This is a genomic window from Lentzea sp. NPDC051838, from assembly GCF_040681245.1.
In the GTDB taxonomy this organism is placed as follows: Bacteria; Actinomycetota; Actinomycetes; order Mycobacteriales; family Pseudonocardiaceae; genus Lentzea.
Genome location: NZ_JBFAYI010000014.1, coordinates 111,877 through 168,006, shown reverse-complemented (window position 1 = coordinate 168,006; position 56,130 = coordinate 111,877). Strand labels below are relative to the sequence as shown.

General features: G+C 68.3%; 55 protein-coding genes (1 of these 55 only partly in view). 34 read left to right on the top strand and 21 right to left on the bottom strand.

Annotation, left to right across the window (positions count from 1 at the left end):
• A protein-coding gene (locus AB0M24_RS27765; protein ID WP_363773924.1) for a GntR family transcriptional regulator crosses the window boundary here: on the top strand, positions 1–59 show its final stretch. Its footprint begins 688 nt before the window's first position; the window shows 59 of its 747 coding nt (coding positions 689–747); its start codon lies beyond the left edge, outside the window; its stop codon occupies positions 57–59.
• Positions 56–697 carry a phosphonatase-like hydrolase gene (locus AB0M24_RS27760; protein ID WP_363773921.1) on the top strand — a complete coding sequence of 214 codons (642 nt, stop codon included), beginning with the start codon at positions 56–58 and terminating at the stop codon, positions 695–697. The genes AB0M24_RS27765 and AB0M24_RS27760 overlap by 4 nt, the downstream gene beginning before the upstream one ends.
• A 9-nt stretch (positions 698–706) precedes the next feature.
• Here AB0M24_RS27760 and AB0M24_RS27755 read toward each other — a convergent pair whose 3' ends face one another.
• The gene (locus tag AB0M24_RS27755) at positions 707–1,135 is read right to left on the bottom strand and encodes a hypothetical protein (protein WP_363773918.1); all 429 of its coding nucleotides are present in this window, start codon (positions 1,133–1,135) and stop codon (positions 707–709) included.
• Positions 1,132–2,772 carry a DNA repair helicase XPB gene (locus AB0M24_RS27750; protein ID WP_363773915.1) on the bottom strand — a complete coding sequence of 547 codons (1,641 nt, stop codon included), beginning with the start codon at positions 2,770–2,772 and terminating at the stop codon, positions 1,132–1,134. Before AB0M24_RS27750 ends, AB0M24_RS27755 begins: the two co-directional genes overlap by 4 nt.
• Before the next feature lie 109 nt (positions 2,773–2,881).
• On the opposite strand from AB0M24_RS27750, the gene AB0M24_RS27745 reads away from it, so the two are divergent.
• The 4 genes from AB0M24_RS27745 (at position 2,882) to AB0M24_RS27730 (ending at position 5,636) form a co-directional block, all read left to right on the top strand.
• Positions 2,882–3,526: a hypothetical protein gene (locus tag AB0M24_RS27745; protein ID WP_363773912.1), complete on the top strand. Its 645-nt coding sequence runs from the start codon at positions 2,882–2,884 to the stop codon at positions 3,524–3,526.
• A gap of 50 nt (positions 3,527–3,576) precedes the next feature.
• Complete coding sequence (locus AB0M24_RS27740; protein ID WP_363773909.1) at positions 3,577–4,056, top strand: hypothetical protein; 480 nt, start codon at positions 3,577–3,579, stop codon at positions 4,054–4,056.
• 24 nt (positions 4,057–4,080) lie between these two features.
• Positions 4,081–4,617 (top strand): hypothetical protein, encoded by a 537-nt coding sequence (locus tag AB0M24_RS27735; RefSeq protein ID WP_363773906.1) that lies wholly within the window; start codon positions 4,081–4,083, stop codon positions 4,615–4,617.
• Positions 4,618–4,838: 221 nt separating this feature from the next.
• Entirely contained in the window at positions 4,839–5,636 is a 798-nt protein-coding gene (locus tag AB0M24_RS27730) for a hypothetical protein (RefSeq protein ID WP_363773903.1), read from the top strand.
• A 51-nt stretch (positions 5,637–5,687) separates the two neighbouring features.
• On the opposite strand, the gene AB0M24_RS27725 is transcribed toward AB0M24_RS27730, so the two are convergent.
• The gene (locus AB0M24_RS27725) at positions 5,688–6,665 is read right to left on the bottom strand and encodes an ABC transporter substrate-binding protein (protein ID WP_363773900.1); all 978 of its coding nucleotides are present in this window, start codon (positions 6,663–6,665) and stop codon (positions 5,688–5,690) included.
• 484 nt (positions 6,666–7,149) lie between these two features.
• On the opposite strand from AB0M24_RS27725, the gene AB0M24_RS27720 reads away from it, so the two are divergent.
• From AB0M24_RS27720 to AB0M24_RS27705, 4 genes are read left to right on the top strand one after another with little or no spacing between them, the layout of a single operon-like run.
• Positions 7,150–10,494 carry a nitrate- and nitrite sensing domain-containing protein gene (locus AB0M24_RS27720; protein ID WP_363773897.1) on the top strand — a complete coding sequence of 1,115 codons (3,345 nt, stop codon included), beginning with the start codon at positions 7,150–7,152 and terminating at the stop codon, positions 10,492–10,494.
• A complete protein-coding gene (locus AB0M24_RS27715; RefSeq protein ID WP_030470879.1) occupies positions 10,491–10,910 on the top strand; it encodes a roadblock/LC7 domain-containing protein in 420 nt (139 codons plus the stop codon). The genes AB0M24_RS27720 and AB0M24_RS27715 overlap by 4 nt, the downstream gene beginning before the upstream one ends.
• Positions 10,911–10,940: 30 nt before the next feature.
• Positions 10,941–11,687 carry a DUF742 domain-containing protein gene (locus tag AB0M24_RS27710; protein ID WP_363773893.1) on the top strand — a complete coding sequence of 249 codons (747 nt, stop codon included), beginning with the start codon at positions 10,941–10,943 and terminating at the stop codon, positions 11,685–11,687.
• Positions 11,668–12,273, top strand: a complete 606-nt coding sequence (locus tag AB0M24_RS27705; RefSeq protein ID WP_030470877.1) for an ATP/GTP-binding protein — start codon at positions 11,668–11,670, stop codon at positions 12,271–12,273. Before AB0M24_RS27710 ends, AB0M24_RS27705 begins: the two co-directional genes overlap by 20 nt.
• A 134-nt stretch (positions 12,274–12,407) precedes the next feature.
• Here the strand turns inward: AB0M24_RS27705 and AB0M24_RS27700 are convergent, their stop codons facing one another.
• Positions 12,408–13,169, bottom strand: coding sequence for a hypothetical protein (locus AB0M24_RS27700; protein ID WP_363773889.1), 762 nt, complete (start codon positions 13,167–13,169; stop codon positions 12,408–12,410).
• 119 nt (positions 13,170–13,288) lie between these two features.
• On the bottom strand, positions 13,289–15,541 hold the full coding sequence (locus AB0M24_RS27695; RefSeq protein WP_363773886.1) for a helicase-associated domain-containing protein: 2,253 nt from the start codon (positions 15,539–15,541) through the stop codon (positions 13,289–13,291).
• A gap of 85 nt (positions 15,542–15,626) precedes the next feature.
• Here AB0M24_RS27695 and AB0M24_RS27690 point away from each other — a divergent pair, with 85 nt between their 5' ends.
• The 5 genes from AB0M24_RS27690 to AB0M24_RS27670 all read left to right on the top strand — a co-directional run bounded on the left by AB0M24_RS27690 (position 15,627) and on the right by AB0M24_RS27670 (position 18,713).
• Entirely contained in the window at positions 15,627–15,812 is a 186-nt protein-coding gene (locus AB0M24_RS27690) for a hypothetical protein (protein ID WP_363773883.1), read from the top strand.
• 107 nt (positions 15,813–15,919) lie between these two features.
• A complete protein-coding gene (locus AB0M24_RS27685) occupies positions 15,920–17,302 on the top strand; it encodes an NAD-dependent malic enzyme (protein WP_363773880.1) in 1,383 nt (460 codons plus the stop codon).
• A 48-nt stretch (positions 17,303–17,350) separates the two neighbouring features.
• A complete protein-coding gene (gene moaC, locus AB0M24_RS27680) occupies positions 17,351–17,824 on the top strand; it encodes a cyclic pyranopterin monophosphate synthase MoaC (RefSeq protein ID WP_363773877.1) in 474 nt (157 codons plus the stop codon).
• Positions 17,821–18,291 carry a MogA/MoaB family molybdenum cofactor biosynthesis protein gene (locus AB0M24_RS27675; protein ID WP_363773874.1) on the top strand — a complete coding sequence of 157 codons (471 nt, stop codon included), beginning with the start codon at positions 17,821–17,823 and terminating at the stop codon, positions 18,289–18,291. Before moaC ends, AB0M24_RS27675 begins: the two co-directional genes overlap by 4 nt.
• The gene (locus AB0M24_RS27670; protein ID WP_363773871.1) at positions 18,288–18,713 is read left to right on the top strand and encodes a molybdenum cofactor biosynthesis protein MoaE; all 426 of its coding nucleotides are present in this window, start codon (positions 18,288–18,290) and stop codon (positions 18,711–18,713) included. The genes AB0M24_RS27675 and AB0M24_RS27670 overlap by 4 nt, the downstream gene beginning before the upstream one ends.
• Before the next feature lie 283 nt (positions 18,714–18,996).
• Here AB0M24_RS27670 and AB0M24_RS27665 read toward each other — a convergent pair whose 3' ends face one another.
• Positions 18,997–19,635: a transglycosylase family protein gene (locus AB0M24_RS27665; RefSeq protein WP_363773868.1), complete on the bottom strand. Its 639-nt coding sequence runs from the start codon at positions 19,633–19,635 to the stop codon at positions 18,997–18,999.
• 439 nt (positions 19,636–20,074) lie between these two features.
• Here AB0M24_RS27665 and AB0M24_RS27660 point away from each other — a divergent pair, with 439 nt between their 5' ends.
• On the top strand, positions 20,075–22,465 hold the full coding sequence (locus AB0M24_RS27660) for a tetratricopeptide repeat protein (protein ID WP_363773865.1): 2,391 nt from the start codon (positions 20,075–20,077) through the stop codon (positions 22,463–22,465).
• Here AB0M24_RS27660 and AB0M24_RS27655 read toward each other — a convergent pair.
• Together AB0M24_RS27655 and moaA are read right to left on the bottom strand one after the other, a co-directional pair.
• Positions 22,429–22,686, bottom strand: coding sequence for a MoaD/ThiS family protein (locus AB0M24_RS27655; protein WP_363773862.1), 258 nt, complete (start codon positions 22,684–22,686; stop codon positions 22,429–22,431). The two genes, AB0M24_RS27660 and AB0M24_RS27655, sit on opposite strands and share 37 nt — an antisense overlap.
• Before the next feature lies 1 nt (position 22,687).
• The gene (gene moaA, locus AB0M24_RS27650) at positions 22,688–23,746 is read right to left on the bottom strand and encodes a GTP 3',8-cyclase MoaA (protein ID WP_363773859.1); all 1,059 of its coding nucleotides are present in this window, start codon (positions 23,744–23,746) and stop codon (positions 22,688–22,690) included.
• Between the two features lie 115 nt (positions 23,747–23,861).
• On the opposite strand from moaA, the gene AB0M24_RS27645 reads away from it, so the two are divergent.
• Genes AB0M24_RS27645 through AB0M24_RS27630 form a run of 4 tightly spaced genes read left to right on the top strand, consistent with a single transcriptional unit; the run spans position 23,862 to position 27,553 of the window.
• Positions 23,862–24,308, top strand: a complete 447-nt coding sequence (locus AB0M24_RS27645) for a MarR family transcriptional regulator (RefSeq protein WP_363773856.1) — start codon at positions 23,862–23,864, stop codon at positions 24,306–24,308.
• A gap of 4 nt (positions 24,309–24,312) precedes the next feature.
• Complete coding sequence (locus AB0M24_RS27640) at positions 24,313–25,104, top strand: HAD-IIA family hydrolase (protein WP_363773853.1); 792 nt, start codon at positions 24,313–24,315, stop codon at positions 25,102–25,104.
• A gap of 53 nt (positions 25,105–25,157) precedes the next feature.
• On the top strand, positions 25,158–25,943 hold the full coding sequence (locus tag AB0M24_RS27635) for a metallophosphoesterase (RefSeq protein ID WP_363774007.1): 786 nt from the start codon (positions 25,158–25,160) through the stop codon (positions 25,941–25,943).
• 14 nt (positions 25,944–25,957) lie between these two features.
• Positions 25,958–27,553, top strand: a complete 1,596-nt coding sequence (locus tag AB0M24_RS27630; protein WP_363773850.1) for an AMP-binding protein — start codon at positions 25,958–25,960, stop codon at positions 27,551–27,553.
• On the opposite strand, the gene AB0M24_RS27625 is transcribed toward AB0M24_RS27630, so the two are convergent.
• Positions 27,550–28,056, bottom strand: a complete 507-nt coding sequence (locus tag AB0M24_RS27625; protein ID WP_363773847.1) for a DUF3558 family protein — start codon at positions 28,054–28,056, stop codon at positions 27,550–27,552. The genes AB0M24_RS27630 and AB0M24_RS27625 overlap by 4 nt on opposite strands.
• A gap of 117 nt (positions 28,057–28,173) precedes the next feature.
• Between AB0M24_RS27625 and AB0M24_RS27620 the strand changes: the two genes are divergently transcribed.
• A complete protein-coding gene (locus AB0M24_RS27620) occupies positions 28,174–28,566 on the top strand; it encodes a VOC family protein (protein ID WP_363773844.1) in 393 nt (130 codons plus the stop codon).
• 59 nt (positions 28,567–28,625) lie between these two features.
• On the opposite strand, the gene AB0M24_RS27615 is transcribed toward AB0M24_RS27620, so the two are convergent.
• Positions 28,626–29,000, bottom strand: coding sequence for a YccF domain-containing protein (locus tag AB0M24_RS27615; protein ID WP_363773841.1), 375 nt, complete (start codon positions 28,998–29,000; stop codon positions 28,626–28,628).
• Positions 29,001–29,022: 22 nt separating this feature from the next.
• Here AB0M24_RS27615 and AB0M24_RS27610 point away from each other — a divergent pair, with 22 nt between their 5' ends.
• Positions 29,023–29,979: a Gfo/Idh/MocA family oxidoreductase gene (locus AB0M24_RS27610; protein ID WP_363773838.1), complete on the top strand. Its 957-nt coding sequence runs from the start codon at positions 29,023–29,025 to the stop codon at positions 29,977–29,979.
• On the opposite strand, the gene AB0M24_RS27605 is transcribed toward AB0M24_RS27610, so the two are convergent.
• Together AB0M24_RS27605 and AB0M24_RS27600 are read right to left on the bottom strand one after the other, a co-directional pair.
• Complete coding sequence (locus AB0M24_RS27605; protein ID WP_363773835.1) at positions 29,961–31,163, bottom strand: Nramp family divalent metal transporter; 1,203 nt, start codon at positions 31,161–31,163, stop codon at positions 29,961–29,963. The genes AB0M24_RS27610 and AB0M24_RS27605 overlap by 19 nt on opposite strands.
• Before the next feature lie 40 nt (positions 31,164–31,203).
• Positions 31,204–31,746 carry a TetR family transcriptional regulator gene (locus AB0M24_RS27600; RefSeq protein WP_363773832.1) on the bottom strand — a complete coding sequence of 181 codons (543 nt, stop codon included), beginning with the start codon at positions 31,744–31,746 and terminating at the stop codon, positions 31,204–31,206.
• A gap of 52 nt (positions 31,747–31,798) precedes the next feature.
• On the opposite strand from AB0M24_RS27600, the gene AB0M24_RS27595 reads away from it, so the two are divergent.
• Positions 31,799–32,416: an HAD hydrolase-like protein gene (locus AB0M24_RS27595; RefSeq protein WP_363773829.1), complete on the top strand. Its 618-nt coding sequence runs from the start codon at positions 31,799–31,801 to the stop codon at positions 32,414–32,416.
• On the opposite strand, the gene AB0M24_RS27590 is transcribed toward AB0M24_RS27595, so the two are convergent.
• Positions 32,388–32,591 carry a hypothetical protein gene (locus AB0M24_RS27590; RefSeq protein WP_363773827.1) on the bottom strand — a complete coding sequence of 68 codons (204 nt, stop codon included), beginning with the start codon at positions 32,589–32,591 and terminating at the stop codon, positions 32,388–32,390. The genes AB0M24_RS27595 and AB0M24_RS27590 overlap by 29 nt on opposite strands.
• Positions 32,592–32,715: 124 nt before the next feature.
• Here AB0M24_RS27590 and AB0M24_RS27585 point away from each other — a divergent pair, with 124 nt between their 5' ends.
• Positions 32,716–33,105 (top strand): cold-shock protein, encoded by a 390-nt coding sequence (locus AB0M24_RS27585; RefSeq protein ID WP_112271356.1) that lies wholly within the window; start codon positions 32,716–32,718, stop codon positions 33,103–33,105.
• Between the two features lie 13 nt (positions 33,106–33,118).
• Entirely contained in the window at positions 33,119–33,703 is a 585-nt protein-coding gene (locus AB0M24_RS27580; protein ID WP_363773824.1) for an HD family hydrolase, read from the top strand.
• Here the strand turns inward: AB0M24_RS27580 and AB0M24_RS27575 are convergent.
• From AB0M24_RS27575 to AB0M24_RS27565, 3 genes are read right to left on the bottom strand one after another with little or no spacing between them, the layout of a single operon-like run.
• Positions 33,700–34,134: a DUF2771 family protein gene (locus AB0M24_RS27575; RefSeq protein WP_363773821.1), complete on the bottom strand. Its 435-nt coding sequence runs from the start codon at positions 34,132–34,134 to the stop codon at positions 33,700–33,702. The two genes, AB0M24_RS27580 and AB0M24_RS27575, sit on opposite strands and share 4 nt — an antisense overlap.
• Before the next feature lie 31 nt (positions 34,135–34,165).
• Positions 34,166–35,668: an MFS transporter gene (locus AB0M24_RS27570; protein ID WP_363773819.1), complete on the bottom strand. Its 1,503-nt coding sequence runs from the start codon at positions 35,666–35,668 to the stop codon at positions 34,166–34,168.
• 4 nt (positions 35,669–35,672) lie between these two features.
• Positions 35,673–36,428 (bottom strand): glutaminyl-peptide cyclotransferase, encoded by a 756-nt coding sequence (locus tag AB0M24_RS27565; protein ID WP_363773817.1) that lies wholly within the window; start codon positions 36,426–36,428, stop codon positions 35,673–35,675.
• 58 nt (positions 36,429–36,486) lie between these two features.
• Between AB0M24_RS27565 and AB0M24_RS27560 the strand changes: the two genes are divergently transcribed.
• The 4 genes from AB0M24_RS27560 (at position 36,487) to AB0M24_RS27545 (ending at position 46,951) form a co-directional block, all read left to right on the top strand.
• Positions 36,487–37,224 carry a DUF3027 domain-containing protein gene (locus AB0M24_RS27560; protein ID WP_363773814.1) on the top strand — a complete coding sequence of 246 codons (738 nt, stop codon included), beginning with the start codon at positions 36,487–36,489 and terminating at the stop codon, positions 37,222–37,224.
• On the top strand, positions 37,221–39,995 hold the full coding sequence (locus AB0M24_RS27555) for a hypothetical protein (RefSeq protein WP_363773811.1): 2,775 nt from the start codon (positions 37,221–37,223) through the stop codon (positions 39,993–39,995). The genes AB0M24_RS27560 and AB0M24_RS27555 overlap by 4 nt, the downstream gene beginning before the upstream one ends.
• 945 nt (positions 39,996–40,940) lie before the next feature.
• A complete protein-coding gene (locus tag AB0M24_RS27550; RefSeq protein ID WP_363773808.1) occupies positions 40,941–44,447 on the top strand; it encodes an ATP-binding protein in 3,507 nt (1,168 codons plus the stop codon).
• 23 nt (positions 44,448–44,470) lie between these two features.
• Positions 44,471–46,951 carry a DNA topoisomerase (ATP-hydrolyzing) gene (locus AB0M24_RS27545; RefSeq protein ID WP_363773805.1) on the top strand — a complete coding sequence of 827 codons (2,481 nt, stop codon included), beginning with the start codon at positions 44,471–44,473 and terminating at the stop codon, positions 46,949–46,951.
• 65 nt (positions 46,952–47,016) lie between these two features.
• Here the strand turns inward: AB0M24_RS27545 and AB0M24_RS27540 are convergent, their stop codons facing one another.
• On the bottom strand, positions 47,017–48,159 hold the full coding sequence (locus AB0M24_RS27540; RefSeq protein ID WP_363773802.1) for an ankyrin repeat domain-containing protein: 1,143 nt from the start codon (positions 48,157–48,159) through the stop codon (positions 47,017–47,019).
• Positions 48,160–48,219: 60 nt separating this feature from the next.
• On the opposite strand from AB0M24_RS27540, the gene AB0M24_RS27535 reads away from it, so the two are divergent.
• Both AB0M24_RS27535 and AB0M24_RS27530 read left to right on the top strand, forming a co-directional pair.
• A complete protein-coding gene (locus AB0M24_RS27535; protein WP_363773800.1) occupies positions 48,220–48,663 on the top strand; it encodes a VOC family protein in 444 nt (147 codons plus the stop codon).
• 9 nt (positions 48,664–48,672) lie between these two features.
• Positions 48,673–49,005 (top strand): hypothetical protein, encoded by a 333-nt coding sequence (locus AB0M24_RS27530; RefSeq protein ID WP_363773797.1) that lies wholly within the window; start codon positions 48,673–48,675, stop codon positions 49,003–49,005.
• Here AB0M24_RS27530 and AB0M24_RS27525 read toward each other — a convergent pair.
• Positions 49,002–49,715 carry a type 1 glutamine amidotransferase domain-containing protein gene (locus AB0M24_RS27525; protein ID WP_363773794.1) on the bottom strand — a complete coding sequence of 238 codons (714 nt, stop codon included), beginning with the start codon at positions 49,713–49,715 and terminating at the stop codon, positions 49,002–49,004. The two genes, AB0M24_RS27530 and AB0M24_RS27525, sit on opposite strands and share 4 nt — an antisense overlap.
• Before the next feature lie 93 nt (positions 49,716–49,808).
• Here AB0M24_RS27525 and AB0M24_RS27520 point away from each other — a divergent pair, with 93 nt between their 5' ends.
• The 3 genes from AB0M24_RS27520 (at position 49,809) to AB0M24_RS27510 (ending at position 54,631) form a co-directional block, all read left to right on the top strand.
• On the top strand, positions 49,809–50,624 hold the full coding sequence (locus AB0M24_RS27520; protein WP_363773791.1) for a sugar phosphate isomerase/epimerase: 816 nt from the start codon (positions 49,809–49,811) through the stop codon (positions 50,622–50,624).
• A 111-nt stretch (positions 50,625–50,735) separates the two neighbouring features.
• Entirely contained in the window at positions 50,736–53,246 is a 2,511-nt protein-coding gene (locus AB0M24_RS27515; RefSeq protein ID WP_363773788.1) for a glycosyltransferase, read from the top strand.
• A complete protein-coding gene (locus AB0M24_RS27510) occupies positions 53,246–54,631 on the top strand; it encodes a radical SAM protein (RefSeq protein ID WP_363773785.1) in 1,386 nt (461 codons plus the stop codon). Before AB0M24_RS27515 ends, AB0M24_RS27510 begins: the two co-directional genes overlap by 1 nt.
• Positions 54,632–54,648: 17 nt before the next feature.
• On the opposite strand, the gene AB0M24_RS27505 is transcribed toward AB0M24_RS27510, so the two are convergent.
• The 3 genes from AB0M24_RS27505 to AB0M24_RS27495 all read right to left on the bottom strand — a co-directional run bounded on the left by AB0M24_RS27505 (position 54,649) and on the right by AB0M24_RS27495 (position 56,068).
• A complete protein-coding gene (locus AB0M24_RS27505) occupies positions 54,649–55,410 on the bottom strand; it encodes an MHYT domain-containing protein (protein WP_363774004.1) in 762 nt (253 codons plus the stop codon).
• A gap of 128 nt (positions 55,411–55,538) precedes the next feature.
• Entirely contained in the window at positions 55,539–55,661 is a 123-nt protein-coding gene (locus tag AB0M24_RS27500; RefSeq protein ID WP_363773782.1) for a hypothetical protein, read from the bottom strand.
• A 26-nt stretch (positions 55,662–55,687) separates the two neighbouring features.
• Entirely contained in the window at positions 55,688–56,068 is a 381-nt protein-coding gene (locus AB0M24_RS27495; RefSeq protein ID WP_363773779.1) for a cysteine/serine endopeptidase inhibitor, read from the bottom strand.
• Positions 56,069–56,130: the final 62 nt, after the last annotated feature.

Below are 56,130 nucleotides of genomic sequence, written 5' to 3'. Positions count from 1 at the left end.
CGATCGAGAACTCCCAGCAGGCGCACCCGGCGCTGCTGCGGGACTGGAGGGCTTCGTGAAGGTCGACCTGGTCGTGCTGGACATCGCCGGCACCACCGTGCAGGAACACGGACTGGTCTACAAAGCGTTGGCGGACACCGTGATCGCGGCGGGCGGCTCGGCGGACGACGTCGGCAACTGGATGGGCGCCGACAAGTACGAGGCGATCTCCTCGATGCTCGGCAAGCCCGTGGTGGACGCCGAGTTCAAGGACTTCCACGAGCGGCTCACCGCCTACTACGCCGAGACCCCGCCGACGCCGATCCCCGGAGTGCCGGAAGCGTTGGCACAGCTGCGATCGCAGGGCGTGAAGGTCGCGCTGACCACCGGCTTCGACCGGCCGATCGTGGACGGGCTGCTGGAGGTCCTGGGCTGGGGCGAGGGCGTGCTGGACGCGGTCGTGTGCGTGGACGACGTGTCGGCGGGCCGCCCGGCGCCGTACATGATCTACACGGCGATGGAGCTGACCGGCGTGCGCGACGTCCGGCGCGTGCTGACCGCGGGCGACACCGTGCGCGACCTGGAAGCGGGCACGAACGCCGCCGCGGGCTTCGTGGTCGGCGTGCTGAGCGGCAGCCAGACGGAGGACGAGCTGAGCGCGGCCCCGCACACCCACCTGCTGCCGAGCGTCGCCACCCTCCCCGCCCTGTTGGCTTAGGGCAGACGCCTAGTCCAGGGCGGCTGTGTGGCGGAGTTGTTCTGGGGTCGGGTCGGTGATCAGGACGTGGAGAGCCGCGGCGAACTGGTCGAAGCGGCGGTCGAACTCGGCCAGTTCGCGTGAGGGCTCGGCGACCAGCGCGGCCCTGCCCGCCTTGGGAATCGCGGTCGCCAGGGCGTCCCTGAGGGGCTGAGACCGGCGCAGCGCCACGAGGAGCGTCCACAGCCGTTGCTCGACCAGCGCCACCTGCATCGGGTCGCCGGTGATCCGCAGGAAGTCCGAGCGCAGGGCCGTGGCACGTCGGCGCTGGTCAGGACAGGTGAAGTCGTCCGACCGGACCACCTGCAGCTCTGCTGCCGAGCGAGCCAGCGACTCCTCCGACCGGAACCGCCGCACTGGCACGGTCCCGGCCGGGTTCCACATCCACCAGAACGTCATCCGACCAGGTCGTCCGCGTCGACGATCTTGTACGCGTACCCCTGCTCGGCCAGGAACCGCTGCCGGTGCGCCGCGTAGTCGGTGTCGAGCGTGTCGCGCGCGACGACCGAGTAGAAGTGCGCCTGCCGGCCGTCACCCTTGGGCCGCAGGATCCGGCCGAGCCGCTGGGCCTCCTCCTGGCGCGAGCCGAACGTGCCCGACACCTGGATGGCGACCGAGGCCTCCGGCAGGTCGATGGAGAAGTTGGCGACCTTCGAGACCACCAAAGTCCGCAGCTCGCCGCGACGGAACTTGTCGAACAGCTCCTCGCGCTCCTTGTTCTTCGTCGATCCCTTGATCACCGGTGCGTCCAGCTCCTCCCCGAGCTCGTCGAGCTGGTCCAGATAAGCACCGATCACCAGAGCCGGCTCGTCGGGATGCTGCTCCAGCACCCTGCGGACCACCGGGATCTTCGTCCGCGCGGTCGAGCAGAGCTTGTAGCGCTCCTCGGGCTCGGCGGTCGCGTACTGCAGCCGTTCGTTGTCCGTCAGCGTCACCCGGACCTCGGTGCACTCGGCCGGAGCGATCCAGCCCTGCGCCTCGATGTCGCGCCACGGCACGTCGTACCGCTTCGGCCCGATCAACGAGAAGACGTCGCCTTCCTGCCCGTCCTCGCGCACCAGCGTCGCGGTCAGCCCCAGCCGACGACGTGACTGCAGGTCAGCCGTCATCCGGAACACCGGCGCCGGCAGCAGGTGCACCTCGTCGTAGACGATCAGGCCCCAGTCGCGCGAGTCGAACAGCTCCAGGTGCTTGTACTCGCCCTTCGACTTGCGGGTGATCACCTGGTAGGTCGCGATCGTGACCGGCCGGATCTCCTTGCGCTCACCGGAGTACTCGCCGATCTCCTCCTCGGTGAGCGACGTCCTGGCGATCAGCTCGCGCTTCCACTGCCGGCCGGCCACGGTGTTCGTGACCAGGATCAACGTGGTCGCCTGCGCCTCTGCCATCGCCGCCGCGCCGACCAGCGTCTTGCCCGCGCCACACGGCAGCACGACGACGCCGGACCCGCCCGCCCAGAACGCCTGGGCCGCGAGCCGCTGGTAGTCGCGCAGCTTCCAGTCGTTCTCCTCGAGCTCGATCGGGTGCGCCTCGCCGTCGACGTACCCGGCGTGGTCCTCGGCCGGCCACCCGACCTTGAGCAGCAGCTGCTTGAGCCGCCCGCGCTCGCTCGGGTGCACGACGACCGTGTCGTCGTCGATCCGCGCCCCGAACATCGGCGCGATCTTCTTGTTGCGCAGCACCTCTTCGAGCACCGCGCGGTCGTTGGAGTGCAGCACGAGCCCGTGCGCCGGGTTGTTCGTCAGCACCAGCCGCCCGAACCGGCTCATGGTGTCGACCACGTCCACCAGCAACGGCTGCGGCACCGGGTAGCGGCTGAACCGCACCAGGGCGTCGACCACCTGCTCGGCGTCGTGGCCCGCCGCACGGGCGTTCCACAAGGCCAGCGGCGTCACGCGATACGTGTGCACGTGCTCGGGTGCGCGCTCCAGCTCGGCGAACGGCGCGATGGACGTGCGCGCGTCGTCGGCGAGCGGGTGGTCGACCTCGAGCAGCAGCGTCTTGTCCGACTGGACGATCAGGGGGCCATCGGTCACGGGTACAAGTCTCCCTGACGACGCCAAATGCGTTCGACCAGCGTCAACTGGCGATAACAACTGTGAGGCGACACACGCAGCCAACACGTCGTGTCGTACGTTCTCGCGCATGAGCACCGAGTCGACTGATCCCGTCGAGCCGAAGGCGTCGGTGGAACCGGCTCCCGCGGAGCCGGCGACCGACACCGCGCCCGACGCCGAGCCCGACACGGGCGGCAGCAGCAGCTTCAGCGACGACTCCGACGGGTCGTCCAAGCAGAACAAGTGGCTGAAGCCCGTCATCATCGCCGTGCTGGCGATCGTCCTGGTCGGTGGTGGCGCGTGGGCGGTCACGGCGCTCAACAGCACCAGCGTCGGCTCCTGCGTCAGCGCGTCCCCCAAGGACGTCGACAAGCCGGACGGCGACTGGAACGTCTCGTCGAAGAGCTGCGGTGACGCGGCCGCGACGCACAAGGTCGCCAAGGTCCTGAAGAACGCCGAGGACCCGTGCCCCGACGAGGGCATCTACGAGCCGGTCAAGTCCGGTGGCGACTCGCTCTGCCTGATGCCGAACCTCGCCGAGGGCAAGTGCTACACCTCGGGTGACGACGGTGCCTTCAAGGCGGAAGCGTGCACGACCGAGTCGCCGGTCAAGATCGTGAAGAGGGTCGACGGCCTGCCAGAGGAGGGCACGACCTGTCCGGAGGGCTCCAGCGAGCTGCGGTTCAGCGAGCCGGCCTCCGTCTACTGCATGGGTGTCCACGAAGGCTCCTGATCGGGTGAACTCGGTTGAGTTGACCACCCGCTGACGCCGATACCCAGGCCATGAAGAAGGTCGGCCTGGGTATCGCCGTTGTAGTCGCGCTCGTCCTGATCGGCGGGTTCGTGCTGAACCAGCTCGGCGGCGCGGCGCAGGCGGCCCAGGTGGGCGACTGCGCGCGCATCTCCGGCAGCCAGGACAACCCGCGCTACCAGGCGCTCGACTGCGGCTCGGCGCAGGCGACCGTCAAGATCGCGAAGATCCTGCCGTTCAACGAGCAGAAGTGCCCGTCCGGTGGCATGGACTACTCGACGTACACGGGCGACTCCGTGCTGTGCCTCATGCCGAACTTCGTCGAGGGCGCCTGCTACGGCCAGGACGCCGACAGCGGCATCGCCAAGGTCGACTGCACCACCAAGGACTCGGTGAAGGTCGCGAAGGTGCTCACCGGCAAGGCCGACCGCGCCGCCTGCGGAGACGCGCGCGCGGCGGTCTTCCCGGAACCCGCGGTCACGTTCTGCCTGGAGCGCGGCGACAAGCAGTGACTTTTCCGTAAGGGATCACGCCGGGTGAGTCCACATGGGAACCTCTCCGGCGTGATGAAGGACGAGGCCGCGCCGCTCAAGACGAGCCTGTGGAAGCGAGTGCTGACCTACGGGGTCACGCTGGTGGTCGCCGCGGTCGCGATCTACGGCATCTCCGAGTTCCTGACCCCGGTCCAGCCGCCGAAGCAGGGCGACTGCGCGTCCCTCACCGGCGACACCGGCCGTTACGAGGCCCTGAACTGCTCCGAGAACGCGAACTTCGTGGTCGAGGGCACGGTCGCCGCGGCCCAGTCCTGCCCCAACACCGAGGACTGGAGCTGGGTGCCCGTCCGGCGGATCGACCCCAAGGTCCGGTTCTGCCTGGCCCCGCTCTACGACGTCGGCGAGTGCTACCCCGACGCCAAATCCGGCTACGACCTGGACCCCGTGGACTGCGGCGACCAGGACGCCTTCAAGGTGACGAAGGCCGCCAGGGACGCGCCGGCACCGTCGTGCGGGCCGGGTGAACAGGCCCGCTCGTACCCCGACGTGAAGCTCTTCTACTGCCTCGGTCGCGGCTAGCAACCAGCCGGTCACCAAGTGGTCGTAACGTTTCCGTAAAGCCCCGGCGGATTCCTCGCCCGCGTGGCAATCTCAGCCTCCGGCCGTGTCGGGGGCGTGGGCTGTTCGGCGTACTGACGTGCGCGAATGGTCCGGCCTATCAGATTTTCCCGAAACCGGAGCCGTCCCCAACGGCTCCGGTTTCGCCGTCTTTCGCACGCCCCATCGGAGAGGAATCCAGCGTGACCACCCCCAACTACCCGCAGCAGCCAGGGCCTTACGGCCCGCCTCCCGGTGGGCAGCCGCAGCAGCCGTACGGTCAGCAACCGCCGGCGTACGGACAGCCGGGTCAGCCCCAGGGACAGCCCGGCCAGTACGGCCCGCCTCCCGGTGACCCCTACGGCCCGCCGCCCGGTGGGATGCCTCCCGGCGGCATGCCTCCCGGCGGCATGCCCCCTGGTCAGCCCATGCCGTACGCGCAGCCGCCGAAGAAGGGTGGCGCCGGCAAGATCATCGGCTCGATCCTCGGCTTCCTGCTGATCGCGGGCGTCATCGCCGTCGTGAAGTTCGGCATCGGCAGCGGCATCAACGCCATCAGCGAGCCGGACGAGAAGCCCGGCGAGTGCGCGAGCGTCACCGGCACGACGATCAGCCCGAAGTACAAGAAGGTCGACTGCGGCGCGGCCGAGGCGAACTACTTCATCGCCAAGGTCACGAAGAACACCTCGGAAGCCTGCCCGAGCGACGACTACGCCGAGTACACCGAGACCGGTCGTCGCAGCGCGTCGCTGAAGCTCTGCCTGGTCGAGAAGCTCGAAGAGGGCAAGTGCTACCAGGAAGAGATCGCCAAGCTGAACATGGACGGCATGAAGCCTGTCAGCTGCCCGGCGGCGCCGAACGAGTTCGCCATCATGAAGATTCTCAAGATCGAGAAGGTGACCAAGGCCGCGACCGCCGAGTGCGGTGAGGCGACCGCCGTCTCCTACACCGATCCGTCACCGGGAATCACGTACTGCGTGTCCGTGGTCGAAGGGAAGTGAAAAAAGGCGGGCCGCCGAAAAACGGCCCGCCTTTTTCATGTCTTGCTGCAACTAATTAGTCGTACCTGGCGGCAGTAGTTGCTGCACGTCCAAGCGACCGGACAGCACGTCCTCGGTGTCCATCATGTCGGCGACCCGCTGGAGCCGGATCGGGTTCAGCGACAGCGGGAACGTGCCCACGGACACGAGCGCGGCGGTCGGCTGGTCGACGTCGGCGTAGCTGGTCAGCGAGTCCTGCACGGCCAGCTTGTTGGCCTGGGCGCGCTGCTGGGCCTCACGGAGCACGTCGCGGAACACCTTGAGCGTCTTCGGGTTCGCCTCGGCGAACTTCTTCGTCGCCGCGTAGCCGGACATCGGGAAGTCGAGTGTCGGGCCGCGCGCGGTGTCGGTGAGGATCTTCGCACCGATGTTGCGCTGGGCTTTCGTGATGAACGGCTCGATCATGAAGGCGGCGTCGACGGACCCGTCCTTCAGCGCCTTCTCCATGTCGCCGAACGGCATGGGACGGAACTTGATCTTCTGCTTCTCGACCGCCGCGGTGTCCAGCACGGCACGCGTGGTCAGCGCGCCGATGTCGGTCTCGCTGTTCACGGCGATGGTCGGCGCGGTGCGCTTGCCGGGGTCGTCGTAGTCCGACGCGGCCGACGTGACCAGGGCCATCGAGTTCGGGCCCGCCTGGTACGCCTCGCCCTGCAGCTGCAGTTCGGTGCCCTCGGCAACGGACCGGAAGAGGCTGACGTGCGTCGCCCACGTGATGTCGAGCGTGGTGTCCAGCTGCTTGATGGCCTCGGCCTCGCTGGGCTGGGTGACCAGGTTTACCTGCAGACCGGCCTTCTCGAAGAGCTTCTCGGTCAGTGCGATGCGCAGGGGTGCGACGTCGACGACCGGCAGCACGCCGATGCGCAGGATGTTGCGCTCCACGTCCGCGGTACCGCCGTTCGACGAACTTCCGAACAGGCTGCAGCTCGCGGTCAGAACACACGTGATGAGCACTGCGGCAAGCCGCAGAGCTTTGGCTCGGGTAGCCATGGCACCTCTCGCCGGTAGGCCTTGAGTAGCTTCAAATTGATCAGTGAGTGTCGCCACAGACCAGGTAGTCCGCAGTCCCAACTGCGCGTTCGGACGGACGTGGGGCGTGCCGACAACCGGGGATGTTAACCACCTGAACGTATGAAACGACACCCCGTCTCGATACGGTGAGTGCTTCTGGAGACTTCCCCCGAGGCGGGGGTGGCCATTACGCTCCCCGCCGGGTGGCACAGGTTGTAGTAGACCGACGTGTCTTCAGAACGGGGTAGGGCGCTTTACCGGGCGCACGGCCCCTGTGCTGCAATTCGGCCCGTTTGACGAGTCCATGCTCGGTCCTGGGGAGAGACCGGGACACTGCTGCTGGAAGAGGAAGCCCAGAGTGGCCCGACGTGAGAGAGGTCCCAGCCAGTTTGGCGTGGGTGACACCACACGCTCCGAAAGGCCCGAATCGGGTGACGGACTGGCTGCGCTGGGTAACGGAACCGTGACGGCGACACCGGACGTGGTGAAGCCCGACCTCGGTACCGGACCCGGATCAGGACCTGCCGCCCGATCCGCGCCCTGGCGCCTGCGCAACTGGCGGTTGCGCACGAAGCTGCTCGCCGTTCTGCTGATCCCGACGGTCTGTGCGCTCGCCCTGGGTGGGTTGCGTGTGCGCACCGACCTCGAGGACGCGACGGAGTTCAACAACCTCGCGAACCAGATCCGCCTCGAGACCGCGGTCGCCGACCTCGTGCAGCAGCTGCAGCGCGAGCGCGACCTGTCGGTCAGCTACGTCGCGTCGAACAAGAAGGTCGACCGCGTCGTCCTCGAGCGCCAGCTGCGCCGCGTCAACGACACCAGCGAGGCGTTCAGCAACAAGATCGCCGAGCTGAGCTCCGACCTGAACCCCGCAGCCGTCGAGCGGTTCCAGGTCGCGTTCAACCAGCTCAACCGCCTGAACAGCCTCCGCAACTCGGTGCGCGACACCCAGTACCCCGCGGAAGCCGTCCAGCGGACCTACTCGGAGTCCATCGAGACGCTCATCGGCCTCGGTGAGCAGACGATCTCCGAGATCAACGACCCCGAGCTGGTGCGACTGCACCTGACCACGAACGCCATCGCGCGCATCAAGGAGCAGGAGTCCCTCAAGCGGGCGATTCTCCTCGACGTCTTCCAGCGCAAGGCGTTCACGCCGTCCCAGCTGCGTGCCCTGCAGGCAGCGGACGCCGAGCTCGAAGCGGCACGAAACGACTTCCGCAAGTCCGCGACGCCCGAACAGGCCAAGATCTACGACGACACCGTCACCGGCCTGATCGTCGACACCGCGAACGACATGCAGGAATCGGCGATCAACCAGCAGGCGCCGGCCGGCAAGAAGGACTTCACGCAGCTGACGTCCGAGAAGTGGGACATCGCCGCCACGCTGACGGTCAACCTGACCCGTGACGTCGAGAACCTGCTGGTCGAGCAGCTGCAGAACAAGACGGACGTCGCTGCCGGCGAAGCCCGCCGCAGTGCCTACATCCAGTCCGGCATCGTGCTCGCGGTCCTCGCGCTCGCGTTGCTGATGGCGCTGTTCGTCGCCCGCTCGATCCTCAACCCGCTGCGCACGCTGCGCCGCACCGCCCTCGACGTCGCCGACCACGGTCTTCCGGACGCGGTCGAGCGGATCCTCGCGGACCCGAACCCGGAGGACGCGGCCAAGACCGCCGTCGAGCCGGTGCCGGTGCACACGCGTGAAGAGGTCGGTCAGGTGGCGCGCGCGTTCGACGCGGTGCACGGTGAAGCGGTGCGACTGGCCGCCCAGCAGGCCCTCCTGCGTGACAACGTCAACGCGATGTTCGTCAACCTGTCCCGCCGTTCGCAGGCGCTGGTCGAACGCCAGCTGAACCTGATCGACCGGCTCGAGCAGGACGAGCAGGACCCGGACCAGCTGGCCTCGCTGTTCGAGCTGGACCACCTCGCCACTCGTATGCGCCGCAACTCGGAGAACCTGCTGGTTCTCTCGGGCACGGACCTCTCGCGGCGCCTGACCCGGCCCGTCCCGGCCGCCGAGGTTCTCGGCGCCGCGGTCTCCGAGGTCGAGCAGTACGCCCGCGTGCAGGTCGGCCAGACCCCGGACCTCACCGTCCAGGGTCGCGCGGTCAACGACCTCGTGCACCTCATCGCCGAGCTGCTGGACAACGCCACGGCGTTCTCCGACCCGGTCACCAAGGTCACCGTTCGCACGGCCAAGACCCGCAAGGGCGAGCTGGCGATCGAGATCCAGGACCGCGGTGTGGGCATGGGCGACCAGGAGATCCTCGACGCCAACGAGCGTCTGGCCGACCCGCCGGACGTCGACGTCGCCGTCTCCCGCCGAATGGGCCTGTACGTGGTCGCGCGGCTCGCCAAGCGCCACGACATCAAGGTCCGCCTGCGCGGCAACGAGGACATCGAGGGCGGCACCACCGCACTCGTCATCGTGCCGGAGACGCTCATCGCGTTCCCGGGCCAGGCGCCGGCCTCCACGCCGCCGTCGGGCACCGGCATCGCGGGTGCGTTCGGCATGCCGACCCCGGCCCCCGGCCTGGCGTCCGCCGAGCTCACCACCGAGATCGGCACGACGGCGACCAGGGCGAGCGGGATCGCAGGAGCCTTCGGCGGTGCCACCGGCACCCAGCCGAGGATCGACGAGTCGAGCCCGAGCAACCCGAGCATCCCGGTCAGCTTCGTCCCGAGCGCGCTCACCGACACCGGTGCGGGCGCGACGGCGGTCCCCGTCTACAACGAGACGCCGATCGAGGACTCGACGCCGTCCGAGCGGTGGCGGCGCGACCAGCTGGCGGCCGTGGAGCCCGAGGGCTCCTTCGGCGAACCGACTCTCTTCACGGCTTACGAGGACCGTCAGGAAGACACCGGCAGCGAGATCTCCTTCGAGCCGGGCTACGAGACCACGCAGTTCGTGCCGATCCCGCCGATGGACGTGGAACCGGCCTCGAGCAACGGCGTCTCGCGTGCCCCGGTCGACACGGAGCTCGCGCACCGGAACGGCACCTCGGAAGCCTCCCGCAAGCAGGTCGAGCACGACCTGGACGCCCCGACCGAGCGCCTCCCGATCTACGAGGCCGTTCTGTCGCAGTGGTTCCAGGCCGTCGGCAGCGAGACGTCCGCGTCCGCGGCCGCACCGGTTCCCCCGGCGGCGGAGACCTCGCCCGAACCCGCTGAGTCGAACGGACGTGTTGAGTCCAGGCTCGGCAGCAGCGTCGACCGGATCGGCAACACGGACAAGGGCGGTGTCGAGTACATCGACGAGCCGCCCACGACCCCTCCGCTCTCGGACGGGCCGGAGCCGGAGCTGCCGACCCGCACCCGCAAGCCTGTACCGGCGGTGGCACCCACCACCACGTCGGCCGCTGGTCTTCCTGTGCGCCAGCCGCGCGCAAAGGTCCAGCCGGCGGTCGAGGAAGCAGTGATCGCACCCGCCGAGCAGGAGCGAGTTGTGGAACCGGAGCCCGTTGTGGAGGAGACTCCAGCGGCGGCACTCACTTCCGAGTCGGCTTGGCAATCGCCTGCCGATGAGGGATGGCAAGCGGCTCAGGCGTTGTTGAACAAGGCGCCGGAGTCGAAGACATCGGCAGGTTTGCCGAAGCGGACACCGAAGGCTCAGCTCGTGCCAGGATCTGCGGCACCCAAGCCGCAGGGCGTGACACAGACAGCGCAGCGGCCTCCGCTGCCGCCCCGCTCCGCCGACGCGGTGCGCGGACGGATGTCGAGCCTGCAAAGTGGTGTACGAAAAGGCCGGCACGCATTGATCGAGGCATACGCTGGTGACCAGTCGAGCCGGCAGAACGAGGAGCAGGAGTGACGACCGCAGCGCAGCCAGGCAGCTTTGGTTGGCTTATCACCGACTTCGTGCGGAGGGTGCCCGGCGTGGCACATTCCGTCGTGGTGTCCGCGGACGGGCTGTTGCTCGCGGGTTCCCAGGGGCTGCCCAGGGACCGTGCAGAGCAGCTCTCCGCCGTCGCGTCCGGTCTGGTCAGCCTCACACAGGGTGCTGCCCGCTGCTTCGAAGCAGGCGGGGTCAACCAGACCGTTGTCGAGATGGAGCGGGGCTACCTGTTCCTCATGTCGATCAGTGACGGCTCATGCCTTGCCGTCCTGGCGGCACCAAACTGTGACATCGGCCTTGTGGCTTACGAGATGACGCTTTTGGTGGAGAGAGTCGGTCAACAACTCACCCCTGAGCTGCGCGCGCAGCTTCAGGGTGTGGTCCGTCGCTAGACCTCACTTGAAGTTCAGGGGTGAGAACAAATGGCTGGCAGATCTGGCGCTAGAGGCCGTGGCTTCGGTAGGAACTTCAACTACCAGGAGTGGGCCGCTGGTGGGTTCCAGTTCGACGAGCCTGACGCGATACCCCAAGAACCAGAGGAAGCCGAGGACGCACCCCACGATGAGCGGGTTACAGGGCAAGGGCTAGGCGATATGTCTCAGCGTGAGGTGGATGACTCGTCGTCGTATCCGTACGACGACGTGCCGAACCGGTTCGACATCGACGGGTACGGCACCGGGTTGTTCGGTGGCCCCGGTGCGGACCTCTTCGGCCAGCACGAGATGCCGGACGCAGTGCCGGAACAACTCCCGTACACCACCGGGCCGCAGCCGGTGTACACCACCGGCACACAGGCTGCTGTGCGTCCGGAGGAAACTTCTTCTGCGGACTCGGGTTCACTGGTGCGGCCTTACACGCGTACCGGTGGACGCACACGACCCGACTACGACCTTGCGATCGAGGCGCTGATTTCGACCAGCGAGCGTGGCCTCGAACGGGATGCCGCAGTTCTTCCCGAGCACAGGTCGATCTGCGGGCTGTGTGTGGACACGCGGTCGGTGGCCGAGGTCGCGGCACTCCTACGCTTGCCGCTTGGCGTCGTGCGGGTGTTGATCGGCGACATGGCAAGCATGGGTTTGGTTTTGATTCACCAGGGCGGTCTGGTCGTGGGGGACCGGCCTTCCATGGAATTCCTGGAGAGGGTGCTCAGTGGGCTTCGCAGGCTCTAGTCCCCAGGGCGCCGAGGGCGCACGGAAGCCGACGACCTCCGCCAAGATCGTGGTGGCGGGTGGCTTCGGTGTTGGCAAGACGACGTTCGTCGGCTCGGTGTCCGAGATCGTCCCGTTGACCACCGAGGCGGTGATGACCGAGGCCAGCGCGGGGGTGGACGACCTCTCCGCCACGCCGAACAAGGTCACCACGACGGTCGCGATGGACTTCGGCCGTGTGTCGCTCGACAGCGACCTGATCCTGTACCTCTTCGGTACGCCGGGTCAGCACCGGTTCTGGTTCATGTGGGACGACCTGGTACGGGGTGCCATCGGCGCCATCGTCCTGGTCGACACCCGCCGTCTCGCCGACGCGTTCGCGTCGATCGACTTCTTCGACGACCGGCAGCTGCCGTACGTCGTGGGTGTCAACTGCTTCGACGGCCTCCTCCATCACAGACTGGAGGACGTCCGCGAGGCGTTGACGATCGACGAGTCCGTGCCGATCGTGACGTGTGACGCCAGGAACCGGCAGTCGACGAAGCAGACGCTCATCACGCTGGTGGAGCACGCGATGCGCCAGTGGATGTCCGTCCGCGCCGGCTGATCTCCGGGGCACAGACGCACAACGTGAACGAGGCGAGCGCCACCTTCGGGTGCGGCGCTCGCCTCGTCGTTGCGGTCTGATTCAGTTTCGTCGCTGATCGTCCAAGCAGTGGTCCTCTCCGCCGTGGGCCGTTGCTATCCGATGGTCAGGCCGACTCCGATGTAGGCGCTGGCCGACACGTCACCGCTGCCGAGGTCGACGCTGGCGTCCGCGGCGACTCCGGCGTGCGCGTCGATGTTCACGAGGTCGGAGCTCACGCCCACGCTGACGTCGGCGCCCAGGCTCGCGTCAACGGCGAGAGTGCCGTCGACGTGCACGTGGACGTCCTTGGTGGCGTCGGCGTGCGCCTGGAGCATCGCGGCCGCGTGCGGTCCGACGTTGATCTCGACGCCGCCGATCTCGACCGATGTGCTCGCCTTGTCAGCCGCTGGTTCGACCGCGGGTTCCGCGGGCGCTGCGGCGACGACCGGTTCGACGGCGGGTGTGGCCGCCACGACCGGTTCGGGGGCGGGAGCGCGGTCGACGGCCGGGCTCGCCTCGGCAGCGACCTCCACCACGGCGTCGACGTGTGCGTCCACGGCCGCGGAGACATGGGCTCCGACGTCCACTCCTGCGCTGAGACCCACGTCGGCGTGACCGCAGAGGCCCAGCGCGACCTGGATGCCACCGTTGGCCATGACGCTGAGGCCGTGTCCGGTGTCGAGTGAGACGTGTGCGCCGGCCGCGACGGGGATCATGTCGACGTTGCCGCTGATCCCGACCGTCGCGTTGACGTGGTTGTCCTCCAGCAGCACGAGGATCGGGTCGGCGTTCGCTGTTCCGGTCGAGAACGGCAAGGCGAACGCCAGTGCCGTGAGGGTGGCGGCGGCTCTCAAAGCCCACCGGGAGCTGGCCATCGTGCGGGACCTCCTCGCATTGACGAGGGCGTCTCGGGAACGCCCACGTCAATCGACGCTAGGTCGCGAAACGGTCACGCAAGGATGAACGTGAGTTTCTACCGGGGGATGACCGTCCGTCAGTCCTCGTCCACCAATGCGGCGGACGTGATGCGATGAAGAGGGAACCTGAGCACCTCTCCGTAGCTGTGGTCGTAGCCTTCGAGCACGCCGCCGCCGACCACGTGCGGCTCGATCACGCGCTGCGCGGCCGTGCCGTGGGAGTCGACGAACCCGACGAGCACTCTCCGTCGCGCCCGCGCGGCCTGCTGGAGCAACGACAGGGTGGCGGACGGCCCGGCGCCGAGGTGGCCGGGAACCGCGACGCGTTCACCCCGTGGTGTCGCGGCGGCACGATCTCCTGCTCGGACCAGCCGGACGAGTTCACCCAACCGTTCGTCGGCGGGCACGGCGGGTGACACGGGTTTCCGCGCCGTCCGCTGCCTCGGCGTGGTCCGGCGGCCCCCTGGTCGCAGGTCGAGCACCTGGCCGTCGGGGCCTTCCGCGGCCGGGGCGAACCCGGCCGAGCGCAGCCCGTCCAGCACGTCCGCCAGCGGCAACGGGCTGACCAGCACGGTCGGCGCGATCCGGCGCAGTTCGAGGCGAGCTGCTTCCGGGTGGGCGAGGACCTCGCTGATCAGCACCGGGTCGTCGCAGCGCAGGAACGCGCCCGCCGCACCGCCGCGCAGCCTGCCGTGCCTGCGCGCGGCGTCGTCGATCAGGTAGGTCAACGACTGCGGCACGGGCGTGCGTGAGCGGATCTTGAAGAGTTCCTGCAGCTCGTCGGCAGTGCGTCCGGCGTCGAGCGCGCGGCGGACGGTGGCCTCGCTGATCCGGTAGACGGTGGCGCTGCCCGCCGACTCGACGTTCGCGACCAGCGCCATCTCGTCCGCGAGGTCGGGTTCGAGCCGGCCGGGCGCGATGACGGTGAGGTCGGCCTGCACCAGCACGTGGTCGAGCGGGGCGGGCAGTGCGTCGCCGAGCGACTTGGCGGCGTGGCCGGGGCCCTCGTCGAGCAGCACGCGGCCCGCGCTGGTGATCGCGCCGAGAGCCAGCACGCCGACCGCGGTGCCCTCCTCGATCGTCCAGCGCACCAGCTCGTCGCGCTGCCGTCCGCCCCTGCGCGGTGCCCGCCAGCCCAGCAAGGCGGCCAGGTCCGCGGGATCCGCGATCGACGTGCCCTTGGGGAACGCGGCCAGCGCGTCCAGGACCCAGCGGCGGTCGCGGGGTGCCTGCGCGCGGCGGATCTCGTCCGCGAGCGGGGTGAAGAGCTTGTCCTTCTCGTCGCGGCGGCCGACCAGCGCGGGGAGCCTGGGCAGCTCCAGCCACGCGTTCGCGACGGTGGCCCAGCGGACCTCGGTCGTCGCCGCGAGCCACACGTCGGCCTTGGTCGTCGGCACCCACTCGGGCTCGGCGGCCTCGGTGTTCGCGGCCAGGTCGGCGCCGACCACGAGCTCGATCAGCAGCGCGGCACGGCGTTCGTCGACGTCGAGGTCCTTGGCGACCTTGCGCAGCTCACGCACGCCGAGGCCGCCCGTTCGCAGGACCGGCGCGGGCTCGGCCGACCAGCTCGAGATCAGGTTCTCGACGTGCCGGACCAGCTCCAGCGCCTCGCCACCACCCGTCGCGTCGATGCTCGCCGGCTGAAGGCTGGTGGTCTTGGGCTTCGGCTCGGAGACCTGGATCGGGCCGAGCGGGCGTTCACCGCGGAACTGGAATGCGATCTCTCGTGGCAGCTCAACGGTGCCGGGGTCGCGCCGCAGCAGCAGACCGCGCGCGAGGAGCCGTTGCACCGGAGTCTCGGCCTTCTCGAGCGGCACGACGCGGGAGGCGTCCTTGGTGTCGCCGATGGGCGGGCCCGCCGCGAGCTTCTGCAGGACCCGCTGCTCGCCTTCGGTGATGCCGGCGAGGTCGTAGGTCTGCCCGGTCGCCCGGCCCAGCCCGCCGGGGTACGTGCCGAACGCCTCCCGTGTGACCGGAGGAACTGACATCGCGTCGTCGTCGCCCCACAGCAGCGCGAGGGACTTGAGCTTGGCGACCGCCTGCTTGAGCGGCTTGGGCTTCACGTCCGGCCCGAGCACCCGCGCGAGTGTGGCCAACGCCACGGGCTCGGTGTCCGCGCCCTGCACCACCAGGCCTTCGAGCACGGCGAGCGTGAACGTGTCGAGGTCCTCGCAGGCGCGCGCGATCGACGCCCTGGTGCCAACCCGTGTCGCGAGCACGGACATATCGGCAGGTGGGGGCGTTGCCAGGTCAGGACGCGCGCGCAGCAGTGCGACGAGAGCCGTGTCGTCCTGGGCGCGCAGCCAGTCGGCGAGAGTGATGCCGGACATTCTTCTCACGGTATATGGGCCGGTGGAGAACGCGTTGGCCTCTGTCACACTTGTCGCGTCATTGGGCACCACCGAGGAGGAGATCGTGGCGAAAGGACGCCCTGGACGGGTCGACCCGCACTGGCCGGAGGGCCCGGACGGCGGTCACCCCGTCACCGAGCTCACCAGCGACATGCAGGGTGCGCTCTCCCCGTTCGGCTCGACGACGTTCCCGCTGCCGGTGGAGACCCTGGGCTACACGCACCCGGTGACCGAGATCAACAAGTCCTGAGGGATTTGTCAGACCGGTCTTAAGACTGGTCGAGTCGCGTGAGTACCGCAAAGGGCCCGGGGATAGGCTCACTTCCCGCTTGAGCAGCACTTCGTGGGAGGAAGACGATGCCGGTCCCCGGCCCTGGTTACTCGATCACCGTTCGTCTGGAGGCGCCGCCGTCAGCGAGCGCCGCGGGTGACCTCACGACGGCCGTCGGCCGCGCGGGCGGAGTGATCACGGCGTTCGACGTCGTGGAGTCGCACAACGACCGCGTCGTCATCGACCTCACCTGCAACGCCCTTTCCGCGAACCACGCGAAGGACATCACCGACACGCTGGAGACGCTGCCCGGCATCGTCGTCCGCAAGGTGTCGGACCGCACGTTCCTCGTGCACCTCGGTGGCAAGATCGAGATCGCGTCGAAGGTTCCGCTTCGCAACCGTGACGATCTCTCCCGCGCGTACACGCCCGGTGTGGCTCGTGTGTGTGAGGCCATCGCCAAGAACCCGGACGACGCGCGCCGCCTGACGATCAAGCGCAACACCGTCGCCGTCGTCACCGACGGTTCGGCCGTGCTGGGCCTCGGCAACCTCGGCCCCGCCGCCGCGCTGCCGGTGATGGAGGGCAAGGCGGCCCTGTTCAAGAAGTTCGCCGGCGTCGACGCCTGGCCGGTCTGCCTGGACACCCAGGACACCGAGGAGATCATCCGCGCGGTCGAGCTCATCGCTCCCGTGTACGGCGGCATCAACCTCGAGGACATCTCCGCGCCGCGCTGCTTCGAGATCGAGGCCCGCCTGCGCGAGAAGCTCGACATCCCGGTCTTCCACGACGACCAGCACGGCACCGCCATCGTTGTCGTGGCGGCTCTGCGCAACGCCCTGCGCGTCGTCGGCAAGGACATCAAGGACTGCCGCATCACGGTCTGCGGCGTCGGCGCGGCCGGTTCGGCGATCATCCGCCTGCTGCAGGCCCAGACGCCGGGCGACATCATCGCGGTCGACGTCGACGGCATCGTGCACCGCGACCGCCCCGGCCTGGACTCGAACCTGAAGTCCATCGCGGCCTCGACGAACAAGGACAACCAGTCCGGCCGCCTGCACGACGCGCTGGTCGGGTCCGACGTCTTCATCGGCGTCTCGGCTCCGAACCTGTTCGGCGCGGAGCAGGTCGCGACCATGGCCAAGGACGCCATCGTCTTCGCCCTGGCCAACCCGGACCCGGAGATCGACCCGATGGAGGCCCAGCAGCACGCGGCCGTCGTCGCCACGGGCCGTTCGGACTTCCCGAACCAGATCAACAACGTCCTGGCGTTCCCCGGCGTGTTCCGCGGCCTGCTGGACGGACACGCTCGCACCATCACCGACGCGATGCTGCTGGCCGCCGCTCAGGCCATCGCGGACGTGGTGGACGGCAGCCGCCTCAACGCGTCGTTCATCGTGCCGTCGGTCTTCGACAACACGGTTGCTCCGGCAGTGGCCGAAGCAGTCCGGAAGGCTGCAACCTCGTAAGGCCTTTGGACACGGGCCGCGCACTGTGAGCAGGCATACGATCGCGGTATGACCAAGCAGTTCACCCACCTGGACTCACATGGCGCGGCCCGCATGGTCGACGTCTCCGGCAAGGAGCAGACCACCCGGACGGCCGTGGCCACCGGCGTCCTGCACACGACAGCCGAAGTGGTGGACCTGCTCGGGTCCGACGGCCTCCCGAAGGGCGACGCCCTGGCGACCGCTCGAATCGCGGGCATCATGGCGGCCAAGCGCACCTGGGAGCTGGTGCCTCTGTGCCACCCGATCTCGCTCTCGTCGGTCGTGGTGGACCTGGCCCTGGCCGCGGACTCCGTCCTCATCACGGCCACCGTCCGCACCACCGACCGCACGGGCGTGGAAATGGAAGCGCTGACCGCCGTCTCCGTGGCGGGCCTGACCCTGCACGACATGGTCAAGTCCGTGGACCCGGCCGCTTCCCTGGACTCCGTTCGCGTGGAACGCAAGGAAGGCGGCAAGTCGGGCCTGTGGGTGCGTCCGTGAAGGCAGTGGTCGTCACCGCCTCCAACCGAGCCGCCGCCGGCGTCTACTCCGATCGCAGTGGCCCCATCATCGTTTCGTGGCTGACCGACCGAGGCTTCTCGGTCGGCTCACCAGTCGTGGTCCCGGACGGCGATCCGGTCCGCGAGGCCCTGGCCTCAGCCGTCGCTTCCGGTGTCGAGCTGGTGTTGACGACCGGTGGCACCGGCATCAACCCGACCGACCGCACCCCGGAAGCCACCCGCGCGGTGCTGGACTACGAGGTCCCGGGCCTGGCCGACGCCATCCGCATGTCCGGCTGGCCCCGCGTACCGGGGTCGGTGCTGTCGCGCGGTGTCGCCGGTGTCGCGGGCCGAACCCTGATCGTCAACCTGCCGGGCTCGACCGGCGGAGTCCGGGACGGTCTGGACGTCCTCGCCACCGTCGTAGAGCATGCGTTGGACCAGTTGCGCGGAGGTGACCACAAATGAGTGTCGTGCTGAGGGCTGCCGTGACCGAAGACCCTCTCTCGGTCGAGGAGCACGCGGCCCTGGTCGCCTCCGACCGCGCGGGTGCCGTCGTCACCTTCTCCGGCGTGGTCCGCGACCACGACGGCGGGCGGCCGGTGCTGGAGCTCGAGTACCACTCCCACCCGTCCGCGGGTGACGTCGTGGCCGAGGTCGTCGAGTCGCTGGCCGAGAAGTACTCCGGTGTGCACGGGATCGCCGTCTCGCACCGGGTCGGCCCGCTGAAGATCGGTGACGTGGCACTGGCGTGCGCGGTCGCGGCCGAGCACCGCAAGGAGGCGTTCTCGTTGTGCGCCGACCTGGTGGACGAGGTCAAGGCCCGGCTGCCGGTGTGGAAGCGGCAGGTCTTCGAAGGCGGCGGCGACGAGTGGGTCAACTGCCCGTAGTCCCGCGCGGCCGGGATCGCGCGAGGCCGGAGGCAAGCGGCGATGACGCAACCAACGCTCGTCATGTCTTTGACCCGTGCGCGCACCTGCGCAAGGTGAGACGACGCAAGGCACGGGACCACCCCGCTGGAACGCGACATGCGCTCGCAGGACGACCTGCACGACGTGTCAACGCCCCGAAGCCGAAAACGCAGGCAGGGACCTCACCGTCGGGGGGTAACGGTGAGATCCCTGGTCCTACGTCAGCCCACTACCGGGGCCGACCGTCAAGCGGAGCCGATCCTCAGAGCTGGATCTTGTGGCCCGGGAAGATCAGGTCCGGGTTCGTGAGGAAGTCCTTGTTCTTCTCCACGATGGCCTGCCAGCCGCCGGCGACCTTGTTCTCGTCGGCGATCTTGGACAGCGTGTCGCCGGCCTTGATCTCGTAGTTGCCGTTCGGGTTCGTCTTCGAACCGGCGAGCGCGACAACCGGCGCCTGCTGCACCGGAGCGGTGCGCTGCTGCGGCGCGGCCTTCCGCTGCGGCTGCGCCTGCTTCGGGGCGGGGGCGGTCTTGCCCACGTAGGCACCCAGGCGGGCGCTGCACGCCGGCCACGCCTGCGAGCCCTGCGTGCGGAGCACGTTCTCCGCGACGCGGATCTGCTCCTCGCGGGAGGCGTTGGCCGGGTTGCCGGTGCCACCGTTGGCGTTCCAGGTGCCCTGCGTGAACTGCAGGCCGCCGTAGTAGCCGTTACCGGTGTTGGCACCCCAGTTGCCACTGGCCTCGCACTGCGCGAGTGCGTCCCAGTCCATTCCAGGGGCGGCGTTGGCGGTGCCAACGGCCAGGCCCAGAGGGGCGCCGGCGATGATGCCGACAGCCGCGACCTTGGCGATAGTGCGAGCGGCGGAACCCTGCTTGCCCTGCTTGCCTCGGTTGAAAGCCATGTGCCTCTCGGTCCACCGCACCCACGGCTGGGGACTCGGGTTCGGGGGCCCGGTGCGTCCCTGCGTCCCAGTCCGGCGGTTTCTCTCGCTCGGGGTTGTTCCGGAGAACCCTCGGACTGGGTTCGGTGCTCGGTCCTCCGGTCTAGCTCGTGGCCGGTTCGGGGCCAGCCGAGGAGCGACGGTACGTAACCGGGGAAGCCCCCACCAAACGTATCTGACTGTGATGCGCATCACAGTAACGTTTTGGCGCGTTGTGCGGACCCTACAAAACTGCAGCTCAGAACCGTCGTTATCGGTCCGTATCCGTTCTGAGATCGGCCGAGATCTATTACGCAAAGTGAGGCGTGGCTCACGGACTTTCGGCCATCGGAGACGCTCTCCTCACGCCTGGGGGACGGTCTTCAACCCCGCGACACGCCGGTCGGAAGAAGATGGCGGTATGAGCGGAGAGTCGCGACAGGCCGCGTTGCACAGGGCGCTGGCCGCCCAGGCCGGTCAACCGGTGTTGTTCGGAGATCTCGTCAGTGCGGTCTGGGGCGACGACCCGCCGTCGAACCCGCTGCCCGCGTTGCGCAACCTGGTCAAGCGGCTGCGGCAGTCGGTCGACGACGAGATCGTCACCGACGCGTCCGGCTACCGGCTCGTCGTGCGTCCGCCGGCGCCACAGCAGCTGCCGGCGGACCTGCTGGACTTCGTCGGCCGTGAGGACGAGCTCGCCGCGCTGGAGGCCTCCGAGGCGCGGGTGCACGCCATCACCGGACCGCCCGGCATCGGCAAGACCGCGCTCGCGGTCAGGCTCGCGCACCGGATCCGCGACCGGTTCCCCGACGGTCAGCTGCACGTCGACCTCCGCGGGTTCGCGACAGGACCGGCGGTCACCCTCGAACAGGCGCTCGGCCGGTTCCTGCGCGCGCTCGGCGTGCCACCGGCGAAGGTTCCGCTCGACCTCGACGAACAGGTCGAGCTCTACCGGGCGAAGCTGAAGGGCCGGCGCGTGCTCGTGCTGCTCGACAACGCCGCGGAGCTGAGCCCGCTCGTCCCGGGCGTCGAGGGCTGCACGGCCATCGTGACCAGTCGCAACGAGCTTCAGGGTCAGATCAGACTGGACGTGCTGGCCGGTCACGAGGCCACCCAGCTGCTCGACCGGTGGCAGATCGAAGGGTCGCGCGAGGACCACGCCGAGCTGATCAAGCTGTGCGCGCGCCTGCCGCTCGCGTTGCGGATCGCGGGCGCGCAGCTGGCCGATCGCCACCTGCCCGACTACCTCGCCGACCTGCGCGGCGGCGGCAGGCTGGACGCGCTCGAGATCGAGGGCGACGCGGCGGTGCGGGCGGCGTTCGCGTTGTCCTACAAGGCTTTGCCGGACGACGCGCGCAAGCTGTTCGGTCTGCTCAGCGTGCACCCCGGTACCGACTTCGACCTGCCGGACACGGCCGTGCTCAGCGAACGGTCCACCGAGGACACCGCAGGGCTGGTGGACGTGCTGGTGCGCGCCGGGCTCGTCCAGCGGGCGGACGAACGGTTCCAGTTGCACGACCTGATCCGGCTCTTCGCCTCCGAGCAGATGGGTGCGGAGGGGCCTGCGGCCGTTCGCCGGTTGATGTCCTATTACTTGGACACCGCGCTGCACGCGAGCGACCTCGCCGCCACCCCGATCAAGCGGCTCGACCGGTTGCCGCTGGAGCTGACCGGGCGCAGGTTCGAGAGCTCCGCCCAGGCGCAGGAATGGCTCGACGAGAAGCGTTCCACGCTCGTGGCGGCGGTGGCTGCCGCGCCGCACCCGTTCTCGGTTCACCTGGCCGACTCGTTGCGCGGCTACCTCATCTACGGCGGCTACCAGCTGGAGGCCGACGCGTCGCTGGCGGCCGGTCTCGCGTCGGCGCGGGGCGAGGGTGACGTCGACGGTGAGACGGCCATGCTCAACGGGCGCGGCCAGCTCTACTCGATGCGAGGGTCGTTCAGCGAGTCGCTGGAGGCGTACCGCGAGGCCGCCGGCCTGGCCACGTCCGACTCCATGAGAGCAACCCTGCTCACCAACATGGGCGCGCTGAAGAGGGAGACCGGTGATCTCACCGGAGCGCTGGCGGACCTGGAAGAGGCGTTGCGCATGGCACGGGGAGAGCCGCCGTTGCACGTCACCGTGCTGTTCATCCTGGGCTCAGTGCTCGGTGCCCGCGCGGAGTTGCGCAAGGCGATTCGGTACTTCGAGGAGGCCATGCGGCTGGGAGAGGAACACGGGTTCAAGATCAAGATCGCCGTGGCCAGGGAGAGCATGGGCCTCGCCTTCCTCGAGCTCGGGCAGTACGACGAAGCGTTGCGGCACCTGGAGGCCGCGCTGGCCGACTACGAGGAGCTCAAGGTCGCGAGAGCTGTGCCGAACGTGCTGGTCAACCTGGCCGACACCGCCGCGGCGACCGGTGATGCCGAGCAAGCTCAGTCGCTGGCGTCACGGGCCCTGGAGGGAGCGCGGGAGAACGACGACGCTCGCACCCGGGTCGACGCGCTGATCGTGCTGGGAGACGTGGAGGCGGCGGTCGAGCTGGCGAACCGGATCAACTACCCGATCGGACGGCACAAGGCTCAGCTGCTGCTCGCCGGGCAGGATGCGGAGCTGGCGAGTGAACTGCTGCGGGACGTGCGGGACAACGGTGACCTGCTGACGGAGGCCAAGGCGCTGCTCGCGCTGGCGGAGGCGACCGGGGACGCGGCGGCCGCGAGAGAGGCGCTGGAGCTGGCGAAGGAACGTGAGCAGAGCGCTGTGGCGGCCAGGGCGGAGACGTTCCTGGGCAGTGCTCAGCCGCCCGCGAACGGCGGCAGCACGTCCAGCTGAGAGCCCGCGGGGACGCGCACGGACGTGTCGCGCACCGCGACGCCGTCCAGCAGGAAGCTCGACGCGGCGAGGACCTTGCCGAGCTTGTCGCCGTGGCGTTCACCGATGGTGCTCACCACGAGCGCCACGGTGGGTTCGGGGGAGTCGAGCAGCAGGTCCTCGTCGGCCACCCCGGCCGCGGCGCGCGCACCCGCGAAGTAGCGGATCTTCACCGCGGTCACGTCAGCCTCCGATTGCGCTCATGGGACGGTCGGGCTGGTGGAAGCCCGCGTCGTTGATGCCGTGGCCCGCCGCCTTGGCCCACATGGTGGCACGCCACGCGTCGGCGATCGCCGAGTCGGGGCTGCCGTCGCGCAGCAGCGTGCGCAGGTCGGTCTCGGTCTGGCTGAACAGGCAGTTGCGGATCTGGCCGTCCGAGGTGAGCCTCGTGCGGTCGCAGGCGGCGCAGAACGGCCTGGTCACCGACGCGATCACACCGACGGTCGCCGGTCCGCCGTCGACCAGCCAGCGCTCGGCCGGCGCACCGCCGCGCGGGGTCTCCGACGGGGTGAGCGTGTACGCGGACGAGAGCATCGTGAGGATCTCGTCGGCCGTGACCATGTTCGTGCGCGTCCAGCCGTGCTGCGGGTCGAGCGGCATCTGCTCGATGAACCGCAGGTTGTAGCCGTTCTCGACGCAGAACCGCAGCAGCGGGACGGCCTCGTCCTCGTTCACGCCGCGCAGCAGCACGGAGTTGACCTTCACCGGCTCCAGGCCCGCCTCACGGGCGGCGTCGAGGCCGTCCAGCACGTCCGTGATGCGGTCGCGCCTGGTCAGCGTGGCGAAGCGGTCGGGGTCGAGGGTGTCGAGCGAGACGTTGATGCGGTTCAGGCCGGCGTCCTTCAACGACTTCGCCCGGCGCGCCAGCCCGATGCCGTTCGACGTCATCGACATGCGCGGCCGCGGCTCCAGCTCGGCCGTCGCGGCGATGACCTGCTCCAGGCCGCGCCGCAGCAACGGCTCGCCGCCGGTGAAGCGGATGTCCGTGACGCCCAGGTCGACGACCGCGATCCGCATCAACCGGATCAGCTCGGCGTCGGTGAGCAGCTCGTCCTTCTGCAGCCAGTCGAGGCCCTCGGCGGGCATGCAGTAGGTGCAGCGCAGGTTGCAGCGGTCGGTCAGCGAGACCCGGAGGTCTTTCGCGACCCGGCCGAACCTGTCGACGAGCAGCGGCGAGTCGGGTCGTGCCGACGCGTCAGGCACGCCGCGCACAACGGGTAGTCCCAGGTCCACTGCTGTCACCCCTACCAGGGTAATCAACATCCTCTTGTGGATGACGCTACAAATAGGGTTTCTCACGTTCCGCCCGTTTGGAGCACTGTCACAAGGAATTGTCTTAGTTGCTAAGATGTTCCACATGGAACCGGAGGCGCTGGAGAGGTTCACCTGGTACATGCGGGAGCAGAGCGCGCTCACCGTCATGTTCCACACGAAGGTCGCCGAGCAGATGGGGCTGTCCGCGACCGACGAGAAGTGCCTCGATCTCGCCATTCGGGCGGACGGACCGCTCACGGCGGGCCGGATCGCCGAGCTGTCCGGCCTCTCGACCGGTGCGGTCACGGGCGTCATCGACCGTCTCGAGCGTGCCGGTTTCGTCCGTCGTGTCCGGGATCCGCACGACCGGCGCAAGGTCCTCGTCGAGGTCACGCCGGGTGACCTCGAAAAGTTCGCGGCCCCGTTCATGAAGGCGCAGCAGAGTCTGGTCGAGGTCCTCGACCAGTTCGACGCGGACGAACTCCAAGTGATCGAGCGTTATCTCCAGCTCCAGATCGAGACGTTCCGCAAGCGCGTGATCGATACTTAGGCCCATGTGGCACTACTTGATGGACATGGACGGTGTTCTGGTTCACGAGGACCACCTGATCCCCGGCGCTGACGAGTTCGTCGCGGAGCTCCGCTCCTCCGACACCCCGTTCCTCGTGCTCACCAACAACTCCATCTACACGCCACGAGACCTGCGCGCGCGTCTGCAGCGCACCGGCCTGGACATCCCGGAGAAGTCGATCTGGACGTCCGCCCTGGCCACCGCCAGGTTCCTCGACTCGCAGCGCCCGAACGGCTCGGCGTTCGTGATCGGCGAGGCCGGCCTCACCACCGCGCTGCACGAGATCGGCTACGTGCTGACCGACCGCGACCCGGACTACGTGGTGCTCGGCGAGACCCGCACCTACAGCTTCACCGCCATCACCAAGGCCATCCGCCTGGTCGAGGAGGGCGCGAAGTTCATCGCGACGAACCCGGACGCCACCGGCCCGTCGCGCGAGGGCTCCCTGCCCGCGACCGGCGCCGTGGCGGCGTTGATCGAGCGCGCCACCGGTCGTGAGCCCTACTACGTCGGCAAGCCGAACCCGTTGATGATGCGGTCGGCTCTGCGCGCGCTGGGCTCGCACTCCGAGAACGCTCTCATGATCGGCGACCGGATGGACACCGACGTGCGTTCGGGCCTCGAAGCGGGCCTGTCGACCATCCTCGTGCTGTCCGGGATCTTCACCGCGGAGCACGCCGAGATGTACCCGTATCGGCCGACGCGCGTGCTCAAGTCGATCGCCGAGCTGGTCGGTCACTCTCAGGACCCGTTCGGTGACTGGGCTGGCCACTGACGCGCGAGGGCAAATCACCTATCGTCGCGGACGTGGACACGGATCGACGCCCGATGCACGTGGTTGGCGACGTGCACGGGCACCTCGCTGAGCTGACCAGAGCCCTGCACGTCGCTGAACTGTGCGACGAGGAGGGGCACTGGACGGGCGGTGAGGCCGAGCTGTGGTTCCTCGGCGACTTCGTGGACCGCGGGCCGGACGGCGTCGGCGTGATCGATCTGGTCATGCGGCTCGGCGAGGAGGCGGCCGAGGCCGGGGGCGCGGTCAACTCGTTGATCGGCAACCACGAGGTGCTGCTGCTCGGCATGTACCGGTTCGGCGACGAGCAGGTGCCGGACAGCGCGGGGCCGCGGTCGTTCGCGCGCAGCTGGCTGCTCAACGGCGGCCTGCGCAGCGACCAGGACAGGCTGACCGACGAACACGTCGAGTGGCTGACGACCCGGCCGGTGCTGAAGCTGCGCGACGACCACCTGCTGATGCACTCCGACACGGCGGCCTACCTCGAATGGGGGTCCTCGATCGAGGAGGTCAACGAGGCCGTTCGCCAGGTGCTCAAGGGCGACGATCTCGTCGACTGGTGGGAGTGCTGGCGCAAGATGACGACCCGGTACGCGTTCCGCGGTCCGCAGGGGCCCGAAATCGCGGACGAGCTGCTCGCGACGTTGGGTGGCAGCAAAATCGTGCACGGGCACAGCGTCATCGCGGATCAGCTCGGGGTGTCGCCGGAGCAGATCGACGGGCCTCTGGTGTACGCCGACGACAAGGTCCTGGCGATCGACGCCGGCCTCTACAGCGGGGGTCCGTGCCTGGTGGTCCCCTTGCCATACGCCGAAGCCTGACTACGGTCGGGTGGATGACCGCCAGCTACTCCTCGGGCACGTCCGCCGCGCCTCTGCTGGGCGACACCGTCCACGCGAACTTCGCGGCGACCGTCGCGCGCTTCGGCGATCGTGAGGCACTTGTCGACAAGGCCACAGATCGCCGGTGGACGTACGCGGAGCTGTCCGCCGAGGTCGACCGGGCCGCCGCCGGGCTGCACTCGCTGGGCGTGCGCAAGGGGGACCGGGTCGGCATCTGGGCGCCGAACTGCGCGGAGTGGGTCTTCGTGCAGTACGCGACCGCGCGGATCGGCGCGATCCTGGTCAACGTCAACCCGGCGTACCGCGTGCACGAGCTGGAGTACGTGCTGAACCAGGCGGGCATCCACACGCTGGTGTCCGCGCGCACGTTCAAGACCTCGGACTACGAGGCGATGATTCTCGAGGTCCGGCCTCGTTGTCCTGAGTTGCAGAACGTCGTGTTCGTCGACGATCCACAGTGGACTGGTTCGGAGCTTCCGGACGTCTCGCTGGACCGCGACGACCCGATCAACATCCAGTACACGTCCGGCACCACGGGGTTCCCCAAGGGCGCGACTCTCAGCCACCACAACATCCTCAACAACGGCTACTTCGTCGGCGAGCTGATCAGCTACACGGAGAACGACCGCATCTGCGTGGTGCCGCCGTTCTACCACTGCTTCGGCATGGTGATGGGCAACCTCGCCGCCACCAGCCACGGCGCGTGCGTCGTGATCCCCGCGCCGGCGTTCGACCCGGCGGCAACCCTTGCGGCGGTTCAGGAAGAGCGCTGCACGTCGTTGTACGGCGTCCCGACGATGTTCATCGCGATGCTCGACCTGATCGACGGCTACGACCTCTCTTCCTTGCGCACCGGCATCATGGCGGGCTCGCCGTGCCCGGTCGAGGTGATGAAGCAGGTCGTCGAACGCATGGGCATGCGCGAGGTCTCCATCTGCTACGGCATGACCGAAACCTCGCCCGTGTCAACGCAAACGCGCGTCGACGACTCACTCGACCGCCGCGTCGGGACGGTGGGGCGGGTCGGCCCGCACCTGGAGGTCAAGATCGTCGACCCGGAAACGGGCCTCACGGTTGCGCGTGGGATGCCGGGGGAGCTGTGCACGCGGGGCTACTCCGTCATGCTCGGCTACTGGAACGAGCCCGAGAAAACGGCAGAGGCGGTGGACCAGGCGGGCTGGATGCATACCGGCGACCTCGCGGTGATGGACGACGACGACTACGTGAACATCACCGGGCGGATCAAGGACATGGTCATCCGCGGCGGCGAGAACATCTACCCGCGCGAGATCGAGGAGTTCCTCTACACGCACCCGGACGTGCTCGACGCCCAGGTGATCGGCGTGCCCGACGCTCGCTACGGAGAGGAGCTCATGGCGTGGGTCCGCATGCGCGAGGGCGCGGCGCCGTTGTCTTCTGAGGCTGTGCGCGAGTTCTGCACCGGCAAGCTCGCCCACTACAAGATCCCGCGGTACGTGCACGTGGTGGACGAGTTCCCGATGACGGTCACCGGCAAGATCCGCAAGGTGGAAATGCGGGCGGCGGCGGTGGAGTTGCTGAGCCTCGACGACAGCACGAAGCACGCCTAGGGAAGCCGGGGTTCCACGTCCGTTGCGACGGCCTGGGCGATCGCGCACGACTTGGCGAGCTCGTCCGACGTGGCGCTGACGCTCACGGTGCCGTCGCCGACCTTGAACAGGACGCCGCACCTGGTGTCCGAGATCCCCCTCTTGGCGAGCATCGCGGTGTGCCCGCCGACGGTGATCTCCGACGTCTCCGAGTTCCTGCCCACCTGCAGACGTTCCGGCGTCGCGCCGTCGTACCCGTGCACGCTCACGACCTCGTAGAAGTCGGTCCGCCACGTGCAGCCGTCTTCGTCGCGCGACGTCTCCACCGTGAAGCGGTAGAGGGTGAACTCGTCCGGTTCGAAGAGGTCGCACCCGCTGGGCAACGCCTCGGCCTCCTCGGTCTTGGCGGCGGCAGGTGGCGAGGCCGGCGTGCTCGACGGCTCCTCGCCGAAGCTGGGGACCAGGATCGAGCAGCCGGACAGTCCGAACGCGACGGCGAGCACGGCGAGACGCGAGGTGTTCACGGAGCGAAATCGTCCCGCGAATCAACTATCCCCGCAGGTCACGAAGGGGTGAAAGGGCACTTGCGGATGCGGTGTGACGCGCGCAACATCGGTGGATTCCGTCGAACGGAGGCGCCCATGCTCACCGCCACCAGAACCACGACGATGCTGCCCGTGGAAGACCCCGAGCGAGCCGGGACCTTCTACGCGGACAAGCTCGGCCTCAAGCCCCTCATGACCGCCCAGGACGGCACGCGGCTCTTCGAGCTCGGCGCTGGCGACGCGCTCGGCCTCATGCCCGCCGAGAAGGGGGCGCAGACGGCTCACACGGTCATCAGCTTCGAGGTGCCGAACCTCGAGGACGAGATCCGCGAGCTCGAAGGCAAGGGCGTGGAGTTCGACGACTACGACCTGCCCGACTTCAAGACCGTCAACCACATCGCGGTGATGGGCAACGAGCGCGCGGCGTGGTTCCACGACTCCGAGGGCAACATCCTGTGCTTGCACGAGCTGTTGGGCGACGAGGCCTGACGGCGCGTGCCGAATGAGAGGTCTCCCGCTCCTCGCCCCCGACGAGGAGCGGGGGACCCTCAGGGGACGTCCACGATCTCCTTGCCGAGCGGCACCAGCGAGACCTTCACCAGCTTGAAGTTGGCGAGGCCGAGCGGGATGCCGATGATCGTCACGCACAGCGCGACGCCGGTGACGATGTGGCCGATCGCGAGCCACAGGCCGGCGACGATGATCCAGATGACGTTGCCCAGCAACGAACCCGTGCCCGCGCCCGGCTTGTCGACCACCTCGCGCCCGAACGGCCAGAGCGCGTAGTTCGCGATCCGGAACGACGCGATGCCCCACGGGATCGTGATGATCAGGATGCAGCAGATCAGGCCGGCGACCGCGTATCCGACGGCCATCCAGAACCCCGCGAGCACGAGCCAGATCACGTTCAGGATGAGGCGCATACCTCCAATCTAAGCTCACCTCATGAAGTGGGGTGTGATCGCTACCGGTGGAATCGCGCACGCGGTGACCGCCGACATGCTCAAGGTGCCGGACGTCGAGGTCCTCGCGGTGTCCTCGCGCAGTTTCGCCAAGGCGCAAGCGTTTGCCGCGCAGTTCGGCATCAAGCGCGCGTACGGCGACTACCGCGAACTGCTGAAAGACCCGGACGTCGAGATCGTCTACATCGCCACGCCGCACGGCCAGCACCACGAGGTCGCGCTCGCCGCCCTCGACGCCGGCAAGCACGTGCTGTGCGAGAAGGCCTTCGCGCTCACGGTCGCGCAGGCCGAGGAGATGATCGAACGGGCGAGGTCGAAGAAGACCCAGTTCCTCATGGAAGCCATGTGGACGCGCGTCAACCCGTTGATCCGCAAGGTCGTCGACGCGGTGCAGGCCGGTCAGATCGGCGAGGTGCGGACCATCACCGCGGACTTCGGCTTCCGGCACGAGTTCAACGACGACGACCGGCTGTGGGCCAAACAAGCAGGCGGTGGCTCGATCCTCGATCTGGGCGTCTACCCGATCTCACTCGCGCACCGGCTTCTCGGCGTGCCGACGCACATCGCGGCGCACGGCAGCCTCGCACCGTCCGATGTGGACGCCGACGCGTCGGTTCTCCTCGGCTACGAGAACGGCGCGCAGGCACTGCTGAGCTGCTCGCTCGTCGCGGACCTGGGTTGTGCGGCGGAGATCGTCGGCACCGAGGGCAGGATCGAGATCGTCGACCCGATGTACAACCCCACCAAGGTGATCATCAACGGGGTCGTGCACGAGACCGAGGACCTGGGCTACCGGCACCAGATCCACGAGGTCGAGATCGCGGTCGGCCAGCGCGCGGTGCAGCACCCCGACATCCCGTGGTCGGCGACGCTCGAGATCATGGGAATCATGGAGGAAGCGCTGCGCCAGGTCGGCGTTTCCTACGACACCGTCAGGTAGATCAGCGCCACGTTCAGCACGACCACCGCGAAGGCGACGAGCCAAGCGGAAGCGGTGACAGCGCGCCGGTTCGCATAGGAACCCATGACGGACCGGCGCGCGGTCAGCCACACCAGCGGCACCAGTGCGAACGGGATGCCGAACGACAGCACGACCTGCGACAGCACCAACGCGAACGTCGGGTCGACGCCGAACGCCAAAATCGCCAACGCCGGTACGAGAGTCACCAAACGCCGTGCCAGCAACGGAATCCGCACGTGCAGCAGGCCGTCCATGACCACGGCACCCGCGTAGCACCCGACGGCCGTGGACGCGAAACCCGAAGCCAGCAAACCCAGAGCGAACAGCAGCGCGATCCCGCCGCCCAAGGTCGAACCGACCGCCGCGTGCGCTCCCTCCAGCGTGTCAACGCCATCGCGACCGTGCAGCGCCGAAGCCGCCACCAGCAACATCGCCATGTTGACCGCGCCGGCCAGCATCATCGCGACCACGACGTCGACCTTGGTCGCGCCGAGCATCGACGGGTTCTTGCCGTGCCGGTCACGGGCCAGCGCCGAGTGCAGGTAGACCGCGTGCGGCATGACCGTGGCACCGAGCATGCCCGCCGCGAGCAACACGCTGTCCGCACCGTCGAACCGCGGCACGAGACCGCTCAAAGCCTCAGAACTTGAGGGCGGTGACACGAAGAGCCCGGCCATGAACCCGACCGCGATCACGACCAGCATCGTGGTGATCACGCGCTCGAACGGCTTCTGCCCGCGACGATCCTGCACCAGCAGCAGAACCGTCGACACCACACCGGTGATCACGCCGCCGAGCAGCAGCGGAAGATCGAAGAGGATCGAGAGGGCGATCGCACCGCCGAGCACCTCGGCCAGGTCGGTCGCCATCGCGACCACCTCGGCCTGACCCCAGTACGCGAGCCGCACCGGCCGCGGCAGGTGATCGCGCACCGCCTCGGGCAACGACTTCCCGGTGACCAGACCGAGCTTCGCCGACAGGTACTGCACGAGCCCTGCCATGACGTTCGCGACCACGAGCACCCACACGAGCAGGTACCCGTATCGTGCTCCCGCGGCCGTGTTGGTGGCCACGTTGCCGGGATCGACGTACGCGATCGCGGCGACGAACGCCGGACCGAGCAACGCCGCACCCGCGCGCCAGCGTGCCGAGACAGCGACCACCGGACACCTCCCCTTGTTGCCACATTATGGCAACAAGGGGTCAGGCCTCCAACGTGGCACGAGCCACTGTCACCACCGCGTCGATCGCGCTGTCGAGATCGCCGCTCGGCATCAGCAGGTGGCTCAACGCGAGCCGCACGGTCGTCTCCGCCGTCAGCCGCACGTGCCGGCCGGGGAAGTGCTCGGTGAGGTGGCGTTCGACGACCTCGGTCGCGTGGAACAGCACCGGATGGCCGCGAATCGTCAGGAACGGCAACAGGTCCTCGGCGTCCTGCCCGGTCAGCACGGCGGAGACCAGCCGGTCCTTCTCGGTCCGTTCGAAGGTGTAGCGGAACGCGGACCGCATCGCCTCCCACGGATCGGGATCTTCCTTGAGCCGCGCGACGATCCCGGAGAGGTACTCCTCGGTCTGATGGGCCGCGACGGCCTGAACCAACCCCTCCTTGTTGCCGAACTCGTTGTAGACGGTCTGTCTGCTGACGCCCGCGCGAGAGGCGACCTCGATCATGCGCAGGCCGTGGAAACCGCGGGCCGCGAGCAGGTCTGCGGCAGCGTCCAGTAAGAGCTCGGTGATGTCGCTCACCTCGTCAGCTTTACACAAAATCGATTCCTGTAAAGACGTAGAGTCGGGTTCTGTGCCGTTCACCGTGGGCTTTGACCTGGACATGACCCTGATCGACCCGAGACCCGGCATGGCCGCGGTGCTGAACGAGGTGGGTGCCCGCACCGGCCACGACCTCGACGGCGACCACTTCGCGTCGAACCTCGGCCCGCCCCTCGACATGACCTACCGCGAGATGGGCGTGCCCGAGGAGGAGATCCCGGACATGGTCACGCTCTTCCGCGCGCTCTACCCGGACGTCGTGATCCCCGCGACGGTCGCGCTGCCCGGAGCCGCAGAAGCTCTTGCCTGCGTTCGTGAGCTGGGCGGCCAGACCATGGTCGTCACCGGCAAGTACCGCAAGAACGCCGCGCTGCACCTCGAAGCGCTCGGCTGGGAGGTCGACCACCTCTACGGCGAGCTGTGGTCCACGGGCAAGGCCGAGTCGCTGAAGCTGCACGGCGCCGCGATCTACGTGGGTGATCACGTCGGCGACATGAAGGGTGCACGAGCCGCGGGAGCACTGGGCGTCGGCGTGGTGACCGGGCCTTGTTCACGGGCCGAGCTGGCCGAGGCGGGCGCGGCGGTGGTCCTGGAGGACCTGCGCGAGTTCCCGGAGTGGCTCAGGACTTCTTCTGGCGTGCTTTCCTGATCACCGCGATGATCCCGAGCCCCAGCCCGACGGCCGGCAGGTAGGTGGCGGAGACGTTCAGCCACACCGGCAGGTCGCTGTGGCCCGTGGCGAAGAGCACGAAGACCGCGATGATCGCCAGCACGCCCACGGCGAACAGGCCGACGGCCAGCGGGAACAGCTTCGGAGCGGTCATGAGAGCAGGGTAGTCGCGCTAACGGAGGTGCCCTACCCAAGGTCTTCTGGCTAGTCTGGTGAGACGCGTCTCGGGTACGCCTGGGGCGCGTTCGTTGTGCAGAAGTAAGGGAATGGTGAGCGCGGTGCCGACCGGCAAGGTCAAGTGGTACGACACGGAGAAGGGCTTCGGATTCGTCACCCAGGACGGTGGCGAGGACGTCTACGTCCGCAAAGCGGCGTTGCCTCCGGGTGTCACCGGTCTGAAAGCCGGCCAGCGCATCGAGTTCGGCATGGCGGAAGGCCGCCGTGGTCCGCAGGCGCTGTCCGTGCGCCTGATCGACCCGCAGCCGTCGGTCGCCGAGGCGCGCCGCCGTCCCGCGGAGGAGCTGCACGGCCTGATCGAGGACATGATCAAGCTCCTCGAGAACAAGGTGCAGCCTGACCTGCGTCGCGGGCGCTACCCGTCCGACAAGAAGAACATGAAGCTCATCGCCGAGGTCGTCCGGGCGGTGGCGCGGGACCTCGATCCGTAAAAAGATCGGCTCCATGTCTGAAGCGGACCGGATCGTCGAGTTCCTGTACGAAGTCGGCCAGCTCAAGCGCCTGCCCAGAGCGGGGTGGCTGTTCACCGGGGTGCAGAACCCCGAGTCGGTGGCCGCGCACTCGTTCCGGGTGGGCGTTCTGGCGTACGCGATCGCCGTCCAGGAGGGTGCGAACCCGGACCGGGCGGCGACGCTGGGCCTGTTCCACGACGTGCCCGAGACGCGGATCGGCGACATCCCGTACGTCGGCAAGCTCTACCTCGACGTGAAGATGCCGCCGGAAGCCGTGGCGCGCGACCAGGTTCAGCACCTGCCCGCGCCGCTCGCCGCGCACATCGAGGCGCTGGTCGCCGAGCACGAGGCCGCCAAGGACATCGATCACACGCCCGAAGCGCGCTGCTCCCGTGACGCGGACAAGCTCGAACTGCTGCTGCAGGCCCGCGAGTACCAGGCCGCGGGGATCACGAAGATGGAGCGCTTCATCCAGACCATGCAGGCGTCGGTCGTGACCGACACCGGCAAGGCCCTGATGGAGTCAGCACTGCGAATCGTTCCCAGCGAGTGGTGGGAAGCCTTCGGCAAGCGTTAGCGCGTGATGTCGACGACCCACGAACCGCGCATCAGCGGCTGGCCGGTCTCCAGCACCGCGCCGGCCGCCTCGTGCACCTCGATGCGCAGCAGCTGGTCGTTCTCGTTCGGCACGGCGAGCGTGTAGGAGAAGTTGTCGCCCTTGCCGAGCAACGGCGAGCTGCAGCCCTCCTGCACGCGCGCGGCGTTCTCGTACACGCACACGACCTCCCAGAGGCCGTCCGCGAGCTGACCGTCCACCGAGATCTGCACGACCTTGCCCGGCGGCACCTTCAGCGTGCCGGGCGCGTTCTTCTCGGCGCAGTTGTCGCCGGCGACGTCGCAGTAGATCGTCGGCTCGACGCGGATGGTCTTGCCGTTCGCGTAGAACGTGACCTCGGGATCGTGCTGCGGCAACGCGCAGCCGGTCAGCACGAGGGCACTGGCAGCCATTACAGAAGCAAGTCGACGCACGTCAGGCAGCCTACGGGGTCACCGCAGCCGGTCGGCGGACCAGGTGATGCAACGACGTGCCGTTGCGGTACATCCAGGTCTGGGTGAGGCCGAGCGCGAGCAGGACGGACAGCACCAGGAAGCCCACCCAGAACGTCGCGGGCAGCAGCACGCCCAGCGCGCCGCCGAAGACCCACGCGAGCTGCAGGATCGTCTCGGAGCGGCCGAACGCCGACGCGCGCGACTCCTCCGGCAGGTCGTCCTGGATCACCGAGTCGAGGCTGATCTTGGCCAGCGACGACGCCGTGGCGCCCAGCAGGCCGACGATCGCGGCGGTGACCAGGCCGGGCAGCGCGGCGGCCACGATCGTGGCGACCAGGGCCGTGCCGACGCAGGCGAGGATCACCTCGTCGGGTTTGCCGAAGTGCTGCCGCGCGCCGATCGCGTTGCCGAGGAAGCTGCCCGCACCCGCTGCGGCCGCGATCACGCCGAGCAGCAGCAGTTGCTGGAACGCGTCGCCCTCGGTCTGCGCGCGTACGACGAACGCGGCGAACAGCGTCAGGAACCCCGTCAGCATCCGGAGAGAGCCGTTGCCCCACAACGCGACCACGATGTGCCGGGACACGCGTTGCTTGGCGGGCTTGGGCGTGAGCGTCGCCGGGACCTCGCCCTCGGTCACCTCGACCCACGCCGGGATCTTCATGCACAGCACGGCGTTCACCAGGCACAGCGCGGCGGTGAACCACAGTGCGCCCGGCGAGCCGAACAGCTTCGCGAAGCCCGCGGCGAACGCGCCGAACACCGCACCCGCCGCGAGACCGAAGACGGTCATGCGCGCGTTGGTCTTCGACAGCGTGATGTCCGGTGGCAACACACGTGGGGTGATCGCGGACTTGAGCACGGTGAAGGACTTGCTCAACACCATGCTGCCCAGCGCCGCCGGGTACAGCAGCCAGCTGTCGAACTCCAGCGCCATCACGATCGACAGCACGATCCGGATCGCACAACTCGCGGCCAGCGCCAGCCGTCGGCCGCGCTGGATCTTGTCGAGCAACGGACCGATCACCGGCGCGATCAACGCGAACGGCGCGACCGTGATCAGCAGGTACAGCGCGACCTTGGTCTTGGACTCCGCCGAGGCGGCGGAGAAGAACAGCGTGTTCGCCAGCGCGACAGCCATCGCGGCGTCGGCGGCGTAGTTCATCATCACCGCGTAGGTGACCGACGACATGCCGGACTTCTTGGCGCCGTCGGCGTGGGCCGCGCGCCGGAACGCCGCGACCGCCTGCTGCGAGATCTGCTTGCTGCGGAACCAGGCGACGCGCGTGACCGTGAGCTTGCGCGGCGGCTTCGGCGTCGGGGTGGTCTGCTGATCTTGATTCGGCAGCGGGCGGGTGTTCTGGGGCCGGCGCGGGGGAGGCTGGAAACCGTGCTCGGACGTCGTCTCGCGACGCTGCCGCGGCTGGTACTCGTCGTCCTGCCACGGGTAGCGCTTAGGAGTCGGCTGGTCACTCCACCCGCGGTCGCCCGTCACACCGTCAATCCTGCCCCATCCCGTTGAACCTCACTCGGAAGATGGTCGGCCAGTTCTTGCCTGTGACCAGGAACTCGTTGGTGCCGGGGACGTGCGCGATCCCGTTCAGCACGTCGACGTTCGGGTCGGACGGCTTGAGCGACGACAGGTCGTAGGTGTTGGTGACGCTTCCGGTGGCGGGATCGATGCGGACGATCTCGTCCGTCTTCCACACGTTCGACCACACCTTGCCGCCCACGCACTCCAGTTCGTTGAGCTGCTCCAGCGGCTTGCCGTCCCGCGTGACCTGCACGCTTCCGGTTTCCTTGAACGACTTCGGGTCGCGGAAGGTCAGCTTCGCGCTGCCGTCGCTCATGATCAGGCGCTGGCCGTCGTCGCAGATGCCCCAGCCCTCGCCCTCGTAGCTGACGCGGCGGACCTCGTTCAGCGTCTTGCGGTCGCGTTCGATGGCCACGCCGTTGCGCCACGTGATCTGCCAGATGGTGTCGCCGACGACGGTGATGCCCTCGCCGAAGAAGTCCTGCGGGAGGTCGACCTTCTTCTGCACGTTGCCGCTCGACGGGTCGAGCGCGCGCATCGTCGACTGACCCTCCAGGCCGGTGCCCTCGTAGAGGACGCCGTCGACCAGTTCCAACCCCTGGGTGAACGCCGACGTGTCGTGCGGAATCTTCTGCAGGACTTCTACCTGCGGTTTTGCTTCTTGCTGGGTTGAGCAGGCGGCCAGAGCCACCGCGAGGACCAGCCAGACGGGTGAGCGCACCCCACGGAGGGTGGCACGAGTTTTCGTCCCGGCGAAGACCTGCGGCACAATTCACCACGTGACCGCGACTGAGATGCTCCTCGACGCCGTTGATCTCGCCCGCGCCGCCGCGCAGGAAGAGGCGGGTGTGGAACGCGTCGGCGCTCACGTCGGAGTGCACGGCGAGGACGAGTACTCCGTCACGCACCTGTTCGAGGCCGAGCACGCGGGCTACCGCGGCTGGAACTGGGCCGTGACCGTCGCCTACGCGGGCGAGGGCACGCCGGTGTCGGTCAGCGAGGTCGTGCTGCTGCCGGGTCAGGACGCCCTGGTCGCCCCGGAGTGGGTGCCGTGGAGCGAACGGGTCCGCGCCGGCGACCTCGGCGTAGGCGACCTGATGCCGCCGCGCGAGGACGACCCGCGCCTGGTCGAGGCGTACGTGCAGTCGGACGACCCGGCTGTGGAGGAGGTCGCGCTGGAGATCGGCCTCGGCCGCACGCGCGTGCTGTCCCGCGAGGGCCGCCTCGACGCCGCCGACCGCTGGGTGTCCTCCGAGTTCGGCCCGCGCTCCGACATGGCCCGCAGCGCCCCCGCGCACTGCGGCACGTGCGGCTTCTACACCCGCGTGGCCGGCGCGTTCGGTGCCGCGTTCGGCATCTGCGCGAACGAGATCGCGCCCGCCGACGGCCACGTCGTGCACGTCGAGTACGGCTGCGGCGCGCACTCGCAGGTCGAGGTGGAGATGGGCTCGCTCGTGCCGGTCGCCGACCTGGTCTACGACGACGCGCAGCTGGAAGTTCTGGACGCGTCGGAGTGACCGATCCGTTCGGCACCGAGGCCCTGCGCACCTCGGTCCTTTCCGCGTGGCGTGGTTCGCCGACCCGCTTCCGCGAAGACGCGAACGCTGAAGAAGACCTCCGTCTCGGTGGCTACCGGGACCGCCTGCTCGTCGAGCTCGCCCAGAACGCCGCCGACGCGGCGGGTGGTGAGCCGGGCGTGTTGCGGATCACCCTCGTCGACGGCGAGCTGCGTGCTGCCAACACAGGTGCTCCGCTGACCGCCGCCGGTGTTGCCGCGCTGGCTTCGCTGCGGGCTTCGTCGAAGGAGTCCGGCGTCGGGCAGTTCGGTGTCGGGTTCGCGGCCGTGCTGGCCGTGTCGGACTCGCCGCGGGTGGTGTCGACTTCGGGTGGCGTGGAGTTCTCCGCTGCTCGCACCCGTGCCGAGGTGCCGGAGCTGGCTTCCGAGCGCGGCGGCGACGTGCCGGTGCTGCGCCTGGTGTGGCCTTGCGTCGAGTCCGTCCCCGAGGGCTTCACGACCGAGGTGCGGCTGCCGCTCAAGGTCGATCTTTCTTTGGACGATCTGGCGGCCGAGGTGCCGGACCTGCTGCTGGCGCTGCCTGGTCTCCGTCGCATCGAGGTCGGCTCGGAGTCGTGGGAACGCTTCGTCACGACCGACGGCGTCGTCACGATCGGCACGACCAGGTGGCTGGTCGAGCAGGAGTCGGGAGAGCTGTCGTCGGAGTTCGTCCAGGGCGTCGAGCACCGTCCTGAGTGGACGGTCACGTGGGCGTACCCGCTGGATGCTCCGCTGGGTGAGGACGTGCTGCACGCGCCGACGCCGACCGACGAGCGCCTGTCCTTGCCCGCGCGGTTGATCGCGACCTTGCCCGTCGAGCCGTCGCGCCGGCGCATCCTGCCCGGCGCGGCCGCGTGGTCGGTTCTGGACGCCGCCGCCGAGTTGTACCCCGCCCTGGTCGCTCGGGTGCCTGCCGTCGAGCGCACCGCTCTGGTGCCGCTGCCCGGGTTCCCGCTGTCCGAAGTGGACGATCGGCTGCGCACGGCGGTGCTGCGCTCGTTGCGCGCCGCGTCGTGGCTGCCGCTGGCTTCGGGCGAGTGGATCGCCCCTGCGCGGGCTCGGGTGCTGGACGTCGGCTCCGAGGAGCTCGTCGAACTGGTCGAGGACGCGCTGCCCGGCCTGCTGGACGCCGAGCTGTCCGCGCCGGTGCACGCCAAAGCCCTGGCCGCTCTGGAAGTGCCGCGAGTCTCGACCGCCGAGGTCGTCGCGGCGCTGGCCGGTGTTTCCGGCGATCCCGGCTGGTGGCGGGACGTCTACGCGGCTTTCGCGCCGTTGGCCGAGGTCGACCCGGACGTTCGCGAAGCCCTGCAGTCGTTGCCGGTGCCGTTGGCTGATGGACGCACTGTCACCGGGCCTCGTACGACTCTGATCGCCGACGAACCGTTGCCCGGGCTGCGTGTCGTCCACCCGGATGCGGTGCACCCGTTGCTGGTTCGGCTCGGGGCCGTTGAGGCAGGGGCTTCCGAGCTGCTGGCCGATCCTTCGTTGCGCGAGAACGTGGCGCGGTCGCTGGAGGACGCCGAGGCCGGGCTTGATCCCGAGGACCTGATCGAGACCGTGCTGCGGTTGGTGGATCGGGCGGCGCTGCGGGCCGGCGAAGAGCCTTGGCTCGGGGCGTTGGCCCTGCCGGACTCCGAAGGCGAATGGCACCGCGCGGACGAGCTGCTGCTGCCGGACTCCCCGCTGGTCGGGGTCGTCGAGGCGGACGCGTTCCCGTTGCTGTCCAAGGAGATCGCCGAGGCGTACCCGCGTGCCGCGCTGGTCGCCCTCGGGGTGGTCGACGGGTTCTCGCTGGTGATCGACGACAAGCCGGCCGGACCTGATCACGATCTGCCGGACGAGTCCGCCTGGTGGGCTTCCGTGCCGGACGAGCCGCGTCGGGTGGTGGCTGTCCGGGATCTGGATCTGGTGGGGGACTGGCCCGCCGCGTTGCGGTTGCTGGCTTCGGATCCGGTTACCTGGCGGGCGGTTGCCGAGCCTGACGGGTACACCGGGTGGTGGATTGCTCGGCACGCCTTGCTGGCTGGGAAGGCTCCTCGGGAGTACCGGCTGGCTGAGGCTGGCTTGTTGGACGGGCTCTTCGACGTTGTGCCGGATCTTGAGCTGCCTGAGCACGTTCTGCGGGCTGCTGGGGTTCGGGCTCGGTTGGAGATCTGGGACGACGATGATGCCGAGTTCGTTCTTGACCGGCTCGGTGATGCTGATCGTGTCATCGCGGATGCGGTTGTGTTGCGGGCTTACTCGGCTTTGCCTGAAGGGGATTTTGCTCCTCCGGAGCGGGTTCGGGTGTTGTCCGGGCAGGTAGTGGCTGCGGACGACGTGGTTGTTTTGGATCACCCGTGGTTGCTTGGGGTTGTGCCTGCTTCTCGGGTGTTGCTTGCTGATGGGTCTGAGGAGCTGGCGGATCTTTTGGATCTGGCGTTGGCTTCTGAGGAGTTCGACGGGTTGCCGGATCTTGTTGGTGAGGTTGTCCGGTGGGAGGACCTTGCTGCTGTTCGGATGGCTTGTGAGCTGCTTGAGGTTGCTTTGCCGGATGGCGTTGTGGTTGTGCATGAGCAGCTTGTTGTTGATGGGCAGCGGGTTGAGTGGTGGATGGCCGATGGGGTGCCGCATGCTGCGGACACGCCTGAGGGGTTGGCTCGGGCGTTGGCTTGGGTTGCTGGGCGGTGGGGGGATCGGCACACGTTCGCTGCGCTGATCACTGATCCGAGTGCGGCTACTTTGCTTGGGTGACTGCGCCGTTTTGCTTGGGTGAGGCCGCCGTTCCGGCGGGCGCTTCGGTTGCCGTTGCCGTCTCCCTGTTCCGTTGGCGGCTGGCGGTTTCGTGTCCGTAGGTGGTGCTGTTGCGGGCGTCGCTATCTGCTGATTTCTGGGAGCTCTGCCCCAGACCCCGCCAATCTGATCAAAGACCCACCAGCGCCGTGGGCGGGTTGATGGCACGCCTGTTGCTTTGGGCGGCTGCCGGTTGCGTTGTTGGTTGCGGTGGTGGGGTGGGTCCCGTCACGAGTCGCGTCGGAGCGAGCCACACCAGAGGGGTTGGGTCAAGTCGACGAAAAGCGTGTCGACTTGACCCAACCCCTCTGGCGCGGCCAACGATCAGCCACGACTCGTGACGGGACCCACCCCACCTAGAGTGTTCGCTAAAAGCAGCTCGGCTTCGCCTTCGCCTTGGCTCGCCTTCGGCGTCGCCTCTTGCCTCGGCTTCGCCTTCGGGTCGGCTCGCCTTCGGCATCGCGGTTGTCCTGGGGGTGTGAGTTGCGTGTCATGTTGCTCACTCGGCTCCCTTCGGGAGCCTTCGTTGTGCGTTCGATCTCCGTCTGCGCTCCGGATGGGCTGAAACGATGCCCATTGTCAGGTGAAACGAGCAGCTCACAGAGGCCCTCAAATGTCCATATAGGACTAACTGGAGGCTGGTGCGCCATGCTCCGTCCACCGGCTGGCGTACTGCCTGCCCACGGCGTGTCCGGGGTGATGGGGTCTCAATCGGGTGCGGAGGCGAGCGAAGTGACTGCTTTCGCAGGTCGGCAGGGCTTTGACCGGCGGGTGCACGGGTACTCCCGCCCGTGGTGCGAGGTTTGACGAGGGTAGTTTCAGCGCCCGTACGGGCGTCCTGCGAAAAATTGTCAGTCCAGGCAGATACCCTGCTGGCAGTCCGCACACAATCAGGGAGAAATACCCGTGACCGCAGAGACCCTGTACGGGGCCGACGACCTGACGCACCTCGAAGGGCTCGAGGCCGTCCGCAAGCGGCCAGGTATGTACATCGGGTCGACCGACAGCCGGGGCATCAACCACCTCTTCAGCGAGATCGTCGACAACTCGACCGATGAAGGCGTCGCTGGCCATGCGACGAAGATCGTGGTCACGCTGCACGCCGACGGCAGCGTCCAGGTCGACGACGACGGGCGGGGGATCCCGACCGACGTGCACGCGAAGTCCGGTCTGTCCGGTGTGGAGCTGGTGCTGACCAAGCTGCACGCCGGCGGCAAGTTCGGTGGCTCCGGCTACAAGACGTCCGGTGGTCTGCACGGCGTTGGTGCCTCGGCCGTGAACGCGCTCTCCCATCGTTTTGACGTGACGGTGCGCAACGGCGGCAAGGTCCACGAGATGTCGTTCGCCCACGGTGTTCCCGGCGTTTTCGACGGGCCCGGGCCCAAGGCGAAGTTCGCTCGCCAGGGCGGGTTGAACGTCGTGGGCAAGATGAAGCGCAACGAGTCGACCGGCACGTCGATTCGCTACTGGTACGACGCCCGCTACTTCGAGAACAACGCCGCACTGGACGTCGAGGCCGTGCGCACGAAGCTGCGCAACACCGCGTTCCTCGTGCCCGGCGTGACGTACGTGCTGCGCTCGGCGTTGGAAGAGACGATCTCCGAAGAGGTCTTCCACTACCCCAACGGCCTCAGCGACATGGTGGACTTCCTGGCGCCGTCCGGGGATCGCGCGGTGTCCGGCACGCTGCTGATCACGGGCTCCGGCACGTACTTCGAGAACGCCGCCGACGAGAACGGCGTGATGCGGTCCAAAGTGGAGCGTCAGGCCGAGATCGAGGTCGCGCTTCGCTGGGGAACCGGCTACGAGCGCACCGTCGAGTGCTTCACCAACACGATCCGCAACATGCACGGCGGCACGCACCGGCGCGGCTACGACCGGGCCGTGCTCAAGGCGATCCAGGACGCGATCTCCAAGACGCGCGGGCTGTTGAAGCCCAAGGAGGACCCGCCGACGCTGGACGACGTGCTGGAAGGCATGACGGCCGTCATCCACGTGCGGATTCCCGAGCCGCAGTTCACCTCGCAGACCAAGGACGAGCTGTCCACCGCGGGCATCACCAAGGTGCTGCAGGGGATCGTCGACCAGCAGGTGCGGGCGTGGACCGAGGACCGCAAGACCAAGACCGAAGCCAAGACGGTGCTGCAGAAGGTCGTCGACGCCTCCCGCGTCCGGCTCACGCAGAAGCAGCAGAAGGACGCGGCGCGCAGGAAGACGGCCCTCGAAGGCGCCGCGATGCCCGCCAAGCTCGTCGACTGCCGCACCACAGGTGTTTCGCGTAGCGAACTATTCCTGGTCGAGGGCGACAGTGCATTGGGTTGCTTTACGAAAGAAACTCACGTTTCGCTCGCGTCTGGCAAGTCGCTGTCGTTCGGCGAACTCGTCGACGATTGGGCACGCGGAGTCACGCACTTCGGTTACGCCACCAACAAGGCGGGTCGAGTCGTCGTCGTGCCGTTGGTCGAGCCGCGGTTGACGAAGAAGGACGCGTCGCTGGTCCGCGTCACGCTGGACAACGGCGAGTCCGTGCGATGCACCCCGGATCACCTGTTCCGGTTGCGCGACGGTTCCTACCGCCGCGCGGACGCCCTGCAACCTGGCGATTCGCTGATGCCGCTGTACAGGTCGGTGTCATCGAAGGCGGAAGGCCACAAACTCGAGGGCTACGAGCGGGTCTGGATGAACGACCGGCAGGAGTGGGTCTACACCCACTACCTGGCCGACGCGTACAACCTGCGCCACGGGCTCGACAGCACCGAGAACGGCAACGTTCGCCACCACGTCGACGTCGACAAGCGGAACAACGACCCGCGCAACCTCAAGCGCATGACGTGGGAGGACCACTCCGCACTGCACGCCGCGATGATGGGCGAGCACGTGCACGAGGGTTACCGCGCGTGGCTGGCGGCAGGCGGGACCGAGCTCAAGTCCGCGATGCTGTCCGAGCAGTGGAAGAACCCGGAGTTCCGCGCGTCCTGCCTGGCGCGGCTCGCCGACCTGAACCAGGACCCGGAGTTCCGCGCTCGCATCGAGCAGGGCTTCCAGGACTGGTACACGGCGCTGAGCGTCGAGGAAAAGGCCGCCTACGCCGAGCGCATGCGGGCGATGCAGGCCGAGTACTGGGCCAAGCCTGAGCATCGTGCGGCGGCTGCCGAGCGGGTGCGCGCGTTCTTCGCGCAGCCCGGCAGGCGCGATGAGTGGCGTGAGCGCTCCTTGGTGCAGTGGCAGGACGACGAACTGCTGGCGTGGCGTTCTCGCACCACGATCGAACAGTTCGCGGACCCGGCCGAGCGGCAGCGGCAGCGTGACGCGGTCCTCGCCTGGCACGAGAAGAACCCCGAGTTCGGTCGCGAGCACTCGGCGCGGATGAAGCAGCGGATGGCGGACGCCTCCACTGGTCACCTGGAGAAGATCCAGGCCGGTCGTCGCGAGTACGTCGAGTCGACGCCGCGTGCCGAACGAGTGGCCAAGCAGGTCGAAGGCCGGCGGATCGCCGCGTTGAAGCGGCTGGCGCCGATGCTGGACACGCCGTCGAACTTCGAGCTGGCGTTGTCCTACGAGCTCGACCGCAGGGAGAACGCCAAGACTGGCCTGAAGTTCCTCAAGGTTCTGGCGCACTTCGACGACGACTTCGTCCGGTTGCGGGAAGCGGCGTCGATGGTGAACCACACGGTCGCTTCCGTGGAGGCGTTGGCGGAGCGGGAAGACGTCTACGACCTGACCGTGGACGGTTACCACAACTTCGCGCTCGAAGCCGGTGTGTTCGTCCACAACAGCGCTCGCATGGCTCGCGTTTCCGAGTATCAGGCGCTACTTCCCTTGCGCGGCAAGATTCTCAACGTCCAGAAGGCGTCGCTCGCCGACACCCTGCGCAACGCCGAGATCGCGTCGATCGTGCAGGTGCTCGGCGCCGGCACGGGCCGCACGTTCGACGTCAGCCAGATGCGGTACGGCCGCGTGATCCTGATGGCCGACGCGGATGTAGACGGCAGCCACATCCGGACGTTGCTGATCACGTTGTTCGCCAAGTACATGCGGCCGGTGATCGAGGACGGCCGGCTGTACGCCGCGATGCCTCCGTTGCACAAGGTCATGACGCGCGGGCGGAACGCCGAAACGCACTTCACCTTCACCCAGCGGCAGATGGAGCAGAAGGTCGCTCAGCTGGAGAAGGCGGGCAAGCAGGTCGTCACGCCGGTGCCGCGGTTCAAGGGTCTGGGCGAGATGGACGCGGACGAGTTGTGGGAGACCACGATGAACCCCATGACCCGCAGCGTCCGGCGGATCACGATGGACGACGTCGACGCCGCCGAGAACGCGCTGGAACTGCTGATGGGCGAGAAGGTCGAGCCGCGCCGCAACTGGCTCATCGACTCCTCCGCACGGGTCGACCAGTCGGCCATCGACCTCTGAGTCTCGAAGGAAAGAGTCAAGAAGTGGCACGCCGCAAGGGACCCACGACCAAGGTCGACCCCGCCGCGTTCGACAGCGCCGGTGCGACGGTTCTCGACAACTCGCTGAAGACGGAGATCGAGGACTCCTACCTGGAGTACGCGTACTCGGTCATCCACTCGCGGGCTCTGCCGGACGCGCGGGACGGCCTCAAGCCGGTGCACCGCCGCATCCTGTTCTCGATGCACGAGCAGGGGTACCGGCCCACGCACGCCTATGTGAAGTCGGCGCGCGTGACGGGCGACACAATGGGCAAGTACCACCCGCACGGTGACACGGCGATCTACGACGCGTTGGTCCGCCTCGCGCAGGACTTCAGCCTCAACGAGCCGCTCATCGACGGGCACGGCAACTTCGGCAGCCCGGACGACGGACCGGCCGCCGCGCGGTACACCGAGTGCCGGATGTCCCAGGTCGCCATGCAGCTCGTCGGCGAGCTCAACGAGGACACCGTCGACTTCCGGCCGAACTACGACGGCAGCCTGGAAGAGCCGTCGGTGCTGCCGGCGGCGTTCCCGAACCTGCTGGTCAACGGCACGTCGGGCATCGCGGTCGGCATGGCCACGAACATGATTCCGCACAACCTCCGCGAGGTGGTCGGGGCGGCGCGGTGGCTGATCTCGCACCCGGACGCGAGCCTCGACAAGCTCATGGAGTTCGTGCCGGGGCCCGACCTGCCGACCGGCGGCATCCTGCTGGGCCTCGACGAGGTCCGGAAGGCGTACGAGACCGGGCGCGGTGTGGTCAGGATGCGCGCGAAGGTCGAGATCGGCCTGCTCGAGGGCAGCAGGGGCCGGCAGGCGATCACGGTGACGCAGCTGCCGTACGGCGTGGGTGCCGAGCGGATCGTCGAGAAGATCACCGACGAGGTCAACAAGTCCAAGCGCCTCACCGGCATCGCGGACGTCAAGGACCTCACCGACCGCGAGAACGGCATCCGGCTCGTCATCGAGTGCAAGGTCGGCGTGAACCCGCAGGCGCTGCTCGCGGACCTCTACCGCCTGACGCCGATGGAGCAGTCGTTCGGCATCAACAACCTGGTGCTGGTCGACGGGCAGCCGCAGACGCTCGGCCTCAAGGAGCTGCTGGAGGTCTTCCTCCGGCACCGCTACGACGTGGTCACGCGGCGCACGAAGTTCCGCCGCCGCAAGCGCGAGGAGCGCCTGCACCTGGTCGAGGGCCTGCTGCTGGCCCTGCTCGACATCGACAAGGTCATCAAGCTCATCCGCAACAGCGAGAACGCGGCCTCCGCCAAGGACGGCCTGATGAAGCAGTTCAAGCTGTCGGAGATCCAGGCGTCGTACATCCTCGACACGCCGCTGCGCCGCCTCACCAAGTACGACAAGCTCGAGCTCGAGAACGAGCAGGACAAGCTGCGCGCGGAGATCGCCGAGCTGACCGCGATCCTCGACGACGAGAACGTGCTGAAGAAGCTCGTGTCCCAGGAGCTGGCCACGGTCGCCAAGGAGCTCGGCGGCGACCGTCGCACCAGCCTCATCGACGGTGACCTCAAGGAGGTGCTGGCGGCGTCCAAGCCTGCGGGGCCGCTGGAGGTCGCCGACGACCCGTGCCAGGTCATCCTCAGCGCCACCGGGCTCGTCGCGCGCACCGCGGCCGAGTCGGAGGAGGTGTCGGAGGGCAAGCGCCGGGCCGGTCGCGTGAAGCACGACGCCGTGTCGGCCGTGGTGCACTCCACCGCGCGCGGGCAGATCGTCCTGCTCACGAACCTCGGCCGCGCGTTCAAGACCGACGTGCTGCCGTTGCCGGTGCTGCCCGAGCAGAACGGCACGGTGTCGCTGAGCGGCGGCATGGCGGCGTCGGAGCTGGTGCCGTTGGACAAGGGCGAGAAGGTCATCGGCATCGTGCCGCTCGATCCCGGGGAGTCGCCCGGTATCGCGCTCGGCACGAAGCTCGGCACGGTCAAGGTGTGCGCGCCGGAGTGGCCGGTGCGGTCGGACGAGTTCGAGGTCATCACGCTCAAGGAGGGCGACGAGGTCGTCGGCGCCACCTGGCTCACCGATGGCAGCGAGACGCTCGTGTTCGTGAGTTCGGACTCGTCGTTGCTGCGCTACGACGCGAAGCTGGTGCGGCCGCAGGGCCTCAAGGGCGGCGGCATGGCGGGCATCAACCTCAGCGGTGACGCGCACGTGGTGTTCTTCGCGGCGATCCGCACGGACGACGACGAGCACGGCGAGCCGATGGTCGTCACGTCGTCCGGGCAGAGCGTCAAGGTCACGCCGTTCAGCGAGTACCCGGCGAAGGGCCGCGCCACGGGTGGTGTGCGGTCGCAGCGGTTCCTCAAGGGGGAGTCGCACCTGGTGCTCGCGTGGATCGGGTCGCGCCCGGCCGGTGCGGACCTGAAGGGTGCGCCGGTCGAGCTGCCGGACGTCGACAACCGGCGCGACGGCTCAGGCCACGCGCATCCCGGTCCGGACGTGATCGGGCACCTGATCGAACGCGACTAGGCGACTCGGCGCGGCCGGGCTGTCCCAGCTCGGCCGCACCGCGTCGGCGCCTTCGTCGTACCGGGTCAGGGTGCGGCCGGCGGAAGGTCCATGATTCCGGTGGCTTGCGACCAGACACAACGCCACGTGCCGCCGTCATTGGTGTAGACGTCGGTGTGCCAGGCCTCGTGCCTCGGGATGTCCGCGCCGTGGACGGTGAGTTCGATGAAGCACCGGTAGCGGAGGACGACGAGGTCGGTGCCGACGATGGCGTCCACGTCGCCGATCAGCTCCAGTTCCCGGTAGGCGACCCGCCCGGTGGTGAGGAGATCCAGGTAGTCAGTCTTCGTCCACACGGCGCCGGTCGGGTTGCACAACCGGTACTCCGGGGCGTGCAGGCGGTCGTAGGTGTCGCGATCCACGTCGAGGAGACATCGGATCCGCTCCTGCTCGGCCTTGATCACTTGGCTGGCCACGTCGTCGGTCATACCGCTCCTGTTCATCTGTGCCGGGCCGAGCTCTGCCGCGCTCTTGCCTCCCCGGCTCCGCAGCCACCCCGCGAGGTCCTCGAAGCCGTTGCGCAGCGCCGCGTCGAGAGGCGTCAGCTGTTCCCAGTCCGGGAGCGCGTTCAGGTTCGCGCCCCGGTCGATCAGCAGTTCGGCGCACTCGCGTTGACCGCCGTGGCACGCGTTCCAGAACGCGTCGTGGACGTCGCCGCCTGGAAGCAGCCGTTCGACCTGGTCGCTCAAACCGAGGGCGGCGGCGTCGTTCAGCGTGACCGTGGCGCCGCGTTCGACGAGGCGGTGCGCCGCGTCCCACTGCGCGAACACCCGTGCGTCCCACAGCGCCGGGCCTCCGCCGATCACCGCGCCGTCCGCGTCGATGTCCGCTCCGGCGTCGAGCAGCGCGTCGAGCACCGCGACGTCGTTGCAGCTGGCCGCCCAGTGCAGCGGAGTCTCCCTGTGTGTGTTCAGGCCGGGCGGTCCCTCGAACCGCGCGTTGACGTCCGCTCCGGCCTCGATCAGGGCGGCCGCGGTCCGCGCCCCGTCCGGGAACCCCGCGGGCCAGTCCGTCAGCACGTGCAGCAGGGTGCGCCCGCAGCCGCGGTCGTCCGTGATCCGCGCGGTCGCCAGACCGGCGTTGTCCGCCAGCAGCCGGCGCAACGCCGTGATGTCGCCGGTGTGGATGGCTGACGTCACGGTGATCGCCAGCGGCTCGTCATTCCGCATTGCCGCACAGTACGTCGGTTCCCGGACGTAGCATCCCCGAAAAGGACCTTGGGGAGTCTGATGACGTTCGCGAAGCGCTTCGACCACGTCGGCATCACCGTCGCCGATCTCGACGCCGCCACGGCCTTCTTCGTCGGCCTCGGCTTGAAAGCCGGCGAGAAGATGCCGGTCGAGGGCGAGTTCCTGGACACGGTGATCGGCATGTCCGGTGCCCGCGTCGAGATCGTCATGCTGCACGCTCCCGCGGGTGGCACGACGCTGGAGCTGTCGAGCTTCACGCGGCCGGATCACCTGCCGGGTTCGCCTGCCGCGCCGGCCAACGAGCTGGGCCTGCGCAACGTCGCCTTCGAGGTGCACGACCTCCAGGCCGCGGTCGACCACGCGGCGGCCCAGGGCTACGGCCTGGTGGGAGGCATCGGCGAGTACGAGGGTGTGTGGCGCATGGCTTATGTGCGCGGGCCCGAGGGAATCATCGTGTCGTTGGCCGAGCAGATCGCGAAGTAGGGGGACTTCATGAGCGTGACGGACGAACAGATCCAGGCACTCGCCGCGACCGCGCAGCCGTACAGCCTGACGATCCTGCGGTGGACGCCGGAGCGGGGCATGGACGGCGCCGCGGCGATCGAGCTCGAACACCAGCGCCGCATGGTGTCGATGCGGGCCGAGGGCGTGATCGCGGTGTTGTGCCCGGTCCTGGCAGACGACGTCGCCGGCGTCGCGATCATGACCGTGCCCGCCGAGGAGGCCCGAGAGATCATGGCCGCGGACCCCTGCGTGCGGGCCGGGATGATGCGCAGCGAGGTGCGGCCGTGCCTCGGCTTCCCCGGAGACGCGCTGCCCGCCTAGTCAGCGAGCAGGTCCAGGAACGTGCGGGTGAACAGGTAGGCGTCACCTGGCCAGCGCGCCGACACGTAGTTGCCGTCGCGCACGACGAACGCCGGCGTGTCGTCGGTGGCCGTGCCGCGGCGGGACAGCTCGATCGGGCCGCGTTCGAACGTCGCCCCGGCCGCGACGACCTCGTCCTGCACGTAGGCGGGGTAGGTGCGGTAGTAGCGGCCCCGGCGCCACGCGGTGAGGAAGTACGCCGACTGCTCCATGTACTTCGGGAGGCAGGTGGTGCGCCGGCCGGCGAGCACGTCTGCCCTGGCGAGCACCAGCACGCCGTGGCAGATCGCGCCGACGGGGCGTTCGAGGGGGCAGAACTCGGCGACCTTGGCCTGCAGGGCCTCAGACCCGAGGTACTGGCGCATCCCCGGAGCGTGTCCTCCGGGCAGCACCAGGCCGTCGAACGTCGCCGGGTCCACCGCGGCCCAGGCGATCGGCGCGCGGTACTCGGGCGACGAGGTCATCTCCGCGTAGAAGCGCTTCGGCTCCGGCTCGGCTCCCAGCTGTCCGAACAGGACACCGGTGAGCAGCAACGGGTCTGCCTGAGGTGGGCCTTCGCCGGTCTCCGTCGCGAAGACCACCTCGTGGCCCGCGTCGGTGAGCAGCCGCCAGGGCACCGCGACCTCGGTGACGTCGAAGTCTCGGTCGGGAAGGGGAATCAGCACGCGCACACCGGTGATTCTGGCACCAGCGACCGGGAGCAAACCCGGTCGCCGCGGGTCTGGGGGAGATCGAACCGGGATCGCTACGTTCGGAGCATGTCGGTGAGTCGTCGTTCCCTGCTGATGTCGCCCGCGCTCATGGTCCTTCCGTCGCACAGAAAGCCGGCGCCGATCGCGTTGCAGATGTGGTCGTTGCACGAGCAGGCCGAGAAGGACCTGCTGGGAGTGCTGGGAAAAGTCGCGGAGATCGGGTATGTCGCGATTGAGAGCTATGAGCTGTACGGGAACTCGCCGAAGGTGGTGAAGGCGCGCCTGGACGCGCTCGGGCTCGGGTTGTGCAGCTCGCACGCGCCGTTCCCGTCGGGGCCGGACGCGACCGAGATCCTCGACCAGCAGGCGGAGCTCGGTGCGCGGACCCTGGTGTGGAGCCTGGAGCCGGAGGAGTTCGACTCGGTCGACGCGATCAAGCGCGGTGCCGAGCGGATCAACAAGGCCGTGGTGAACGCGCGCCGGTACGGGATGCGGATCGGGTACCACAACCACTTCGCGGAGTTCCGGAAGGTGTTCGGCGGGCGCAAGGCCTATGACGTCCTGTTGCGCGAGCTGGACCCGGCGGTCGTCCTGGAGCTCGACACGTACTGGGCGAAGGTCGGTGGCGTCGACCCGGCGAAAGTGCTCGCGTCGCTGGGCAAGCGCGTCGAGTACATCCACATCAAGGACGGGCCCGCGAAGGGCATGGACGACTACATGGTCCCGTACGGCACGGGCGTGATCGACGTGCCGGGAGTGGCCCGCGCGAACCCGTCCGTCAAGTGGAACATCGTCGAGATGGACCGCTCGCACCACGAGATGTTCTGGCTGCTGCGCAACTGCTACGACTACCTCGTGAGCAGGGGGTTGGCGACCGGACGACGCTGAACTTCCTGACGGGCCAACAGCTCTCCCGCGCCGTATTGAGACGCGATCGGTCGGGAGAGCGCTTACATGCTACGTTCGGTGACGAATGGATCACTCGGAGCGGAGCGGCCCATGTCAGTGCTTTGGGGTGTCTCGTTCGACGCCACGGCCATGTCCGGTGTGGTGGTGGAGTTCCTCAAGACCGCCAAGACGTTCTCCGACCGGGGTTACGAGGTTCATCTCGACCTCGGCTACGACGTCAAGGCCGACAAGGGCCGGTTCTTCCAGCCCTACCGGCACGAACGGGTGCCGGACTGGGTGACGCTCGACCGCGTGGACGGCATCGCGCGCGTCGAGGGCTACGACCAGGAGTTCGTCGAAGCGACGCTGCGGGCCGTCGGGCGGGACGAGCAGGTGGACACCGAGCGCGTCACCGCCGGGCTCGCGGCCGCGATCGTGCGCACCTGGGAGAATCGCGGCGTCACGCTGGTCGTCGTCGAGAACGGCACGTTGCCGGAGAACGTCGCGTACACGAAAGCCTTGTACAGGGCGATTTCCGACTACGGGGCGAGGCACGGCCTCGGCCGGTTCGTGCTGTGGCGCGACCACGACCTGATGTGGCAGAGCGAGCCGGCCAAGTACGGCAGTTTTCCTTATCCCGCAACGCCTCCGATGGTGAACTCGCCGCACGTCCACTACTTCGCGCTGCACGAGGAGGCCAAGCGGCGGACCCTGGAGTGGATGCCGCGGCTCGAGAACCTGGACGTGCTGCCGAACACCTTCACCACGCCCAGTCGTCCCGGGCGGGCCGATTTCCGCGACCACTACGGTCTTCCACCCGACGCGAAGATCATCGCCAGGTGTACCAGGATCATCCCGCAGAAGCGGATCGACCGAGATCTGCACCTGCTCAAGCACCTTCCCGGTACCTGGTTGTTCGTCGCGGGTGACGTCGAGGAGGACCCGGAGGAGACCGGCAGGCTTCGTGCGCTCGCGGACGAGCTGCAGGTGCCCGTTGTCTTCGGCGGGATGCTGGAGCCGTGCGAGTCGGCGGGGGAGGGCTTCTCGGTGCGCGACCTGCTGGCGCACGCCGACGTCGTGTCGTTCCTGACGTCGTACGACTACGAGAGCTACGGCAACCCGATCAGCGAGGCGATCGCGGCGGGAGTGCCGTACATCGCGAGCCGCTATGCCTTGTACGACATGGTGTACGCGGGGTTCGAAGCACCTGTTCTGGAGATCTTGGAGCACGACCTGCCGACGCCGGAGTTCGCCCGGCAGGTGCACGACCTCATGACGAACGCGGAGAGGCGGGCGGAAGTGGTGACGCACAACCAACGGCTCGGCAGGCACAGCCGCGCGACCGCGAACGAGCTGGTGAACACGCTCTTCCCGCCCGCGATGGGCGAGCATGTGCGGCTCAGCGTGGTGCTGCCCGTGTTCAACGAGGCCGCGAACATCGAGGACGTGCTGCGGTCGCTGCACGGTCAGGACGACATCGATCCGTCGATGTACGAGATCGTGTTGGTGGACAACAACTCCACCGACGAGACGGTGGCGCTGGCACGCGCGTTCGCCGAGTCGTCCGAGGTGGACGTGCACGTCATCAGCGAGCCCGAGCAGGGTGTCGCGTGCGCGCGCCGGACGGGCATGGAGTTCGCGGCACGACGCAGCCGCCACCGCGAGGATCCCGGCGAGCGCTTCTACCTGGTGTCCGCCGACGCGGACTGCCGGGTGGACCGCCGGTGGCTCACCGAGCTGTTCGCGGCGATGGAGAAGGACAAGGCCGCGATCGGTGTCTGCGACTACTACTACAACCCGGAGCACTTCGTCGGCAGGCCGCGGCTGTGGGACGCCATCGACCGCACGCTGCGATGTCGCGCGGTGACGTTCGCGCTGTTCGGCGGTTTCCCGGACGGCAAGGGTTTCGCGGTCGAGCGCGACGCTTACGAGGACGTCGGCGGCATCGAGATCTCCTACCAGCTGCAGCACGGGAAGTTCGTGAACCACCTGTCCGACGACTGGGACTTCGGCATCAAGGTCCGTGGTTCGGGGCACGACATCACCTACGCGCCGCGCTCGAGAGTCGAGATCAACCCCCGGCGCGTCAACCACGCGATCGACGAAGTGATCACCGGCCGCGCCTACGGCAACGACGGCATCATCGTGATGCGCGACATCAGGCCGGAAGCCCCGGCGAAGACCGCCGACCTCACCGAGGCGGAAGCGGTGCAGGCGTGGGAGTTCTCCATCAAGGACTTCACGCCGAAGAACACCATCCTGCCCGTGCTGCTCACACCGTCCTTTCTGGACGATGACGCGGTGGTTGCGTTCCTCGGCGCGGATCTCGCTGCCAGGCTGGGTGCGCGCATCGCGGAGATCAAGGAGGAGATGCGGGTCGTCGACTTCCTCGCGATCCACTCCTACAAGACACCGACCTACCGGCTGTACCTGGAGTTCCGGGACGAGATCTTCGCGCGGCTGCGGACCGCGGTCGGTGAGGACATCGGGTTCCCGCCGCCGCTGCCGGAGTGCTTCGCCGACGTGCCGGAGGACAGGTTCGCGGAGTTCGTGAAGTACTACTGCGAGGACCGCGAGTCCGGCGAGGCGCACAACTACTTCGGCAACGGGGGTGTGTTCTGATGGAGGGCGAACCTGGGGTGTGGGCGGCGTTGCAGGATCCCGCCAACGCGCACCTGCTCGAGTACGTCACCGAGGACCCGTTCGGGGCGCATGTGTTCCCCGGTGACGTCCCCGGCTACGGCGTGCAGGACTTCCTCGACGACCTGAGCGATCAGCTCGCCGGCACCGCGCCGATCCACCTCTGGTCCTACATCCCCACGTGCGCCTACAAGTGCCGGTTCTGCCAGTACCCGGTCGTGCTGGTCAAGGGCGGGCAGTCCGAGGAGAAGCTGGCGCGGTGGGTCGACTGGAACATCCGGGAAGCCGAGCTGTGGCTCGCACGGGTGCCGGAGCTCGCCAGCGCGCCGGTCGGCGAGTTCAACGTCTTCGGGGGCACACCGTCGTTGCTGCCGGAGCGGGAGATCCGCCGGCTGCTCGGCTTCTACCGGGAGAACTTCGGGTTCACCGAGGACACCACGATCCGGTTCGAGGGCGACCCGAGCACGTTCACCCCGGCGAAGCTGGAGGCGTTGCGGGAGCTCGGCTGCACCAAACTCTCCAGCGGCGTGCAGTCGTTCGACGACGCGGTGCTGCGGGAGTGCGGGCGCGAGCACACGGCGCAGATGTGCGTCGACTTCGTGCGCAACGCCCAGGCGGCCGGTTTCGAGTGGGTCAGCATCGACCTGATGTACGGGCTGCTGGACCAGACCGTCGACAGCGTGCGGCGCGACCTCGACGTCGTGCTGGAGAACGAGGTCACCGCCGTGGTGTGCACCAAGCTGCACCTGAAGCCCTACGCCGAGACGAGGACAGGGGTGGCGGGGGAGCAGCCGGCGCCGTGGCAGCTCCCGGCCTACCGCGACAAGCTCGTCCGCGACGGGCACCGCTGGCCGGACCTGCGCGAGCAGTACCGGATGCGCGAGGTGCTGACCGACGGCCTGCGCGCGGCCGGCTACACCGAGCACCCCACGATGTACTTCGCCCGCGACGGCCTCGGGCCCGAGAAGTGGAAGTCCATCATGGTCGACCAGGACAAGCAGGAGGCCGAGGTGGCGATCGGCCTCGGCGGGAGTTCGAGCTGCCGTTCCTCCGAGGCGATCACGGACGTGAACTGGAAGAACTACGCGCGGTCCGTCGAGGAGGGCACGGTGCCGCTGGGCTCGGCGACCGGGTTCGGTGAGCGGGCGCGGGAGGCACGGGCGGTGAAGATGGCGCTGTCGACCCTGCAGCCCGTGCGCGACGACCTGCACCGCGCCCGGTACGGCCGGTCGCTGCACGACGCGCCGTGGCGGGAGAAGTTCGCGTCTCTGGCGGAGCGCGGACTCGTCACGGTGGACTCCGGAGGGGTCGCATTGACCCCCGACGGCGAGGTGCTGGTGGAGGCGATCATCAACACCGAGCTGTGAGCCGGCGTTCTTTCGGGTCAGCGTTCGGTGCGGCGCAGGACGCGGTCGAGCAGCTCGGCCTCCTCGCGGCCTTCCTCGTCGTTCGACGTGAGCGCGAGCAGGAAGATGATGATCACGCTGAACCCGGCGCCGCCGATGATCAGCGTCGTGATCAGGTCCTGCGAGTTGTCGGCGATCATCGGTGCGCGCGGGTTCACCGTGACCGACATGGCGTGCATGCCGGTGTAGTGCATGCCGGTGACCGCGAGGCCCATCACCAGCGAAGCGCCGAGCACGGCGAGCGGGCTGGTCACCTTCCGCGTGAACCACAGGGCGGCGGTCGCGGCGACCACGGCGATGGCGATGGAGAGCGCCACGATGACGGGGTCGTAGCTGACGTCGGCGTTGGTGACGATGCCCGCCATGCCGGTGTAGTGCATCGCGGCGACGCCGAGGCCCGTGACCAGGCCTCCCGCGCCCAGCGGCCAGAGTGGTTCCTCGTCGCTGCCGTGGTGGCGCAGCGCCAGGACCAGGCCGATCCCGACGACCACGACGGCGACCACCATGCTGAGCAGGGTGATCGGGATGTCGTAGGCGACGCTCACGCCCATCCACGTGCCGAGCATCGCGGTGAAGTGCATTCCCCAGATTCCCAGACCGCCGATCGAGACCGCGGCGACGGAAATCCACCAATTCCGTGACGGTCCGGTCGCATTCCGTGCGCGGCCACTGGACAAGAGGCCGAGGGCAGAGCCCAGGCAGGCAACGAGATACGCGGTGAGCGGTGTGAAGGTCCCCATCTCCATAGGCGGATGGAAGCATTTCTCACCTATGGAGTGCAAGCCTTTCGTCTATCGAATAATCGAATAGCTGAAGGCCGGGCGGAGATTCTTCGGGTATCTCCGCCCGGTCGTCGGTTGGTTTGAGCTCACACGACCTGCGACGCGGCCGGGTCGAGGATGCCGAGGTCCGTGCTGCCGGGCTCGGTGAGCGCGGGCCTGTTCAGGCCGATCTCTTCTCCGCTTGACGGAGGGTGTCGAGCGAACCTCACGTCCACTGTGGACGTGCACTCGGTGCTCAGCCGACGAAATCCCAGGTCACGCCTGACGCGTTGCCCAGGTCGTGGTTCGCCAGGGCGCCGAACGCCGGCTTGCTGAGGTCGAGGTGGGTGCGTGCGCACGACGGGCACATGTCCCGCACCGGCACCGTGATGGTCTTTCCCTTGTACGTGACCCGGACGGACTTCTTGCAGATCGGGTCCTTGTTCGGGTTCGAGTTCGTGAACCACGACTTGGACACGGCCACGAGCATCTGCGTTTTCGCGTTGATCTGCGTGCCGCAGGCGCCATAACCGCTGTCGTCGTACCAGGTCATGTTCCCGTTCTGCGCGGCAGACGCCGAGCCGAACCCCAGGAAGAAGAAGGCCAGGAGTGCCGACAAGACTGCAGTGAATCGCATGGGTTCCCTCGTGCTAAGGGCGGCGGGGGCTGTCCCAAACGATCCAGATTAAGTTCTGGGGA

Bases quoted from the DNA above. Each gene is read 5' to 3' on its own strand.
- AB0M24_RS27530 (WP_363773797.1), top strand. From the start codon at position 48,673: ATGAGCGTGACGGACGAACAGATCCAGGCACTCGCCGCGACCGCGCAG.
- AB0M24_RS27510 (WP_363773785.1), top strand. From the start codon at position 53,246: ATGGAGGGCGAACCTGGGGTGTGGGCGGCGTTGCAGGATCCCGCCAAC.
- moaC (WP_363773877.1), top strand. From the start codon at position 17,351: ATGACCAAGCAGTTCACCCACCTGGACTCACATGGCGCGGCCCGCATG.
- AB0M24_RS27610 (WP_363773838.1), top strand. From the start codon at position 29,023: ATGAAGTGGGGTGTGATCGCTACCGGTGGAATCGCGCACGCGGTGACC.
- AB0M24_RS27590 (WP_363773827.1), bottom strand. From the start codon at position 32,591: ATGACCGCTCCGAAGCTGTTCCCGCTGGCCGTCGGCCTGTTCGCCGTG.
- AB0M24_RS27505 (WP_363774004.1), bottom strand. From the start codon at position 55,410: ATGGGGACCTTCACACCGCTCACCGCGTATCTCGTTGCCTGCCTGGGC.
- AB0M24_RS27670 (WP_363773871.1), top strand. From the start codon at position 18,288: ATGAGTGTCGTGCTGAGGGCTGCCGTGACCGAAGACCCTCTCTCGGTC.
- AB0M24_RS27700 (WP_363773889.1), bottom strand. From the start codon at position 13,169: ATGGCCAGCTCCCGGTGGGCTTTGAGAGCCGCCGCCACCCTCACGGCA.
- AB0M24_RS27695 (WP_363773886.1), bottom strand. From the start codon at position 15,541: ATGTCCGGCATCACTCTCGCCGACTGGCTGCGCGCCCAGGACGACACG.
- AB0M24_RS27665 (WP_363773868.1), bottom strand. From the start codon at position 19,635: ATGGCTTTCAACCGAGGCAAGCAGGGCAAGCAGGGTTCCGCCGCTCGC.
- AB0M24_RS27495 (WP_363773779.1), bottom strand. From the start codon at position 56,068: ATGCGATTCACTGCAGTCTTGTCGGCACTCCTGGCCTTCTTCTTCCTG.
- AB0M24_RS27540 (WP_363773802.1), bottom strand. From the start codon at position 48,159: ATGCGGAATGACGAGCCGCTGGCGATCACCGTGACGTCAGCCATCCAC.
- AB0M24_RS27575 (WP_363773821.1), bottom strand. From the start codon at position 34,134: ATGGCTGCCAGTGCCCTCGTGCTGACCGGCTGCGCGTTGCCGCAGCAC.
- AB0M24_RS27685 (WP_363773880.1), top strand. From the start codon at position 15,920: ATGCCGGTCCCCGGCCCTGGTTACTCGATCACCGTTCGTCTGGAGGCG.
- AB0M24_RS27615 (WP_363773841.1), bottom strand. From the start codon at position 29,000: ATGCGCCTCATCCTGAACGTGATCTGGCTCGTGCTCGCGGGGTTCTGG.
- AB0M24_RS27620 (WP_363773844.1), top strand. From the start codon at position 28,174: ATGCTCACCGCCACCAGAACCACGACGATGCTGCCCGTGGAAGACCCC.
- AB0M24_RS27755 (WP_363773918.1), bottom strand. From the start codon at position 1,135: ATGACGTTCTGGTGGATGTGGAACCCGGCCGGGACCGTGCCAGTGCGG.
- AB0M24_RS27740 (WP_363773909.1), top strand. From the start codon at position 3,577: ATGAAGAAGGTCGGCCTGGGTATCGCCGTTGTAGTCGCGCTCGTCCTG.
- AB0M24_RS27745 (WP_363773912.1), top strand. From the start codon at position 2,882: ATGAGCACCGAGTCGACTGATCCCGTCGAGCCGAAGGCGTCGGTGGAA.
- AB0M24_RS27515 (WP_363773788.1), top strand. From the start codon at position 50,736: ATGTCAGTGCTTTGGGGTGTCTCGTTCGACGCCACGGCCATGTCCGGT.
- AB0M24_RS27645 (WP_363773856.1), top strand. From the start codon at position 23,862: ATGGAACCGGAGGCGCTGGAGAGGTTCACCTGGTACATGCGGGAGCAG.
- AB0M24_RS27535 (WP_363773800.1), top strand. From the start codon at position 48,220: ATGACGTTCGCGAAGCGCTTCGACCACGTCGGCATCACCGTCGCCGAT.
- AB0M24_RS27635 (WP_363774007.1), top strand. From the start codon at position 25,158: ATGCACGTGGTTGGCGACGTGCACGGGCACCTCGCTGAGCTGACCAGA.
- AB0M24_RS27660 (WP_363773865.1), top strand. From the start codon at position 20,075: ATGAGCGGAGAGTCGCGACAGGCCGCGTTGCACAGGGCGCTGGCCGCC.
- AB0M24_RS27725 (WP_363773900.1), bottom strand. From the start codon at position 6,665: ATGGCTACCCGAGCCAAAGCTCTGCGGCTTGCCGCAGTGCTCATCACG.
- AB0M24_RS27710 (WP_363773893.1), top strand. From the start codon at position 10,941: ATGGCTGGCAGATCTGGCGCTAGAGGCCGTGGCTTCGGTAGGAACTTC.
- AB0M24_RS27640 (WP_363773853.1), top strand. From the start codon at position 24,313: ATGTGGCACTACTTGATGGACATGGACGGTGTTCTGGTTCACGAGGAC.
- AB0M24_RS27630 (WP_363773850.1), top strand. From the start codon at position 25,958: ATGACCGCCAGCTACTCCTCGGGCACGTCCGCCGCGCCTCTGCTGGGC.
- AB0M24_RS27580 (WP_363773824.1), top strand. From the start codon at position 33,119: ATGTCTGAAGCGGACCGGATCGTCGAGTTCCTGTACGAAGTCGGCCAG.